The following is a 55,511-nucleotide window of genomic DNA, read 5'->3' as shown; positions in this document are numbered from 1 at the left end:
AGTTTTTCTGAAAATATTATGTAAAAATAAATCAAATAACAAAAGAATTCCAATTAACAGTAAAACGGATAAAATAATATAGCTGCCCCTGACAGCAAATAATTCAGTTAAAAAATAACTGATTGCACTGCCGATAATACCACCAGCTGCATTCTGGGGTGTATTAAGAAAAAACCCTCCACCTTCACTTAAGTTAATAATAGAAATAATTGCAATAAATGAAATGAGAAGACCTAAAAATCTACCCGAAAATTTAATCTTTTTTGATCTAATCAGCTGAATCCCCCAGTAAACAAATAAAAGAGGCAGAATATAGCTGCCGCTCCCCACCATAAAATAATAGGCGCTGCTGATATAATTGCCAAGCAAACCCGCCGATCTGCTAAAAATAGCAAAATAGCTGATCGCAGCAAAGGTAATTAAAAAGAGACCCAGAATTTCATTTTTTCTTTTTTCAATTCTAGTATCATTTTTTTGCTTACTCATCTCTGCCCCTCCTTAAGTTTAAGAAATCAAATTGATAATAATAACTGCTGCAGCTGCCAGCCAGCAGTAATAACTAAAATAGTCCAGCTTTTTTTCTGCCAGCACTTTCAGTAAAATTTTAATTGCTAGATAACCTGAAATCACCGCGGAAAAAAAACCAAGTAAAACAATCTTTAACTCAAGCTTAAAACTACCGCTTTCGACTACATTTAAAAACTGTAAAAAACCAGCACCGCCTATGACGGGAATCGACATTAAAAATGAAAACCGGGCTGCTGCTTCTCGATTCAAACCCTGAAATAAAGAAGCTGCAATTGTTGTCCCTGAACGAGAAATACCAGGAATAATTGCACCACCCTGTGCCAGACCAACTAATAAAGGCTGCCAGAATTTTAGCTCTTCCACTTCTTTTTCTCCTCCATCAATTTTTTCAGTAATATATAAGATAAGACCGGTCACAATCAGCATCAGAGCTGTTAAATAAGCATTTGAAAAAAGGCTTTCAAAAAAATCTTCAAATAAAACTCCAATTATACCAGTCGGGATGATTGCGAGAAGTATATAAAAAGTTTCTTTTCGCTTTTCTTTTTTTAATAACAGCATGTCTTTAATATCCTGCCAGAAAATAATAAAAATTGGGATCAGGGTCCCGATATGTAAAATTACATTAAATAAAATTTGATCTTCCCGAATCTTAAAAAAATGCTGCGCAATTACTAAGTGGCCGGAGCTGCTGACCGGAATGAATTCTGTTAAACCCTGGATTAGACCCAGGAATATTGCCTGAAAACTATTCAATTTTATTCCTCCTCTTCTATTTCTATATTATAGCACATTTAGAAACATATGTTCAAATTCAAAACCAGCTGTTTTTACACAGCTGGTTAATTTAATCTTAGTTTCTATACTTCCATAATTACAGGTAAAATCATTGGATTTCTTTTTATTTTCTGATAGATATAATTGTTTAATGAATTGCGGATTGTATTTTTTAGCACTGACCATTCTGTTACATTATTTTCTTCACAGTCTTTTAGTGCATCCTCAACTCTCTTAGTTGCAGCTTCAATCAATTCTTCTGATTCTCTGATATAAACAAAGCCTCTGGTAATAATATCTGGACCTACCAGGATATTGCCGTGTTTATCAATAGTTACCACAACAATTATGATTCCATCTTCAGACAATAACTTTCTATCTCTTAAGACAATATTACCAACATCTCCAATACCCAGGCCATCAATTAATACATCACCTGACTGAACATTGTAGTCTTTTTCGACCTTATCTTCAGTAAATTTAATCTTATCACCAATATCGGAAATATAGATATTATCACGTGGTATACCAACTTTTTCTGCCAGATCTGCATGTTTGTATAGATGTCTGTATTCACCGTGTACCGGTACAAAATATTTTGGTTTAACCAGATTTAGCATTAACTTCAACTCTTCCTGACTGGCATGACCGGAAACATGAACACCGGAAACATCTTCATAAATTACATTAGCTCCGCGGCGGTAAAGTTTGTTGATAGTTTGACCAACAAATTTTTCATTACCTGGAATTGCAGAAGCAGAAATCATAACTGTATCTCCTTCTTTGATATTGATATGGTAATGGTCACCACGAGACATTCTGGTTAGAGCTGCATAAGGCTCACCCTGACTTCCTGTTGTTAATAAAGTTACTTTGCTGTCAGGAAGATCTTCAATATCTCTAATATCAACTATCATATCCTCAGGTATCTGTAAATAACCAAGCCTGCGGGCTATATCAACATTATTCAGCATACTGCGTCCGGAAAAAGCAATTTTTCGATTATATTTAAAAGCTGCGTCAACCACCTGCTGAACCCGGTGAATATTGGAAGCGAAAGTGGCAATAATTACTCTTTCTCTTGCTCCCCTGAGTATTTCATCAACGGTTTCGCCCACTACTTTTTCGGATAATGTATAACCTTCTCTTTCTACATTTGTACTGTCAGAAAATAGAGCTAATACTCCTTCTTTACTGTCACCAAGTTCCGCCAGTCTGTGAAAATCTGCAACTTCTCCATCAATAGGAGTCTGATCAAATTTGAAATCACTGGCATAAACAATTGATCCCAGTGGAGTTTCAATAGCAAGTGCACAGGTATCAGCGATACTGTGATTTACTCTTACAAATTCCACTCCAAAATTACCTACCTGATACTGTTTACCTGGATGAACTACCTTTAATCTTGTATCTTTTAAGAGTCTGTGTTCTTTTAAATTACCTTCCAAAAGACCAAGAGTTAACTTTGTACCATAAATAGGAACATTAATCTCCTTTAATAAATACGGCAGTCCTCCTATATGATCTAAATGTCCATGTGTTAAAACAATTCCGTTAATCTTATCTTTATTCTTAATCACATAGTCATAATCAGGAATTACCAGGTCTATTCCAAGCAAGTCATTTTCTGGAAATTTAACCCCCGAATCAATTATTAACATTTCATCATCAATTTCCAGAACCCACATATTCTTTCCAATTTCTCCGACTCCACCTAAGTTAGTCATTGAAACATTCTTTATTTTATTGTTATCACTCATTTAAAAAACAAAACACCTCCATAGTATTTTAAAACACATCAAAAACTAAATTCTACAACAACTCTAAACATTTGACTTCTTAACTTACATATTTATTTTTTTATTAATCATACTCAACTAAATTTACACAAAAAAAATACTTAATTCTGCCTGTAACTTAAAATATAATAGAAACCCGTCCAAAGCGTTAATACTATTATACATATAAATATAATAAAAAACAAGCAGAATTAAGCTTTTATAATTTTAAGAAAATCTCTTTATATTCTAAACAAGATCATTTTCCACTAAATATTCAGCAATCTGGACAGCATTTAAAGCAGCACCTTTGCGCAGATTATTTGCTGTCAGCCAGAGGTTAATCCCATTCTCTACAGAATTATCTCTTCTAATTCTGCCGACTAATACATTATCATTATTTTCAGTATCAATCTGAAGTGGATACTCTTCTGCTGCAGGATTATCAATTACTTCTACATTTTTTGTCTGACTAAATAATTCTTTAACATCTTCTATTTTGAAATCATTCTGCAGTTCAATATTTAAAGACTCTCCGTGACCAAAAATTACAGGTATGCGAACACAGGTCGCTGTTACCGGTAAATCAGGGTCATGTAAAATTTTATGGGTCTCATTTACCATCTTCATTTCTTCTTTTGTATAATCATTATCTAAAAAAACATCAATCTGGGGAATCGCATTAAAGGCAATCTGATGGTTAAACTTTTCATTTTTTATTTCTTCTTGATTTAAATAGGCCTTAGTCTGTTCAATCAACTCATCAACTGCTTTTTTTCCGGCTCCAGAAACCGCCTGATAGGTATTAATAACCAGCCTTTTTAAGCCATATTTTTCAGCAAGCGGTTTTAAAAGCATTACCATCTGAATTGTAGAACAGTTTGGATTGGCTATAATCTGCTGATGGTCCTTTAAATCCTCTCCGTTAACTTCAGGTACAACTAAAGGAGCGTCTGGATCCATTCTAAAGGCATTACTGTTATCAACCACAATCCCTCCTGCCTTTTTAACCTGAGGAGCTACCTCTTTCGAAACCCCGCTCCCAGCAGAAAATAAGGCAATATCTATTCCCTCAAAAGTACCTTCTTTGACAGATTCTACAGTTAATTCTCTATCTTCAAATTGGATTTTTTTACCCTCTGAACGCTCAGATGCAATCACCTTCAGCTGATCAATTGGAAAATTTCGCTGACTTAAAGTCTTAAGCATTTCTCTACCTACTAAACCAGTTGCTCCTAATACTGCCACATTATACTTTCTCATAAATTTCTTCTCCTTTCTCTACTACGGGGCGCCCAAAGTAATTTGTACCCCAGACACCAATTATGATTAAAACTGCTCCCACTACTTGAAATTTAAAAAACGGCTCATTTCTAAAAACAACCCCGGCGATAATAGAAACAACTGTGGTCAGATTGGCAAATACAGCTGATTCTGCTGCCGTGATTTTAGAAAGAGTGTAGTTCATCATAAAAAACGCAACTACCGAAGAAAATACACCTAAATAAATAACTGCAATTAAAACATCAGTATTTGTAAGTAAATTTAAATAACTGCCCAGGGCAAAGTCTTTTCTAAAAACAGCAATTAAGTTAAAAAACAGAGCGCCAAAGCCCATCATTACATATGTAATTTCTACCGGCTTAAACTCCAGTGAAAGCTGTCTGGAAATAATATTATAAAAACCAGCAGCTATAACTGCTCCCCCAAGGAGAACTAACCCTAAATAATTGCCGTCAATTGGTGCTGCACCTCGGTTGAAAATAATAAAAAAGACTCCCCCAACCGAAAGGGCTACAAATAAGCTCTGAATCAGGGTAGGCCTTTCATTGAGAAATACAGCCGCTAAAATTGTAACAGCTACTGGAATTAAGGCAATCATCATTCCAGCCTCAGATGAAGTTGTATAAACCATACCTGTCGTTTCACAAATGAAATAAATTCCGGGCTGAAATAAGGCCAGTAAAAATAACTTCTTTAAGTTTTTACCCTTCAAATTGATATTTATTATACCAGCAATTCTTAAAATACTCAAGGTAATAAAAGCAATTGCAAAACGAAAACCAAGTAAGTGGAATGGAGACATCAGCTCCAGTCCCTCCTTGGTAAACAAAAATGAGAAGCCAAATATTGTACTAAAGACCAGACCGGCAAGATGAGGAAAATATTTTCTCAATTTGATCATTTAATTGCCTCAGTTCTTTGGCGGCCAGGGACCATAGTACTGATAATACTGAGTCTCTACCCCACCATTATATAATTTTCTTCTTTTGCTGGCCTCTTTACCAAATAATTCTTCAAATTTAGAATGAGAGGTGATTATATAATAGGACCAGGTATCTAAAGCTCTAAACTTTTCTCCCATTTCTCGATACAGCTCTTCGACCTCTTCTTTTTCTCCCATTCTTTCTCCATAGGGAGGGTTAGTAATTACATAGCCATATTTGCGGTTGGTAGAAAAGTCCACAAACTTTTGTTCCTGGAAGTGAATTATATCTTCTACCCCTGCCTGTTTGGCATGATAGCGGGCAATACTGATTGCTTCCGGGTCCTGATCATAACCCATGATCAAACGGGGCTCTACATTAATTTTTTTAGCTTTTTTAGCTTCAACTCGAGCCCGGGGCCATTCAAAGTCCTCAAAAACAGGCCATTTTTCGGAATTAAATTTCCTTTTTAAGCCTGGAGCCTGATTTTTGGCCATCATAGCTGCTTCGATTAAAATTGTTCCTGAACCACAGAAAGGGTCAATTAAAATTCTATCTTTATCCCAGCGGCTTAAATAAACCATACCGGCAGCAATTGTCTCCTGAATCGGAGCTTTAACTGAAAGCTCTCGATAACCTCTCTTGTGCAGTCCGGTACCAGAAGTATCAATTGTTAAAATCGCTCGATCTTTATATAAAGCCAGCTCAATCGGATAAAGCGGGCCATCTTCATCAAACCATTCTCTCTGGTATTCCGCTTTCAGTCTGTCCACTACTGCTTTTTTGGTAACTGACTGACAGGTAGGAACACTGCTCAACTGTGAATCAATGGATTTGGCACTGACAGGGAATTCTGCATTTTCAGGCAGCCACCCGGGCCAGTCCAAACATCTGACACCATCATAAAGATCATCAAAGTCACGGGCTTTAAAATCTCCTACTTTCAAAAGAACTCTTTCCGCAGTTCGCAGCCACAAATTAGCTCTGGGAATTGCCTGCAGATCAGCCTCAAAAGTGATTCTTCCATTTTTAACTTCTGTAATCTCATAACCTAAATCATTTATTTCTTTTTTTACCAGGGCTTCCATCCCAAAAGTACTGGTCGCCATAAGTTCTATTTTGTCCAAAAAAATTCTCTCCTTTTTTAACCATTATTTACTTCTATTAATCTCTTTATTTACTTCAAATTGTTTTAAAAAATCTTATTTAATTTAAATTTACTCCCGCTTTTTTTAATTCTTTTTTTAATTCTTCAACATCTTCCGGATTTACAGCTCTGGTGCCAGCTAGAATGATATTAGTTTTAAAACCATTTTTAGCACTATCTAAGGCAGTATATTTAACACAGTAATCAAAGGCTAAGCCTACTATATCAATTTCATCTATCCCAAGTGATTTTAAAAGTCCAGCCAGACCCAGGTTAGTACCATCATTATCCTGAAAGGCTGAATAACTATCAACCTCTTTATCTGTACCCTTGCGCAGGATATAGTCAAAGTTGACTGTATTAATTTTAGAATTAAATTCCGCTCCCTCTGTCTGCTGTACACAGTGATCGGGCCATAAAACAGGACCCAGTCCCTGATCATCACTATAAGGAGTAAATGGCTCCTTTTGATGATTGGAAGCAAAGCTGAGGTGTGAATTAGGGTGCCAGTCTTGTGAGGCAACTATTAGCTGATATTTATCTGATTCTAAAAGTTCATTGACTTTGGTATTAATCTCAGAAGCATTGGGCACAGCAAGAGCACCATTTTCATAAAAGTCATTCTGCAAATCAACAGCCAGTAACGCTTTAGCCATTTTAATCACCCTTTTTACAGATTTTTCAGCTTAAGCTTAAAATTTTCTTAGCTTAAATTCATCTTTATTAATTAGAAGCGTATTTCGAAATCATTAAAATCATCAGGTTTTTCTGTTTCAGCTTCAAAATTATCAACCCGAGCAAATGAAGGACCCTTTTTTAATTTAGCGAGCATTTGATCAACATTACTTTCTTTTCCCTGGACTTTAGCTTCTACTCTACCATCTGCCAGGTTTTTAACCCAGCCTCTTATATTCAAAGCAGCTGCCTGACTGCGGGTAAAAGCTCTAAAACCAACACCCTGAACTCTACCTGAAATAAATACATGTTTTTGAATTTTTTCTGCAGCCATCTTAATCCACCTCCATTTGTTTATATTATACATAGTATTATAATATCTGGCAAATTTCTTTTTCTTTAAAAAAACGGGCCACCTCTCTTATAAAGAAATGTCCCGCCTCTTATTTGATATATATTATTAAATTACCTCATAGTTAAATTATAAATATCAGTTATTTTTTAACCTAAATATTGATTGACCCTCAAAGCTGCTTTAGAACCTTCAGCTGCTGAAATAATAATTTGTTTATCTATAATATTTGTTACATCACCTGCAGCCCAGATACCTTCAACACCTGTTTCATTTCTCTCATTGATTATAATTTCTTTCTGTTTATTAGTTTCTACCCTATCGCTGACAAAATCGCTGTTGGCTACCAGCCCTATTTCTATAAACAGACCATTAACATCCAGCTCTTTGGTTGACTCATCACTTAAATTTTTAATTACAACAGATTCCAGTTTGTCCTCACCAATGATTTGGTCAACGGTAGTTGAAGTGTGGACAGTTATCTTCTTGCTTGCATTTACTCTATCTTGCAGGTATTCATCCCCCATCAATTTATCCTGAAGCTCAATCAAATCAACCTCACAGCCAATTTTGGCAAGATCTAAAGCAGCTTCCAGGCCGGAATTTCCTCCACCAACAACTGCCACTGGCTGACCTTTGTAAAGAAAAGCATCACAGCTGGCACAGTAGTGGACACCCTTACCTGTTAGTACATATTCCTGCTTCATCCCTAAATGTCTCTTCTGAGCTCCAGTAGCAACAATCACAGATTTAGTTGTATATTCTTTGCCGTTATCTGTTTTAACAATTTTACCAGGCTGACCGTCAGCTACCTCAACTGCTTCTTCACCAATAACGGTCTCTACCTCGTATTTTGCTATATGATCCCAAAAATCATAAATCAGCTCAGCTCCAGTTGTATCTGCTTTACCAAGATAATTATCAATTTCATTAGTAGTAATTACCTGACCACCTATATCCTTGGTTAATAAAAGTAGATCTATACCTTTACGGGCTGCGTATAATGCTGCATTTAAAGCTGCCGGGCCTGCTCCTAGAATAATCAGTTCCCATTCTTTTTGAGAAAGATCTTTGGTGTCTTTTCCAATCAAGCCATTAAATTCACCCTTATTTTCCAGGTCAATTATATCATCATAGCCCCCCAGGCTCTGGTCATTAATTATAATTTGAGGTACAGTTTTATTTCCAGTTCTCTCCTGCATTACCTCATAGTTATTCCCTTCATTAATATCAATCTCAGTAAAACTTAAGCCCTTACTTTTTAAAAAAGCTTTGGCCTTTTTGCAGTATGGACACCAATCTTTAGAATAAACTTCAATTTTTAACTCATTTGACATAATAAATTCCCCCTAATGCTATTCTTATTTGACATAAGTTGTAGTGGATGTTAACATAAATATGGTTGTTAAACGAAAAAGAAATTAAATATTTAATTTGAGGTGAATATTAATGGCAACAGTAATGGAACATGCAGAAGAACTTGCAGAAGCAATTGTGGACTCACAGGAATTTCAGGATTTAAAAGAGAAAGAAGAAGTTATGGTTGAAGATGAAGACGCAAAGTCAATGCTCGATAATTTAAATGCTAAGTACCAGCAGGTGCAGATGATGCAGCAGAATGGTCAGGAAGTTAGCGATGAGCAGAAGCAGGAATTACAGATGATGGAACAAAAAATGAAGCAGAATGATAAAATCTCTGAATTCTATGAAGCTCAAAATCACTTTAATCAGCTGATGAACTCTGTTAATCAGGTAATCACTCAAAAACTTCAGGGTAATGAAGAAGACGTTGAGTAATAGAACATATTAGAAAAATGCAATTTAATTTGCAAATTAGAACCGCAGTCAGCTGGCTGCGGTTTTTTTCTGTTTAATTTATACTATTTCCTGCCTTATAAGCTGTTGAAAATGCAATCTGCAGGTTATACCCTCCGGTCATTGCTGCCAGATCTATAACCTCTCCTGCAAAATATAAATCATCAATCAACCTGGATTCCATTGTTTTCGGATCAATCTCTTCGGTGCTAATTCCACCTCTTGTAACTATTGCCCGTTCGAATCCCTTTTTTGCTTTAATATTTAATTTTAAATTCTTCAATAATTGTATCAGTTCTTCCCGTTCAGCTGCAGTAATCTGGTTTACTGTTTTCTTATAATCTATTGAAGACCGCCCAATAATTAGAGGAATCATTTTTTGGGGCAGCAGATCCCCCAGACTGTTGCCAAAATATTTGTTGGCATATTTGTCAAAGTCTCTAAGAATTCTCTGATCCAGTGTCTGATAATCAAGAGCTGGTTTTAAATCAATTTCCATCTGGTATTTTTCGGGGTCATCATCTATAAGCATTGAAGCTGAAATAACAATTGGACCATCTAAGTAGCTGCTTCTAATTTCTAAATCTCCAAACTGGCTGAAAATTTCTTTTCCTGCTTTTAATAGTTTGAGCTCTACATACTTTAATTTTAGACCTTTGGCCTGATAAATCCAGTCTTCCTTAGTTTTTAAACCACAGAGTCCAGGCTCCGGTTTAATAATCTGGTGGCCTAAAGCTTGAGTCAGTTTAAATCCGCTGCCGTCTGAACCTGTCTGAGGATAGGAACTGCCGCCTGCTGCTAAAATCACTCTGTCAGCTTTAAGCTGGCCCTGATATTTTAAGTTTACTCCCTGAACTCTTTTGTTTTTAGTTAGAATCGCCTGCACTTCATCCTGAATTATTTCAACCTCAGCTTTAAATAACTCTTTCTGCAGAACTTTTAAAACATCCTGTGAGCGGTTCGACTTTGGGAAAACTCTATCTCCTCTTTCTATCTTTAAAGGCAGTCCCAGACCTTCAAAAAAATAATATAATCTATAGGCATCAAATTCAGCCAGAGAGCTGTACATAAACTCGGGATTATCGACTATATTCTTAATATGCTGATTTAAATCCGAATAATTTGTCAGGTTACAGCGGCCTTTACCGGTAATCAAAAGTTTTTTACCTAAATTTTTATTTTTTTCAATTAAGCTAACTTTATTTCCTTTTCTGGCAGCCTGCAGTGCAGCCATCATTCCTGCAGGGCCACCTCCAATTACAATTACTTCTGTCAAAACAAAACTTCCTTTCCCTTCTTAAAGATTATTTTTAACTGCTTTATTGATTCTATCCAGTCCTTCTTTTAACCTCCCGCGGGGACAGGCAAGATTTAAGCGCATATGCATTGAGCCTGCATCTCCAAACCAGCGGCCTGGGTTAAGCCCCACCTTTGCCTTTTTATTCATAAATTCAATTAGCTGCTCATCATTTTCAAACCCCAGTTCTGAACAGTCCAGCCAGACTAAATAAGTACCTTCCGCTTCTACAGCTTTAATTTGAGGCAGATGTTCCTGAAGGTATTCTTTTAAGAAATTATAATTTGCCTCTAAATACTTAAGTTGTGCTTCCAGCCATTTTTCCCCCTGATTATAGGCAGTTTTTAAAGCAAGCAGACCAAAAGGGCTATTGCCGGTTGCAAAACCTTCCTTTGCCTTATTATAGACCTGACGCAGCTTTTTAGATTCAATAATTGTATAGGATGTATGCAGGCCGGCAATATTAAAAGTTTTGCTGGCCGCCATAAAAGTAACAAGTTTTTGGCGGTAGTCTTTAAATTCTTCCCGGGCCAGCAGCAGTTTAAGTACCGGCTGATGCTTATAGCCTGGATAAATAAGATCAGAATGGATTTCATCACTTAAAAGAAAAATATCCTCTTTTTTAAGCAGACGCAGCAGTTTAAGCAGCTCATCTTCCTGCCAGACCCGACCAACTGGATTGTGGGGACTGCAGAAGATCATTGCTCTTACCCGCTCTCCCTTTTCTTTTGCTTTTTTAATTTCAAGTTTTAAATTAGCTAAGTCCATCTGATAATGATTATCTTCTTTTATTAATTCATTTTTAATAATTCGGCAGTTATTAGCTTTTACAGCTCCAAAAAAGGGCCTGTAGACAGGCGGCTGAATAATTACCGCATCGTTTTCTTCTGTAATAGCCTTTAAAGTAAAGTTAATTGCAGGTACTACTCCTGTATCAAAGAGCAGCCACTTTCTGTCGATCTTGAGCTCAAATCTTTTTTGCAGCCAGTCTTCTACTGCCTGGTAGATGCTCTGATCAGCAAAACTGTAACCGAAAATTCCTGCTTCAGCTCGCTCAATTAATTTTTGCTTAACTGCCGGAGCTGTCTGCCAGTCAGAATCTGCCACCCAGAGCGGTAAAACATCTTCGCTGCCAAAAATTTCTGCTCTCTTATCCCATTTGGCAGCCATAGTATTTTCTCTATTCTCTAATTTTGAAAAGTTAAAGTTTTGCAAAGTAACTCCTCCTGTCTAATTTTCCTGATAAAATAAAGTCATTACTTTTATCATCTCTTTCTGATCATTACTGCCGCCCAGCTCACGACTGGAGTGCATTGCCAGCAGGGGATTTCCTAAATCTATACTCTTTATTCCCAGCTGAGTTGCTGCTATAGGTCCAATTGTTGAGCCACCGCGCTTATCACTGCGGTTAGTATAAAGCTGATAGGGAATCTCATTTTTCTCCATCAAATCAATTAAAACACCAGCTGTACTGGCATTAGTTGTATATTTCAGATTAGCATTATATTTAATTACCGGTCCCTGATTAAGTAAAGTTCTGTTATTTTGATCATATTCTTCACTGAAGTTAGGGTGAACTGCATGGGCCATATCAGCAGAAATTAAAAAAGACTTTTCGATAATCCTGTAATAATCTTCTCTTTTAGCTCCCAGATTATAGATTACCCGCTCAATTAAATTGCCAGCAAAGGGAGAATCAGCTCCCTGGGGTGTATGACTGCCTATTTCCTCATTATCATAAAAAACAGCCATCTGTGTCCAGTCCTCTGCTTTAGAGCTTAAGAGGGCCTCTAAAGAAGCATGAACCATTGCCAGATTGTCCTGGCGGCCGGCAGCAATAAACTCATCTTTAGGACCTAAAAACTGAGCTTTTTGGGTTGGATAAAGATAGAACTCGGCTTCCAGAATTTCTTCAGCCCTGTAATCGGATAATTGAGCTATTAAATTCTTCAGCTTTAATTCAGCTTCTGAATCAGAATCTCCTCCACTCTCCTTAGAGTCTAAATTTTGAGTAATCAGTGCCCGCAGACCTTTCTTCTTATCAATTTTCCCTTTTTGATTAACATCTTTATTAAGGTGAATTGGCAGATTGGGAACCACAGCCAGATTTTTTTTCAGGTCAATTAATTCTTCTTTCAGTTCAAAAGAATTTTCAGATTTGAGCACAACTTTTCCAGCCAGAGACAGTTCTCTGTCATACCAGGTATTTAAAATGGGGCCTCCATAAATTTCGGTATTTAAAACATACTGCCCCTCACTGTTAATTATCGGGTCTGGTTTAACTTTTAAAGCTGGACTGTCAGTGTGAGAAGAAATAATTCTAAAACCCTGATTCAGGAAGTCTTTTCCGGTTATAAATGCTATTAGAGCAGAGTCATTACGGCTGACAAAATATTTTTCTCCCTCTTTTAACTCCCATATCTGAGCTGGATCAAGCTGCTTAAACCCTGCCTCTTCTAGTCTTTTCTTTACTTCAGCTGCTGCATGAAAAGCAGTTGGTGAATTATTAATAAATTCTATCATTTCTACTGCATCTTTATTCATCTGTTTTCACCCCAGCAATATCAATGATTGCCTTAGCATAAATAGCAGCGCTTTTAACCAGGTCGTCAATGCCAATATGTTCATCTTTTTGATGTGCCAGCTCAGGCTGTCCCGGAAATAAAGGACCAAAAGCAACTCCTTTTTTAACTTTACGAGCATAGGTTCCACCACCAATTGCTATTGGCTCACTGTCATCACCGGTAAATTCCTGATAGGCTGCCATTAGCTTTTTAATAAAAGGATCATCTTTGGCTACAAACAAAGGTTTAGCATCTCGCAGGAGTTCAACATCAATTAAATCAGTGAGCTCAGTTTTGATATCACTGACTACTTTCTCAGCACTTGATTTAACCGGGTAGCGGATATTGACTATAAATTGGATTTTACTCTGATCACCTTTAATAACTCCAGTATTAAAAGTTAAAGCTGTCGGGACATCATCCTGATCTTTACAGCCAATTGAAGCACCATCATATTCCAGACCTATTTTATTTTTATAGAAACTGAAAAAGTTTCTATAACCAGCAGCCGCAAAAGGAAGTTCAGCCAGGATATCAATTAAATAAGAAATCGCATTTTTGCCTTCTTCTGGCATACTGCCGTGAGCGGAAATACCGTGATAACCCAGGATTAAATTATTATTTTCTGCTTTAATTTCCAATTCATCCCGATCATATTCAAGCTCCTTAAGCAGCTCCAGCAACTTTTCCTTTTCGATACCGCTAATAACTGCTTCTGCATAATCTGGAACCATATTGGTTGCATTGCCACCTTTAATTTCTATTAACTTTATTCCTTCTTTAGCCGCTTTTTCCTCAATTTTTGCTGAAAATTTAAGATCTAAAATCCCTTTTTCAGCATGAATAGCCGGAAAAGTAGCGTCGGGGCTGAAGGCCAGATCTGGCATTTTTTCCTTCTTAAAATAGTAATCAAGAGAAGCCATACCGGATTCCTCATTTGTACCGAGAATTAATCTTACTCTTTTATTCAATTTAACTCCCAGCTCCTGCACAATTTTCATTCCATAAAGTGCTGCTACTGCCGGTCCCTTGTCATCAATAGTTCCTCTTCCATAAATATTATCATCATGAATTTCAGCAGCATAAGGTGGGTAGGTCCAGTCACTACCCTCTGGTACCACATCTAAGTGGCAGAGCAAGCCAAGAATTTCCTCTCCCTCTCCCATCTCTACATGAGCTGCCTGATTGTCTATATTTTTTGTCTTAAAACCTAAGTTCTCAGAAATCTCTACTGCCTTAGCCAGAGCCTGATAGACATCTTTACCATAAGGGAAGTCTCCTTCGGCTTTTGCCTCAATACTTGGTATTCTAACCAGCTCCTGAGTGCTTAATATCATATTATCTCTTAAAAATTCTGCTCTTTCTCTAATTTTATCTTTCATGTTTGAGTTTAATAGCCTTAACTATTAAACTTTCACCTCCTGCAGTTTAAATTTATTTTCTAAATAATATTCTATCACTTTTATTTATGAATTTAAAATAATATTCTTTGAAATTAAATCTCTGGTGTAATATGATGAAAGAAAAGACAATAATGGGGGTCGTAAAATTGAAATTAGATAAAATCAAAAAATCAACCACAATTAATCCTCTGGGAAGAGAAATTAAATATGGTTTTAATAATCAAGAAGAAAGTACAGCCGTCCTTTTGCTCCACGGTTTTGGGGGTAAAAGCAGCAACTGGAATTATATCGCCAAAAAAATTTATCAGGAACTTGACTTACCAGTCTATGTTCCGAGACTACCCGGACACGCAACCAATAGATCTGATTTTTTAAACAGCAGTGCCGAGCAGTGGCTCCGTAAGTCTGTAGACAGCTATTTTTATTTAAAAAGTGATTATCAAAATATCTACCTGGCTGGTCTTTCCATGGGGGGACTGCTGGCAGCACTTGTAGCTTCAAATTTTGAAGTGAAAAAATTATCACTAGTAGCTCCAGCTTTTTATACAATCAATAAAAATATTGCCTTTGCACCATACCTTAAATATTTTGTTAAAAAACTGGATAATGATTTTCAAATTAATCAGGCTGATTTATCAGCAGAAGAAATTGACTACCACAACAATTACAGCTTTAATTACTATCCTAAGGCTCTGGCTGAATTATATAAGTTAATAAAAAAGGGAAGAAAAGCTGTTCCTAAAATTAAATCTCCAACCCAGCTGATCCTTTCCAGTAATGATAAACAGGTAGCCACTGATCAGATTAAGGATTTTTTAAATAAAAAAATGGGACAATTTTTAGTAGACCAAAAGATCTATCAAAAATCACCCCATGTAATAATCAACGATCTTGAAAAAGAAAGATGTGCCATTGATATTATAAATTTCTTCAGCAAATAAAAATTCCTTTTATTTGAAGTTGATAATTATTAATGAATAATTTAGTTAAAATTCACTGAGCATTAAACTAATTTCTGCAGCTGTTTTAAGTACTTTTTAAACTTAGCAGCTGCATTTTCTATAGCAGTTGATTTTTCCATATCAACTCCAGCTTTTTTCAGGATATTAAGAGGATAGTCACTGCCTCCTGCTTTTAAAAACTCTAAATAATTAGCTGCTGCCTCTGGACCTTCAGTCTGTATCTTTTCGGCCAGAGCTGCTGCTGCGGAATAACCAGTAGCATATTTATAGACATAGAAATTATAGTAGAAATGAGGGATTCTGGCCCACTCATAATCCAGCTTTTCGTCAATGACCAGTGCTTCACCAAAATATTTCTGGTTTAAATTCCTGTACATGCCCTTCATTGTCTGAGAGGTTAAACTTTCTCCTGCCTCTACCCTTTCGTGAATCTTCTTTTCGAACTCAGCAAACATGGTCTGTCTGTAGACTGTGCCTCTAAAACCTTCTAAAAAGTAGTTTAATAGATAAAGTTTTTCCTCACGGCTTGCTGCGTTTTCCAGCATATAATCTAAAAGCAGATTCTCATTTAGAGTTGAAGCTACTTCAGCTACAAAAATCTTATAATCAGCATATAAATAGGGCTGATTTTTGTTAGAGTAATAGCTGTGCATGGCATGTCCCATTTCGTGAATTAAAGTAAAGAGATTGCTGATATCCTGAGTATAGTTCATCAGAATATAGGGGTGAACTCCATAACAGCCGCTGGAATAGGCTCCTGAGCGCTTACCCTTATTCTCATAGACATCAATCCAGCCTGAGTTGAAGCCCTCTTCGACTGTTTTAATATAATTCTCACCAAGTGGCTCTACCGCTTTTTTAATAATGTCTTTTGTTTCTTCATATTTAAATTTAAGATCAATTTCTTTGATTAAAGGAGTATAAGTATCATAAATATGGAGCTCATCCAGTTCCAGCAGATCTTTTTTCAGCTCCATATACTGATGCAGCGGCTTCAGATTATTAGAAACAGTGTCAACTAAATTATTATAAACATCTGTACTGATATTATCACTATCAAGGGCAGATTCTAAGGCACTGTCATATTTTCTGGCCCGGGCATAAAAAATATCTCCCTTAACCGAGCTGTCAAGTACTGCCGCAAAAGTGTTTTCCAGTTTTTGATATTCCCCGTGCATTCCTTCAAAGGCGTCTTCTCTAACTCTTCGATCTTCATTTTTTAATAGATCTATATATCTGCCGTGAGTCAGGCGCAGTTCTTCTCCATTTTCGTCTTTAATCAGTGGAAATTGAAGATCTGCATTATTCAGCATGCTGAATATATTTTCTGAACTCTGAGTAACCTCACCAGCTAAAGCCAGAATTTTTTCCTCTTTGGCAGAAAGATAATGTTCTTTCTGTCTTAAAATATTATCAAAAAAGTGATTAAAAAATTCAAGCTCCTGATTTTCTTTTTTATACTGAGCAAGTTTTTCTTCGCCCAGCTGAATAATTGCCGGCACCATAAATGAAGTTGAATTTGATAATTTGTTATAGCACATCATTGCCTTGTTTTTGTAATTCTGATATTTTTCCTGCTGGGTATTTTGATCATATTTCATATGTGCATAAGCATATAACCGGGCTGTTTTTTCTTCAATTTTAATTATTTTATTTAAGGCAGCAAGTAATTTATCTGCACTATCTGTAAAATCTGCTTTTAATTTTTCAATATTTTTAACTTCTGCAAGCACATTTTCCAGTTCATTTTCAAAACTCTGATCGTCAGCATAAATATCATTTAAATTCCATTTGTATTTATTATCAATTTCTTCTCTTTGTTTTAATTCTTTAGACAAAAGAAATCTTCCTTTCTAAATGTTTACTTTTATTATTTTCGTGTTTCAAAAGCCATTCTTTGCGCCAGCCTCCACCGCGATAACCTTTATTGCCACCTTTTAAAGCAACTACTCGATGGCAGGGGATAATTACTGCAATCGGGTTTCGCGAACTGGCAAGTCTAACTGCTTTTGCTGCTCCAGGATTTCCAATTGCTGCTGCCAGTTCTTGATAAGAAAAAGTTTTGCCGTAGGGTATTTTCTGAATAAACTTCCAGACCTTCAGTTCAAAACGACTTCCGTTGAGCTGAATAGGAATATCAAATATATTCCTCTGGCCCATAAAATATTGATTTAACTGGTCAAAAATCAAATTATAGATTTTTAGAATTTCCGGATCTTCATAAAAATTCTTTTGACAGTTGTTTTTCACTTCTCTCAGGTGGTCATCAAACTCAATTTTTAATAAAGCTTGATTATTAAATTCTATTTTTAAAATACCTATTGGCGAGGGATAATATGTATGGTAGCTGTCTTTAGTCAAAATATTCACCCCTTATATATTTCAAGTCAGATGGAGTTTTAAAGCGCTCTAGATAAGCTTCTGCCAGAATAATCATCTCTCTCCGGCTCATTATTCTATCTTCAACAAAAATGTCTTTTAGAGCAGCGGGTATTAATTTCAATTCTTCAGCTCTCTTTAAATAGTTTTCCTGCTCCATTTCTAGAACCCGCTGACTTTCAGCTGCCAGCAGCAGTTTTAAAGCAGCGGTTGTACTTAGCTTCTGCTTTTTACTTAAGGTTTCTAAACTGCCGGGCACCCATTCATAAAGAATTTCTGCCTCTTTTTTTTGCATAATTTTTAAAACAATAGCTGTAAATTCTTTTTCGGTTGGTGGGATATTCAGTTTGAAATTATTATTATAACCACCAATGGTAATTCCCCAGGAAAGAAGTTTTTCCAGACTCTGAAGGAGCTTTTTATCTTTGACAATTGGAGCTTCTGCAGGATAATTACTAAGTTCAATATTAAGCCGAGACCGAATCTTATCCAGACTTGCTTGATCTTCAGCAAGTTCAAGCAGAGATTTATCTTTATTTAAAGCTTCTGCAGCAGTAACTGCAGCTGCTTCAGCAGTGTTCATCCCTACTGGTAAAACTCTACTGCTGGCGGCTGCCAGTGAACTATAACCACTGCTCCGCCCAACTATCATTAAATTTTTGTTTTTACGGGCAATTAAAGACCGCAGAGGTATCCCGTAATAATCAGGGTTAAAAAGCACAAAACCAGGATAATCATGGGCAGCCGCCTGATAATCTAGTGGATAAGAAGCTAAAGTGATGGTATCAGGAAAAATTTTCTGCCGGAATAAGTCTCCTACTTTTAACTGATATTCTGTTAAAAAATGTCTGCTTTCTCTTCGATATAGTTCTGGTGGTAGTTTATCTAAACTGGCTCCTGAAAATCCCTCTAGATTTCGCTGAAGATAGGATAAAATCAATTCCGCTTCTTCTGCAGCATTCTTCTTTGCCTGCTGGAGAGAAGGCTCCGAAAGAGGATCGACATTAAAAAGCAGTAAAGCATTGATATAAGCATCATAGCCACCATTATTCTCGATGAAAACTATATTTAAGCCCCGCAGTCTTAAATTGTCAGCCTGAGGCTGATAGCTTTTTCCAAAGTTAGAAAAGCCCCAGGCATGATCATCTCGAAAATGACTTGCCTGATATTTATTATTTCTAACAGCCTGCTTTAGTAGAGCCGGTTTAACATCTGAAAACCTTAAAATTTGAGTAGAAGCCATCCAGCTATTTTTTAAATTAATATCAGCTGTACCCAGAAAAAAATCCTCACCAGCTGCAGCTGCCAGGTCACCGTCCTGAGAGGCGTCAATGTAATAATCAGCAGTTAAATTATATAGTTGACTATCCTTTTTTACTTTTATAGATTCAATACTTCTATTTTTGGTTTTAACCTGCTGTAGCTCGACAGAATTTATAACCTTGATATTTTCTTCTGCAGCCAGCATTTCCGAAAATGCTGTTTCTGCTTTCTGAGGAGAAAAAGAGATAGCTGAACCAACTTTTTGATGCCAGCGTGTAAATAAACCCTGATTTATATTATTAGATTTCTGGTCGTAATTTAAATCAAGGAAATTTAAGGCGGCATAAGTCATCAGGCCGCCTGGTTTTTCCCTGGTCATGACCAGAGTGACTTTTTTGCCTTCCTCTGCAGCAGCAACAGCCGCCATTACTCCTTCTGGTTCAGCTGAATAAATCAAAATCTCACTATTGATTTCTTTATTAATTTCTTCCGCGGCAGAATTTACAGGCAGACAAATTACAGCCAGTATTAGGATCATGATTAATTTTAAAAGTATTTTTCTCTTATTCAGCATCTCTTTTCTCCTCTATTGATTGCTCAAATGATTAGAACTTAGCATTACCTGGTGTACGAGGGAAGGAAATAACATCTCTAATATTCTGCATTCCAGATAAATACATCAGCAGTCTTTCAAAACCAAGGCCAAAACCAGAATGGGGAACTGAACCATATTTTCTAATGTCTAAAAACCAATCATATTTTTCCAGGTCCATATCCAGCTCTTCCATTCTACTTTTTAATTTATCGTATCTTTCTTCCCGCTGACTACCCCCAACAATCTCGCCAACTCCTGGTACCAGACAGTCCACTGCAGCAACTGTTTTACCATCATCATTCTGGCGCATATAAAAAGCTTTAATTTCTTTTGGATAATCTTTAACCATTATTGGCTTTTTAAAATGTTCTTCTGTCAGGTATCTTTCATGCTCAGACTGCAGATCGACACCCCAGCTGACCGGATATTCAAAATCCTGTTCACTGTTTTCTAAAATTTCAATTGCCTCAGTATAAGTGATCCGGCCGAAATCAGCCTCAATAATATTTTCAATCATTTCGCGGCGGCCCTCATCAATCCACTGGTTAAAGAAGTCCATTTCTTCCTCGGCTTCTTTTAGGGCAAATTTAAATAAATTTTTAATAAAATCTTCCATTAAAGTCATCATCTCATCTAAATTACAGAAAGCCATTTCTGGCTCAATCATCCAGAATTCTGAAGCGTGGCGGGATGTATTAGAATTTTCTGCTCTAAAAGTTGGTCCAAAAGTATAAACATCTCCCAGAGCTGTAGCCAGCAGTTCTGCCTCCAGCTGTCCACTAACCGTGAGCCCGGTCTCCTGAGTAAAGAAATCCTGAGAATAGTCAATTTCACCTTTTTCGGTGCGGGGAAGATTTTCAAAATCAAGTGTGGATATTTTAAAAACTTCTCCTGCACCCTCTGCATCTCCAGAGGTGATAATTGGAGTATGAATGTATTTAAAATCTTTATTATAAAAATAGTTATGAACTGCATACGACATTTTGCTGCGGAAGCGGTTAACCACACCAAAAGTATTAGTTCTTGCCCGCAGATGAGCAATTTCTCGTAAAAATTCAAAGCTGTGTCTTTTTTTCTGTAGAATAAAATCTTCCGGTGCTTCACCAATAACTTCAATTTCTTCGGCCTTCATCTCTACATCCTGTTCTCTACCTTCAACTTTATCTATATAACCTTTAACTTTAATGCTGGCACCAGTATTAATCTCAGCCAGCGGATGAGCATCAGGATCTAAAATAACTAGCTGCAGATTCTTAAGTGCACTTCCATCATTAATTTCTATAAAGGCAATATTTTTTGAAACTCTTTTAGTTCTCACCCAGCCCATTACAATAACATCCTGGTAGCTGTCGATCTTATCTTCAAGTATATCTTTTATTTTTTTTCTTTCAAAATAATTCATTTTAAAAATTTCCTCCCCAATATTCTATTAAAATTATTTGATTTAAAATCCATATCTTTTTGGTTTAATTTCTATTATAATAACTTCTCGCAAGCAGAGCGAAATCCTTTAAGAAATAATTAAAAATTATTTTAATTTCAAACTAAAAGCACTTAAAAGCCCGGAGTATAAACCCCGGGCCCTAATTATTTTTTAATTATTCTTCTAATTTCATTGGCTCACCACAGCATACGAGTTCGCCTCCACCAGCTTCTTTAACCTCAACCACATTACCACAAATTTCACAGCGATAAACTTCGCCTTTTTTCTTTACATTCATATTTTAGCCTCCTCACAGAATAATTAGAATAATAAAATTTGAGCAGTAAGTAAATTCTATCTTAAAAACTGCCTGTTTTAATTATACGCGAAAATTAAAGTTTTTGCAATATTTAATTATTTATCTGATCCAGCTTAAATTCCTTATGTAAAACATTTAAAGCCCTATCTGCTTCTTCTTTTTTTATCAAACAGGAAATTTTAATCTCAGAGGTTGTAATCATTTCAATATTAATATTATTTTCGCCAAATGAGCTGAACATTCTGGCCGCTATCCCCGGAGTTGACTGCATCCCTGCTCCAACTATAGAAATTTTTGCAACATCTCGATCAATTGTATAGTTATCAAATTTAAGTTTTTCCTTTATTTTTTCCAGGACGTTAACTGCCAATTTTTCCTGTTCCTGATTAATAGTAAAGGTAATATCATTCAGTTCATCCCGCTGCAGGTTCTGAATAATCATATCAACATTAACTCCTGCATCAGCTAGAGCCTTAAACATTTTACCTGCTATCCCTGGCTCATCCGGTACTCTCTCAACTGTAATTTTTATTTCTCCTAAATCACTCGCTGCTCCAACTACATTTTTTTTACCTTCCATGCTCTCATCTCCTCTAACAATTGTCCCCATGGTTTTATTAAAACTTGAGGCAATATATAAGTCTAAATTATAATTATTTGCCAGCTCAACTGCTCTTGGATGAAGGACATTAGCACCCAAATTTGCAAGTTCCAGCATTTCTTCATATGAAATCGAGTCCAGCTTACTGGCATTTTCTACTATTCTGGGGTCAGCAGTATAAACTCCATCAACATCAGAATAAATTTCACAGCGGTCAGCATTCATAGCTGCTGCCACAGCTACAGTTGTAGTATCAGAACCTCCTCGACCCAGGGTTGTAAAATCTTGATTATCATTTACCCCCTGAAAACCAGCAACAATTACAATCTTATTTTCTGCTAGTTCTTTTCTCAAACGAGTGGTATCTACATCTGTAATCATAGCCTGATTATGTTTTTCATTAGTTTTAATTTTCATCTGACTGCCGGTTAAAGAGATTGCCGGGTAACCAAGAGAATGAATTGCCATAGTTAATAGGGCAATTGAAACCTGCTCCCCGGTTGTTAAAAGCATATCTACTTCTCTTGGATCAGGATCATCAGTGATATCTCCCATTAGATCTATTAAATGGTCAGTAGTATCTCCCATTGCTGAAACCACTACTACCATTTGATTGCCTTCCTCATACCCCTCAATTACTCTTCTGGCAACATTTTTAATTAATTCAGGATTTGCTACTGAACTTCCTCCATATTTTTGTACAATTAATGACAACTGTTTCACCTTCCTATTGTTAATGATAAAATTATTATTCTGTTTTAACTGCTATTACATTATTAACAGTTAGAACTCCTTCTAGATTCTCAACTTCTTTTAGTAATTCTTCTAAATCTTTTTCTTTAATTTTCTTAGTAATGATTATTACAGGCAGCAGTGGAGTTTCAGTCAAATTATCATGTAAAATTAAATCTGCCAGATTTTTTTCTGAAAAGATATCTTTGATTTTTTCAATTATCTGTTTATCTTTTTCAAGCTGCAATCTGACATAAAAGTTGTTTGCCTGCTGCTGATAAAGGTCATTTAGTTTAATTTTATTTGCTCTTAAGGCTTCCAAATCAAAATCAATATCGCTTTGAGAGCTGATTATTTCGGCAGCACTTATTAAGTCCTGGCTGAGTAGATTGGAAGCAGCTGACTCATTATTTTCGGCTTTAATAAAGATTCTGGAATTATATTTTGAAAACAACTCTATTCCATTACTGTTATCATTTAAAGAAGAGAAAAAAGAGTTCTTAGGAACTAAATTTGGTCTAACTCCAAAATATATTTTCTGATCCTGTTTCTTAATAGTAGAAATTAATTTTATTTTATAACCAAGCTCTGCTGCATAGATCAGGTCATAACTTGTAATTCCTTTTATCCCTTTGGCTTGAACCTGAGAAGGATCAAGAGCTGTGTTGTAAATCAAATCTACCAGCAAAATACTTTTATTTAAACTATCCCTACCGCTTAAATCAAATTCAGGATTTTCTTCAGTATAGCTCAATTCCTTTGCCTGTTCAACTGTTTCTTTCATGCTTACAGTATTTTTTTCCATCTCAGCTAAAATGAAATTGGTAGTTGCATTTAAAACCCCATTGATTTCCTTAACTTCATCCAGAGCATAGAAATTATTGAGCAGAGTTTTTAAAGGTAAGGGAGAAAATACTGCAGAAAAAAACACCCTGGTTCTAAACTTCTTCTCAGCCTCTTTGATCAACAGATAGTTTTCTGCCAGAACCTTATGGTTACTTGTAATTACCTGTTTTTTATTTTCTAATGCCTGAAGCAGATAATCCGCAGTTTCAAACTTACGGCTTAATTCTATGATTATATCAACTTCTTTATTTTTTACCAGCTGCTGATAATTATCAGTAACTTTTAAGTCGACATCTCGGGCTGCAAAAAAAGCTTTGACTTCATTTTCTGGAGAATCATTAAAAATATATGTAATTTCAAACTTCTGAGCAGCCTTTTTTTCTATTTTATTTTTATTTTCTATGAAAAAATCAAAAAAACCCTCTAAAGAGTCTGTATGATTGGCGATCAGGGCCAGTTTAAGCATTCTGAGATATCTCCTCTTTTAAATACTGATATAAACTCTGATTACAGGCCTTTACTATAAAAATATCTGTTCTGATAGAATTAGACTCAAATACCTTTTTCATGTTTTCGGCAATCTCAGTAGAATTCTGCCGGGCACAGGCTAAAATTGTTGGTCCAGCACCACTCAGCGCCGCTCCATAAGCACCACTACTGTAGGCTGCTTCGAGTACCTGGTCAAAGCCTTTAATTAGTTTTTTTCTGTATGGCTGATGCAGCTGATCCTCCATCGCAGTTTTTAAAAGCTTATAATCTCTGTTAATGAAGGCCGCTGTCAGCAGACCAACTCGACTGAGGTTATTAATTGCACTTGGATAATCTATTTCTGCTGGTAAAACCTGCCTCAAATTTTCAGTTTTCAGCTCAAAGTCCGGTACTACCAGAATAAAATCAAGTTCCTGCTCCACATCTATTTTATAATAATCATAGTTATTATTGCAATAAAAATTTACTGTTAGCCCTCCAACCAGAGCTGGAACAACATTATCTGGATGTTTTTCTAACTCAACAGCCAGCTGGATAAAATCATTTTCACTGATTAATTTACCTGATACTACTGCTGCTGCAGCCAGGCCTCCAATAATAGCCGAAGAACTGCTGCCGAGACCCCTGGCCAGGGGAGTATGCATTTTTTCAACTATTTCAGCACCTCTTAAATCCTCAGCAATAAAGTTAAAATATTTTTTATAGGCCAGGGCTATTAGATTATCTTCAGCGGCAATTTTTATTTCTGTACTTTTATTTTGATCGATAATTTTAATTTTTAACTGCTCGTCTTCTCTTTTTTTAACCTCAAAATCATTATATAAACTTAAAGCAAGCCCCAGAGTATCATAACCAGGGCCTAAGTTTGCTGTAGTTGCCGGCACTTTTATTTTAGGCATATTAATTATCCTTTCCTAATTCTTTTTGATCCCGGTATGGCCAAAGCCGCCTTCTCCTCGCTGACTTTCACTTAAACTCTCTACTTCATTCCACTCTATTGTATTAACCTGCTGAATAATAAGCTGGGCTATTCTATCATTAAAATTGACATTAAAGTCTTCAGCTCCATGGTTAATTAAAATTACCCCAACTTCTCCGCGATAACCGGAATCAATTACTCCATCAGCATTTAAAACTGTAACCCCTTTTTTTAAAGCTAGACCACTGCGCGGATATACAAAAGCTGCATAACCTTTGGGAACAGCAATTTTCAGACCTGTTTTTATTAATTTGTATTCTCCACTTTTGATTGTTAGTTCTTCTGCTGCATGCAGATCCAGACCGGCATCTTCCCCAAAATGCTGGTATTTTGGTAATTCAATATCCTTATTGACCCTTTCTGCTTTAATTTCCATTAACATCACCCTTTATTTTGTATTGTAAACCAGTTAGAGAACTTATCTGATAGTTATCATTATAAATTAGATCTTCTATTTTGACAAATTGATAATCCTGCTTTAGAATTGGAATAATTTCGCTTAGTATTTCTACAATATTCTCCGAATTATTATGAAAAAGCAGGATATCTCCCGAGTTAATGTTATTAATAACCCGCTCAACTATGTATTCCTGGCCGGGATCCATCCAGTCATGAGAATCAAGGCTCCACTGAACAACCTGATAGCCAAGCTCTCTTGCTGTTTTGATTACAAAGTCATTATACTCACCATAAGGGGGTCTAAAAAGTTTAAGTCCAGTTTCAGAGTTTTGATACTGCTTAATTATTGCCTCAGTTTTCTGAAGTTCTTCTATTATTTCATTTTTGCTTAAGTTATTAAAATGAGAATGGCTGTAGGAATGATTATAAATCTGATGTCCAGCAGCTAAAATTTTCTGAACTAAATCCGGATTGTTCTGCAGCCAGATTCCGGCAAAGAAAAATGAAACACTAATATCTTCTTTTTTAAAAAGTTCCAGCAGAGCTTCAGTCTGATCGCTCCCCCAGGCTCCATCAACTGTGAGAGTAATTTTATGATCATCTCTATCTACCTTATAAATTGGAACCATTCTTCTGGAGCTGTAATTGCTCCTAAAGTTATTTTGAGCCAGAACAGAACTACTGGAAAATATTATTATTATTATAAAAAAATAAGCCAGCTTCTTTTTAAAAAGCTGGAAAGTTTTAAATGAGTTAGTAAACAAAAATCTTCACCCCTATTCTACAAAAACATGATCTCCTATTTTGGTAATCACTCTTCTACCTTCAAAAAAGCTAACCCTGGTAGCAGTTTTAGGGTTATAAAAATAAAGGGCTCCATTTGTTGGGTCACTTCCATTTAAAGCTTCTCTTGCTGCTCTAAAAGCAGTCTGATTTGGCCTCAAATTAATCTGTCCATCACTAACTGCCGAAAACTGTCCTGCCTGATAGATAACCTGAGCAAAATTATTGGGAAATTGAGGACTAAGAACTCGATTAATAATAACTGCAGCCACTGCAACCTGACCGATATAAGGCTCGCCTCTGGCTTCGCCATTCACTGCCCTTGCAAGCAGCTCCAATTCCTGCTTACTCACTCTTTGGTTTAAAATTTGATGATCGGTTAAATTATTAACCGGCAGAAGAATTTTTTCTCCCCGCCTCAAAATACTATTTTTTTTATTATTTAAAGCTAAAATGGTTCCAATGGTGGTGCTGAAATCTCTTGCAAGATCATAAAGTGTATCACCAGGACCAACATAGTAGTTTATAATTTCATCCTCTGGTATTTTATCAATATTCGGGACCTGATGGCCGGGGTTAATCCTGGCAGCATAATGAGTATTAATTGAAAAAGATAGTTCTTCTTTGCGAGTTTTGAAATCACTAAATAGTTTCTCATGTTTTTCCTGATTCTTATTATCCAACTTCTGAGGAATAACCAGTTCATCACCCATTTTAATATCTGCCAGATTAGAAATCTTATTTGCAGCTTTTAACTGCTCTATCTCAAGATCATAATCAGCTGCAATCTCAGAAAGTGTATCACCCTGCTGAATAACATAGATCAAACTTAAACTGGGAGCAGCATTAACAGCAGTAGAAAATATAAAGATAGCAGCTAAAATTAAAAAGTTTTTTATGAATATTTTTGTATTAGTCATATTTTAAACTCCATTATTCTCTAATTTTTTTATAATTTCCTTTTGATTGATTTCAAGCACCGGGCACCCCGACGGAATTGAGTCTAAAAACTTCTGTCCATAAGATCTACTTTTAACTCTTCGGTCAAATAGAATGATAAAACCAGAATCTTTTTTGGAACGGATTAATCTTCCAAAACCCTGCCTGAACTTAATTACCGCCTGAGGCAGAGCAAGATTATAAAAAGGGTTAAGCCCTTTTTCTTTTAAGAGATCTTCTTTTGCCTGATAAAGCGGCTCACCAGGAACTGGAAATGGAAGTTTAACCATTACCAGATATTTAAGCAGATCTCCAGGTAAATCTACTCCTTCCCAGAAGCTTGAAGTCCCAAAAATTATTGTTTTGTATTCACTGTGAAACTCCTGCATAATATAATTGCGGGATAGTTTTGACTGTGACAGTATTCTAATCCCCATCTCTTCCAGCTCTGCTTTAAGGTTGTTATAACAGTAGCTGAGCATTCGATAGGAGGTAAATAAAACCATCGTTGAACCCTGAGTTTTTGAAATAATTTCCTTGAGACTGATCACAAGTTCCTTAAGAAAAATTTTACTGCCTGGATCTGGAAAATCCACTGGAATCAAAAGTTCTGCCTGTTTTGAATAATCAAAAGGTGATTCCACCTTAAGCTCTTCAGCTTTAGATATCCCGGTTTCGCGGTAAAAATAATCAAAAGAGCCGGCAGCTGTAATTGTAGCAGAAGTAAAGATGATATTTGTTAATTTTGACCAGAGCATATCCGGCAAAAATTTTCCAGCATCAATCGGGGCTGATTTCTGTACAGTCTGTTCAGAGCCCCTATAATAGCTCGACTCCAGCCAGAAAACATAATCATCATCTTCAGCCTTTAAATTAAATTCTATGCGTTTTATTAAATCCTGACAGCGATTTAAACTGGATTTGATCTTCATTTCACTCTCATCTGTCTCTGCTTCCAGACCAAGATATAGATTTTCGTAAATGATCTGTAGAAAAGAAAAATCGTTTTTTAAATAAGCAGCCAGATCCTGGGCAGTCTGATAGAATTCCTGCCATTTAGGATTGCTTTTTAATTTATCATCAACTGTAATCTTTTTATCCTTATAATCAGAAATTAAATCCTTGAGTTCATTAAAATACTGAGGAATTAAATCTCTTATTTTTTGGGTTGTAGGAATTATTCTTTTATCTAAAATTTCCCGCAGCCTTTTTTGATCAGAATCAACAGTAAAGGCAATGTCCTCTCTAATTTCTGACAGTAACGATTTTTTGTCTCCACTCAGTCTTTTTAGCCAGTTATCCAGCAGGGGCTGGTAAAGCGGATAGCCCAGATGATCAGTTGCAATTTCGCCAATATTATGAGCCTCATCAATAATTAAATGATTAAAATTGGGTAAAATACCTCGATCAACAGAACCTGTATCCTCTTTTACTCTTGCATCAGACAATAAAAGGTGGTGATTAACAATTAAAATATCCGCCTTATATATTTTCTTTCTGGCCTGCATAAAAAAGCAGTTAGCATAAAAAGGACATGATGTTTTTAAACAAAGATCACTTTCGGCAGCAATCTGATTCCAGACCTTATTTTTCAGCTGAAAATTAATTTCGCTTTTTTCTCCACTTTCAGTCTGCTTTTTCCACTCATTTAGCTCGTTAAATATTTTCGCGTCTATCTCAAGCTCGTTGTTATCAAAATTCTTTTTAAAATTTTTAAATTTCCTCAGGCAGAGATAATTATTTCTCCCTTTAACTAAAACTGCGTTAAAATCAAAATCAAGCACCCGCTGCAGGGTAACTAAGTCTTTATTAATCAGCTGTTCCTGAAGATTAATTGTATTTGTAGAAACCACTATTCTTGCCTGATTTAAATCATTATAAAAAAGAGCAGGTATTAAATAGGCAAAAGATTTTCCAGTCCCGGTACCAGCCTCAATAAAATCAAATTGATGCTGATTAAATGAATCGATAATTTTTTCAGCTGTAAGCAGCTGTTCTTTTCTCTCAGAAAAACCTTTTAATTCACCGGCTAATTTCCCCTCTTTTTTAAAATAACTTAAAACTTCCTCTTTATCTAATTTCTTCTTTTCTTTTTTTGTTCCTGCTTCAACTACAACATAAATTTGATCTGCCTGGTTATTTATAATTGCAAAACCAACTTCTCTGGCTGCAATTTTTGCTGCCAGTCTAATATCAGCTGCAGAAGGTGTCAGGTCTCCAGAAGGATGATTATGAATAACCATTTCTCCAGCTATTAAATTATTAATAACTGCAGGTGCCGAATAACTGTTGCCTCTGGCCAGAACTTCAAAATCTTCAATGATATTTTTATTATTTAATTGAGCTCTAATAAAAATCTCATTCCCAGCTGCTGTCTCTATTTCTTTTTTTATTTCTTTGCCAACTTCTAATAACATTTCAGCACTAGCAGACAACTTTAGTCCTCCCTTAATTCTTTTAATAAAATAACATCATCATCTCTATCTTTATCAAACTGAGGTGTTTCCAGAATAAATACCTTATCCTTTAATTGAGAATGATTAATTAATCTTCTAAAAGCTTCACTACCAATTTTTCCTTCTCCAAGATGAGCATGCTCATCTTTATTTGTACAGCAGTCATATTTGGAATCATTGAGGTGAATTACTTTCAATTTATCAAGTCCAATCAGCTCATTAAAATCACTAATTAGTTCTTCTAAACCAGCTTTTTCTTTTAGATTATATCTGGCTGTAAAAGCATGACAGCTGTCAATACAAATTCCCAATCTTTCAGGATGATCGACCCGGTCAATAATTTCTTTTAGCTGATTAAAGTCTGCCCCAATACCTGTCCCGGCACCGGCAGTATTTTCTAAAAGAATCATAGTCTCTGATTTTACTTCAGCTAAAATTATATTTATGGCCTCTGCAATTCTAGCAATTCCTTTTTTCATTCCGGATCCTGTATGGCTGCCTGGATGAAAAATCAGGTATTCAGCTCCGAGTCTGTCACAGCGCTGGTATTCAGACTTAAGAGCTGAAATTGATTTTCCCCATAATTCATCTTTTGGAGATGCCAGATTGATCAGGTAAGCAGCATGGACTACAACTGGATTAATCTTATATTTTTTTCTTTCAACTCTGAATTTTTCTGCTTCTGCTGTATCAACTTCGCGCATTTTCCAGCCGCGAGGATTCTTAACAAAAATCTGCATTGAATTACAGCCGATAGCAGCAGCTCTTTTAAAAGCTTGATCAAGGCCGCCGGCTATAGAAACATGTTTACCTAAAATCATTTAAAACTCATCTCCATTAATTTTATAATTCAGCGTTATTTCAGCTTACTCTTTATCTTCCAGTTCTTTTTTTGCATCTTTTAGTGATAAATTAATTCTATCCTGCTTATCTATTTCAATAACTTTTACAGGGATTTCATCTCCTACAGATACAACATCTCCAACTTCTTTTACATGATGATCAGCTAGTTTAGAAATGTGAACTAAACCCTCTTTATTAGGCAGAATTTCTACAAAGGCACCAAAGTTCATGATTCGCTTAACCTTACCCTGATAGATTTTTCCTACTTCTACTTCTTCAGTCAGGCGCTCAATCATTTCTTTTGCTTTCTGTCCACCTTCCTGATCCTCTGTCATAATTTTAACCAGACCGTCATCTTCAATATCAATATCTGCTCCAGTTTCATCAATAATCTTATTGATCATCTTACCACCAGGACCAATAACAAATCTGATCTTTTCTGGATCAATGTTCATGGTAATGATTGCAGGAGCATTTTCGGATAATTCTGGACGAGGTTCTGGTATTACATCCAGCATTTTACCCATAATATGCATTCTACCTTTTTTAGCTTTTTCTAATGCTTCTTTTAAGACTTCAGAAGATAGACCTTTTAATTTCATATCCATCTGTAGGGCTGTAATACCATCTTTAGTTCCAGCAACTTTAAAGTCCATATCACCATGGAAATCTTCAAAACCCTGAATATCAGATAGAACAACAATCTCATCATCTTTTTTCATTAGTCCCATAGCAATACCTGCAACAGGTGCTTTAATTGGAACGCCGGCAGCCATTAAGGCTAAACTACTACCACAGATACTTGCCTGAGATGAAGAACCATTTGATTCCAATACTTCAGATACAATTCTGATTGTATAGGGGAAATCTTCTTCAGATGGAATAACAGGCAGTAATGCTTTTTCACCTAAGGTACCGTGTCCAATTTCTCTTCTTCCTGGTGAACGCATTGGAGATGTTTCACCAACACAGAAAGATGGGAAATTATAGTGGTGCATATAGCGTTTGGTCTCATTTTCACCGAGTCCAAATATAGTCTGCTCATCTCTGGCTGATCCTAAAGTTAAAACACTTAGCGCCTGAGTTTCACCTCTGGTGAAAATTCCAGAACCGTGGGCTCTTGGTACAAAATCAACTTCTGCCCAGATAGGTCTGATTTCATCATAATCTCTGCCATCAGGACGAACTCCATCATCAATGATTAGGCTCTTAACAGACTTTTTTATCATTTTTTCAAAAGCCAGTTCAAGCTGATCATTAATTTCTTCATCTTCATCAGGATTAATTGTAGTTTTAAGCTCTTCCTTCAACTCATCCAGCCTCTTATTTCTCGGCTTCTTGTCCTGAATCTGAATTGCTTCTTTCATTTTTTCTCCAAGAATTTGGTCAACCTGTTCCTGGATCTCATCGTCTACAGTTGGAGATTCAAAAGGCATCTTTTCTTTACCTGCTTCTTCTCTGATGTCTTCCTGCAGAGCGATAAACTTTTTGATCTCTTCGTGGGCAGCATCCATTGCTTCTAAGATCTTTTCTTCACTTACCTCATTAGCACTGGCTTCTACCATCATAATAGCATCTTTGCTTCCTGCTACTACGAGATCAAGATCACTGTTTTCTCTTTCCTCTTCATTTGGATTAATAACAATTTCTCCATCGACTAAACCAACTTTTACTCCTCCGATTGGCCCAGCAAAAGGAATGTCAGATAAGGTTAGAGCAACAGAAGCTCCGTTTAAAGCAAGTACTTCTGGATCATGATCGTCATCTACAGATAAAATTGTAGCAACTATCTGCACATCACGTCTGTAACCATCTGGAAATAATGGTCTGATAGAGCGGTCAATTACTCTAGCAGCTAAAGTCGCTTCATCTCTTGGTCTTCCTTCTCTTCTCATAACACTTCCAGGAATTTGGCCGATTGCATAAACTCTTTCCTCATAGTTAACCATTAGTGGAAAATAGTTCATTCCTGGTCTTGGATCATCCATAGTTGCTGTAACTAAAACCTGTGAGTCACCACAGCGGACTACTACTGACCCATTGGCCTGTTTGGCCACCTTACCGGTCTGTAAATTAAATTCGTCACCGGCAAAATCAATTGTCCATTCTTTCATATTTTTTCCTCCTTATTCAAATAAAGAGCGGGGATTGCCCCGCTCTTTTAGTATGCATTATTAACCGCGAATTCCTAATTTGGAAATAAGTTCACGATAACGCAGAACATCATTATTTTGTAAGTATCTTAATAACTTTCTTCTTTTACCAACCATCTTTAAAAGACCTCTTCGTGAATGATGATCATTCTTGTGGTCTTTTAAGTGTTCAGTTAACTCAGCAATTCTTGCAGTTAAAAGAGCAACCTGGACTTCAGTAGAGCCAGTATCACCTTCTTCTAGCTGATATTCTTTAATAATATCTTGCTTTTCTTCTTTACTTAACATAAAAAATTCACCTCCTGTGAAATTAATTCGCCACAGGCCAAGAAGACGTCGGAGAGTCGAAATCCTAGCCAGCGGTAATTTAAAACTTTCTTTATAATTTTAACATAAAAGCTCGCGTGTGTAAAGAATATCTTGCTCCATCTGCTCAATTAATTCTTCAGTATTTTTAAAATCTATTTCACTCCTGATAAAATCAATAATATCTACACACAATCTCTCACCATAAAGATTACCTTCAAAATCTAAGATATAGACTTCAAAAGAAATCTTTTGATTATTAAAAGTAGGGTTGTAACCCAGATTAGCTGCACCGATATATACCTGACCCTGATGATAAACCTTAACAGCATATACACCTTCGGGTGGCAGAGCATAATTAGTTTCCAGACTTAAATTTGCTGTTGGAAAGCCCAATTTTCTACCTCTTTTTTTTCCGTGCACTACTTCTCCACAGATTTGATATGGGCGTCCGAGCAGTTTTTTAGCTTGTTTAATCCTACCCTTTTTAAGCAGATTTCTGATTCTTGTACTGGAAATCCGATCATCACTGGCGTGGAGCTGAGAAATAATTTTTGCCTGATAACCGTGCAGCTCCCCCATCTTTTTTAGAATTTCAACATTACCTTCATTTTTATAGGCAAAGCGAAAATCATCGCCAACAACCACCGTATTTACTTTAATTTTATCGAGCAGAATATTATTAATAAATTCTTCTGCCCTCATTTTTGCAAAATGTTGAGTAAATTTCTGTTCAAAATAATAATCAACCCCCATCTCCTCCAGAACAGAAATTTTCTGCTGGCGAGAGACTATAGATGGTGGTGGTGTTTTACCCGGAATTATCTCCAGGGGATGAGGATGAAAAGATAAAACTGCAGCCGGATAATTATTCTTTTTGGCTTCTTTAATTGCCTGATTGATAATTAACTGATGACCTTTATGTAAACCATCAAATGCACCAATAGCAAGACAGGTATTGCTCTCTTCAAATTCATTATATTTATCACTTGTAATAACCTGCATATTATTTCCTCCAAAACTAAATAAAAACTTTATGTGGCTGGTAAATATGATAATTATCTTCGAGCTGATGCTGGCTGATTGCTAAAAATTTACCTGATTCAGAAAAAAGAAGAAAATATTCTCCAACAGCAAGCTCAATATCAGATTCCACAAAATTTTCTTTGATTAAATAATTTCCATTTTCAGCCCGCTGATATTCTTCATCTTTGATTGTATAGCGGGGTAGATTAAGCGGCTCATAAGACTTAAGTAAAATTTTCTCTCCCTGATTTTCAATCTCTTCGTAGCTGACAGAATCCCCAAGCTTAAAAGGACCAGACTTTGTTCTGAGCAGAAAAGTCATCACAGCATTTGTATTTAACTTATCTCCAATATCCCTCACAAGTGAGCGAATATAGGTTCCCCGGGAAACTTCAGCTTTAAAACGAATTAAAGGTAGATTAATTTCCAGCAGTTCCAGATCAAATACTTCTATCTCTCTGCTTTCTCTTTCTACCACAATTCCTCTGCGGGCAAGTTGATAGAGTCTTTTGCCCTGATAATGAAGAGCCGAATACATTGGTGGAACCTGCTGCTGTTTGCCTTTAAAGCTCATAACAGCCGCTTCCACTTTTTCCTCTGAAAGATGGTTCCACTTTAAATCTTCCCTGATAACCTCCCCTTCTAAATCAAGGGAATCAGTTCTGGAACCCAGCTTCAGTTCACAGATATATTCTTTGCGGCTGTCATCAAGAAAGGGAATTGTTTTTGTAGCCTTACCGAAACAAACTCCTAAAACCCCGGCGGCTGCGGGATCTAGAGTTCCTGTATGGCCTGCCTTTTTTTCATCCAGCAGCCAGCGCAGACTTTTAATTAAGGCAAATGAAGAAATTCCGGGTGGTTTTAAAATATTAGCAGTACCGTTAAACATATTTTTTCGCTGCCTCCACCACAGAATCGATTGTCTCTTCTAAAGTCTTTTCGATTGTTGCTCCGGCAGCCCTTGGATGACCACCGCCGTCAAATTCTGCTGCCAGTTTATTGACTTCTGCATAAAAGTTAGAACGAAGACTTACTTTTATCTCTTTTTCTTCTTCCTCAGTAAATAGGATACCAATTTCAACTTCTTCTATATCTCTAGCCAGACTGACCAGCCCTTCAGTATAGTCAGTCTCAGCTTCATGCATCATTTGTCGGCTGACATAAAGCCAGGCGATTTTTCCGTCTTCACTTCTAGTCAAGGTAGCCAGTGCCAGTCCTTTTAAAACAAGAGCCTTGTAGCTTAAACTGCCAAATATTTTCTTATTAATTTTATAAATATCGACACCAGCATCCATCAGTTCAGCCAGAATTCTTAAAACTCTGGAACTTGTATTTTCATAGCGCAGAGCTCCAGTGTCAGTTATTATTGCAGTAGCAAGGGGCTCAGCGATATTCAAAGGTAGAGCTTTTCCTATGATTTCAGCAGCAAAATTATAAATAATCTCACCAACTGCTGCCCGATCAGCTTCGACAAGATTGATTTTACCAAAAAGACTGTTATCTTCATGGTGATCAATATTTATAATATACTGGGCGGAATCTATTAATTCCTGGTCCAGATCCACTCTTTCTAAAGTGCCTGAATCCAGGGTGATTAATATAAATTCTTCTGCTGTCATCTCTACTTTTAATTTTTCTGAATCAGTATAGAAGAAATCCTCCTTAACTCCCAGAAAAGAAAAAGGAGCCAGAGTATCTCGATTCAGATAGGCTCTGGCTGTTTTCATTTCCCTTTTTAGTAATCGGGTTAAAGCAGTCACTGATCCGATACTGTCACCATCAGCCCCAACATGGCCGACGACTAGAAAATTATCATTTTCATTTATAATTTTAATTATTTCTTTAATTTCTTTCTGCATCAGAGTCAGACTCCTTTATCTCTCCTGATTCTTTAAGATCTTTAATTATTTCAGAAATATGAACTCCATTTTCAATAGAATCATCATAACGGAAAATAATCTCAGGTGTGTGGTGGATTTTAATTCTTTCACCGACAAGTTTGCGGACAAAACCCTTAGCCTGATGCAGACCTTCCAGGGTTTCTTCCTTTTCTTTATCACTTCCATAAACACTGATAAAGACTTTAGCATGTCTTAAATCACCACTAACCTCAACATCAGTCACAGAGACAAAACCAATTCTTGGGTCTTTCATTTCTCTTAAGACAATCTGACTGATTTCTTCTTTTAACAATTCTCCAACTCTTATTGCTCTTTTATTTGTCATTTTACCTCACCTCTATAAGGATCTTTTAATCTCCTTATAAGTATAGAATTCAATAATATCTCCAACTTTGATATCATTATAATTTTCGATTCCAATTCCACATTCATAACCAGACTTAACTTCTCTCACATCATTTTCGAATCTCTTGAGAGAAGAAATTGTTCCTTCGTGAATAACTACTCCATCTCTAATTAAACGAGCATCGTAGTTGCGGTTCACATGACCATCTGTAATATATGCACCAGCAATTATGCCGACATCAGGTACCTTAAAAGTGTCTCTAACTTCGGCTCTACCGGTTACTTCTTCTCTTAACTCAGGGTCAAGCAGTCCGGCCATCGCATCTTTGATATCTTCTAGAGCTTTATAAATTACTCTATAAGTTCTAATATCAACCTTTTCTTTTTCAGCTGCTTTTAAAGCATTATTATCAGGTCTTACATTAAATCCAATAATGATAGCATTGGAAGCACTGGCCAGGTTAACATCAGTTTCATTTACTCCCCCCACACCAGTGTGGATTACATTAACAGTAACTTCATCTGTACCAAGTCTCAATAGTGAAGCTTTAAGGGCCTCAATTGAACCCTGCACATCTGCCTTAATAATAATATTAAGTTCTTTAACCTCACCTTCCTGAATCTGCTTGTACAGATCATCTAAGGAAACTTTAGCATCAGATTTTAACTCAGCCTGTCTTTTTTCATCCTGACGGTCAGAAGCAACATCTCTAGCCTGTCTTTCGTCTTCTAAAACCTGAACAAAATCTCCAGCATCAGGCACTTCATTGAATCCAAGTACCTCAACTGCTGATGACGGTCCGGCTAAATCTAGAGAATCTCCGTATTCGTTAAACATTGCTCTAACACGACCGGAAGTTAAACCAGCAAGTAGTGGATCTCCTACCTTTAAAGTTCCATTCTTAACCAGCACAGTTGCTACAGGACCCCTGCCTTTATCAAGCTCGGCTTCGATAACTATACCTTCAGCCAGACGGTTAGGATTTGCCTTTAATTCTTCCATTTCTGAAACCAGGATGATCATTTCTAAAAGTTCATCTATATTCTGTTTTTGCAGTGCAGAAACATTAACACAAATTGTATTTCCACCCCAGTCTTCAGGAACAAGCCCATATTCTGTTAGCTCCTGCTTAACCCGTTCCGGCTGAGCATTTGCCTTATCAATCTTATTGATTGCTACGATGATCGGAATTCCAGCTGCCTTAGCGTGGTTAATCGCCTCTTCAGTCTGGGGCATAATTCCATCATCAGCTGCTACAACTAAAATTGCAATATCAGTAATCTGGGCTCCTCTAGCTCTCATAGCTGTAAAAGCTTCGTGACCCGGTGTATCAATAAAGGTAATTTTCTTGTTATCTACCTCAGCCTGATAGGCACCGATATGCTGAGTGATTCCACCAGCTTCACTTCCGGCCACTCTACTTTCTCTAATCACATCTAAAAGAGTAGTTTTACCGTGGTCAACATGACCCATTACGGTAACAATAGGAGGTCTAACTTCTAAGTCTTCCTCCTTATCTTCAATCTCCGGTCCAACTCTTAAAGAAGCTTTTTCTTCTTCCTCAGATTTGAACTTAATATTAACTCCAATTTCTTCAGCCAGTAATTCCAGAGTATCTTCATCTAAACTCTGATTTACACTGGCCATTACTCCCATGTTCATTAATTCGACAATTAAATTATTAGGAGCCTGACCAATCTCTTCAGCAAATTCTTTAACTGTGATTGGAGTTTCTATTTCTACTGCTTCTTCTTCAATTTTTTCTACTGTATCTTCTTCTGCTTCAGCTTCTGCCTGTTCAGCTGCTTCGGCCGCTTTTTCTGCCTCTTCTTTGCTTTTTTCAGCTTCAGCTTTAACAGCTTCCTTATGTGCTTCTTCATTTTCTTCAGCAGTATTATCACCTGCGTACATACCCTTTACAAGTTCTGCTGTTTCGTCAGTTATCGTACTCATATGACTTGATACATCAATATCAAGATCATTTAATAATTCAATTACTTCCTTACTATCCATATCCAGCTCGTGAGCCAGATTATATACTCTAATTTTTGCCATACTTGCACCTCCAAAATATTCTGCTGTTAGTTAATCATGTTTAATCTCCTCCGAAATTTTTTCATAAATTTCATCGGAAATATCTTTCCTCAGTGCCTTTTTTAAGGCTCCTTTTTCTACTGCTTTATCTAAACAATCCATATTAGGACAGAGGTAAGCACCTCGACCAGGAGTTCTTCCACCTGGATCAACTAAAATTTCTCCTTTATTATTTACCACTCTTAAAAGTTCAATCTTGTCTCTTCTGGCACCACAACCTACACATTGACGAATAGGACTTCTACTCTGCAATCTCAATCCTCCTTAAGATTTTTAGTTTATTTGATAAATTTAATCCAGTTTTTCAAGTTCTTCAGCATCATCTTCAGCTTGATTATTAGATTCAGCCTCTTCAGCTGTTTTTTCAGTCACTGTTTCAGTTTTATCCAATTCAGTATCTTTTTCTGTTTCTTCAAATTCATCTAAACTTTCTGCAAGCTCAGCAGCACTCTTTTCTATTTCTTCAATGTTTTCAGGTTCTGCTTCCACTTCAGATTCTTTTTTAATATCAACTTTCCAGCCTGTTAATTTTGCAGCAAGTCGAGCGTTCTGCCCTTCTTTTCCAATTGCCAGCGAAAGCTGAAAGTCTGGAACTACCACTTCGGCAATTTTATCAGACTTATTAATATTGACACTTACTACCTCAGCCGGATTTAAAGCATTAGCAACAAATACCTCAGGGTTATCATCCCACTTTACAATATCAATTTTTTCATTATTTAACTGATCCACAACTGCCTGAACTCTCATACCCTTTGGGCCAACACAGGCTCCAACAGGATCAACTTGACTGTCAGTACTGCTTACTGCCATTTTTGAACGCTGACCGGCTTCTCTGGCCACAGCTTTTATTTCTACAAGTCCCTGGAAAATTTCGGGAACTTCAATCTCAAAAAGTCTTTTCAAAAGCCCCGGGTGAGTTCTAGAAACCAGAATTCTTGGACCTTTATTTGTAGTACTTACTTCAACTACATAAAGCTTAATCCTTTCACCGATTTCATATCTTTCACCAGCAATCTGCTCAGAAGGTGGCAGTAAAGCTTCTGTCTTTCCCATATCAATCAGGATATTATCATTATGAAAACGCTGAATTGTACCTGTTATCAGGTCATCTTCTTTTTCTTTATACTGATCAAAAATTACATCTCTCTCTGCTTCTCTAATTCTCTGCATTACAACCTGTTTTGCTGTCTGGGCTGCAATTCTACCAAAGTTTGCAGGTGTAACCTCGATCTCAACAATGTCTCCAATATCATATTTGCTGTCTATATTTTCAGCTTCAGTTAAAGAAATCTCACTGTTTTTGTTTTCAACTTCTTCCACAACTTCTTTGCGAGAATAGACTTTAACTTCTCCAGCTTCTGCAGAAATTTCAATTCTAACATTATCTTTAGAACCAAAATCCTTTTTATAAGCAGAAACTAAAGCTGTTTCAATGGCCTCCAATAATACATCTTTAGATATACCTTTATCTTTTTCTATATCATCCAGGGCCTGAATGAATTCTACATTCATATTTTTCCCCCCTCAATTTTAAATTTCAAAAGTTAAATTAGTTCTTGCTACCAGACTGTAGTCAATCGATATTTCCTGACCATCATCTAAAATTAATGTGATTTGATCATCTGCAAATTCCTTTAAAGTTCCTATAAATTCTTTTTCACCATTAATTTTCTTGAAAGTTTTAACTGCGATTAATTCTCCCCTAAAACGTTCAAAATCCTCTTCCGTTTTAAGAGGTCTTTCCAGCCCGGGTGATGAAACCTCTAATATATAACTTTTATCGATTGGATCTTCTTCATCCAGAATTATACTCAAAGCTCTGCTGACCTTTTCACATTCTTCTATAGTTAAATCACCGTCTTTATTTTCTAGAAAAATACGTAAAATCCAATCACTACCTTCTTTTAAAAATTCAACATCAATCAGATTTAAATCTTCACTATGGGCAATAGGAAGCACAAAATCGGTTACTGTTTCAGCAACTTTTCCCAAATAAAACACCCCTCTTTCTTAAATATTTAATTTTATTTTTCTCAAAAATTACCTAAACTATAATAAAAGAGTGGGAAGACATCCCCACTCCTAAAATCAACATTAGTATTTATCAGAACTCTTTCCTCTATAATTCTATCACAGCTTATTTAGACTTGCAAGTTTTAAATGGTAACGGCCACCTGGGGATATTTGGAAAATATCGAAATTAAGATTTAAACAATCATCATCCGAAGATCAACCGAACAGTACCAGGTCCAAAACGTCCGTTTTGGACCTGGTACCAAAGGTTTTAAAACAGAGACAACTGATTTCGTTCCGGCATTCCCTCCAGTGAGCCGTGCTCTCTTAAAACTTCAATTACCGTAGAAGTTAGAGAAGTTCGGTTTGATAACTCTTCAATAGAAGTAAAATCTGATTTTTGTCTTTCAAGAACAACACTTTCGGCAGCACTTCCACCGAGCCCCTGAAGGCTGATTAGTGGTGCTAAAAGTTTATTCTCCTCTTTTTTAATAAAGCGGTCAGCTTCAGATTCATAGATATCAACCGGCAGGAACTCAATTCCTCTGATCATAGCTTCCAGTACAATTCTTAAAACAGTAAGAGTTCCGCTTTCTTTCGCTGTCATATCATTACCTAGAGCTTCCAGCTCTTCAATCTTATTAATCACCTTTTCTCTGCCATTACAGGCAAGCTGGGCGTCAAAATCACCAGCTTTAATTGAGAAATAAGCAGTATAAAAGGCAGCAGGATGGTGGACTTTGAAATAAGCAATTCTGTAAGCCATTGTTACATAGGCCGCAGCATGTGCCTTGGGAAACATATATTTAATCTTTTTACAGGAATCAATATACCAGTCCGGCACACTATTTTCCCGCATTGCCTGTTCTTCTTCTTCAGTCAGCCCTTTACCTTTACGAACATGCTCCATAATCCAGAAAGCAGTTGATGGCTCAACTCCACGCTGAAGTAAATAGTTCATAATGTCATCTCGAACTGAAATAACTTCTGCCAGTTCTGCTTTGCTATCTCTAATTAAATCTTGAGCATTGTTTAACCAGACATCAGTTCCATGAGAAAGTCCACTAATTCGGACCAGTTCTGCAAAAGTGGTCGGTCTGGTATCTCTGAGCATCTGCTGAACAAACGAAGTTCCAAACTCGGGTATTCCTAATGTACCAATATCAGTTCCCAGCAGTTCGGGGTCAACTCCAAGAATCTCAGTACTAGAAAAAATGCTCATTGTATCCGGATCATCGAGGGGAATATCCTGAGGTTCAATCCCTGTCATATCCTGCAGCAGTCTAAGTGAAGTAGGATCATCGTGCCCGAGTAGATCAAGTTTTAAAATTCGTCCACTTATTGAATGATAGTCAAAGTGGGTTGTTCTAATATCGGTATCCTGATCATTAGCCGGATGCTGAATTGGGCTGAAATCAAATATTTCATTAGATTTGGGAACAATCATTAGCCCTCCCGGATGCTGTCCGGTGGTCCTGCGAACTCCAGTACAACCTGCTACCAGACGATCAATTTCTGCTCTTTTGACCTCCATGCCTTTATCATCAAGATAATTTTTGACAAAACCAAAAGCGGTGCGGTCTGCAATTGTAGAAATTGTACCTGCTTTATATACATAATCTCTACCGAAGAATTCTTCTGTATATTTATGGATCTTACCCTGGTATTCACCAGAAAAGTTTAAATCAATATCAGGTACTTTATCTCCTTTGAAGCCCATAAAGACTTCAAATGGTATATCAAAACCATCTTTTATATATTCAGTTCCACAGTGGGGACAGACTTTATCTGGTAAATCAACTCCGGTTCCAATTGACCCATCAGTAATAAATTCATGTTTAGAACACTGAGGACAGCGGTAGTGTGGCGGCAGTGGGTTAACCTCTGTAATTTCGGTCATCGTTGCCACAAATGAAGAACCAACAGAGCCTCGCGACCCTACCAGATATCCATCCTCAAGTGATTTTTTAACCAGTTTATGGGCGATTAAATAAATAACTGCAAAGCCATTTTCAATAATTGAAGAAAGCTCTTTTTCCAGCCTGTCAATCACTAACTGTGGCAGCTCTTCTCCGTAAAACTCGTGTGCCCGCTCATAAGACATCTGACGGATTTCTTCTTCTGCTCCTTCAATCTCCGGGGTAAATAGTCCATCAGGTATTGGTTTAATCTTATCGATCTTAGCAGCGATTTTATTAGGATTTTCAACCACAATTTCTTTTGCTGTTTCCTCGCCAAAATATGAAAATTCATTGAGCATTTCCTCTGTTGTTCTGTAATAAATTGGCGGCTGCTGATCAGCATCGTTAAAACCCTGACCTGTCTGTAATATTTCTCTAAAAATACTGGCTTTAGGATCCAAAAAGTGGGCATCTGTAGTTGCTACCACAGGTTTGTTTAATTCCTGACCGAGCTGATAGATTTTACGATTAATTTCTTTTAGATCATCTCTGGAATTAACCTTGTCCGGAATTAAAAATTGATTATTGCCCAGAGGCTGCAGCTCTAGATAATCATAGAGCTTTGCTATTTTCTTTATTTCATTTCGTGGTCTGTTGTTCACAAATGCTTTATATATCTGACCTGCCTCACAGGCTGATCCGATAATCAATCCCTCTCTGTGCTGGAGAAGCACACTCTTTAAAATTCTTGGCTTTTTATAAAAATTATTTAAATGAGAAATTGAAATCAACTTATAGAGATTTTTAAGCCCCTTTTTGTTCTCTGCCAGAATCACAGCATGAAAAGGACGCAGATCCTTCCAATCTATTTTGGAAATATAACTGTTGATCTGATTAAGATTATCTGAGCCGTCAGCCTTTATGATTTCTAGCAGGTTAAATAAGACTTCTGCTGTTGCAGCTGCATCATCCAGAGCCCGGTGGTGGTTTTCTAAATCTACACCAAAATATTTAGCAAGTGTGTTAAGCTTGTGATTTTTACTGTCTTTAACTAAGGCTCTTGCCAGCCCCAGAGTATCAAGTACTGTGTAGTCATCTTTTTCGATTTCTAATTTTTCAAGTGCTGTACGAATAAATCCATAATCAAAATCTGCATTATGAGCTACCAGTACACCATCTCCAGCAAAATTAACAAAATCATTGATTACAGCCTCCAGGTCTGGAGCATCAGCAACCATTCTGTCATTAATTCCTGTGATCTCAGTAATCTTAGCCGGAATTTTTACACCTGGATTGATAAATGATTTAAATTCATCGATTTTTTCTCCATTTTTTATCTTTACAGCTCCAATTTCAATTATTTCGTGCTGGGAAGGATTTAAACCGGTAGTTTCTAAATCAAAAACAATAAATTCTGTCTGATCTATAGCTGAAGGATAGGGGTTGTTAATAATTGGCTCACCATCATCAACCAGATAGGCTTCAACGCCATAGATGATCTTTACTCCGTGCCTTTCTCCAGCTGAATAGGCATCGGGAAAAGCCTGAACAACTCCATGATCTGTAATCGCAATTGCCTGGTGGCCCCAGTCTCCAGCCCTTTTTACTACATCTTTAACATTAATAACAGAATCCATGGCGCTCATCTGAGTGTGCAGGTGGAGTTCAACTCTTTTTTCTTCAGCTTGATCCTGTCTTTTTTCTTTTTCTACAGGCACCAGATCGTTAAACATAATCCCCCATTCTTTACTATAGGGGTCAAAAGTCACTTTACCTCTGATTTTTAAGTGCTGTCCTTTAGCTAAACCATCTAAAAAATCATCTTTTTCGTCAGTAAAAGTTTTAGCAGAAATAGAGCTGTCATAGTCTGTAATCTTTAAAATATAAAGATAGCTTCCCTTGCGTGTTTGGCGGACATCCATATCGAAGAGATCTGCCTCAACAATAACAGACGGAATTTCAGTGTCTAAATCGACTAGATCATGAGTTTTTTGGCCTCTGATTACCCGACCGTAGCGGCCTTTATTTTTGCTGCTTTTACGCTTAGTAGAGCGTGATCTCCCTTGTGAACCTCCCTTTGAATAGTTTTGAGAAGGAGGAGCAGTTCTTTCCGAACGCTGCTTAAACTTAGTCGGATCGGCCTTTTCTTCTATTTCCGGCAGGAAGTCTCCATTGTGGACACTAACTTTTTCAATTCCACTCAAATATTTACTAATATTATTTTCCAGAAAACTAATAACCTTTGGCTGAGCCAGCTTTTTCTGTGCCATTTTTGTTTCTACTTTAATTTTTAATTCCTGCTCTTCTAAAAATAACTGAGCCCTTTTTAACCAGTTATTAGTAAAGGAAAAATAGACCTCAAAATTTTTAATTATTTGAGGCCAGATTAAAAATAGCTCCTCTTTTAATGTTAGATCGGTTATTATTTTTAGCTGAAAATCATTTTTCTTAAAAGCTATTTTCTTTTTTATTTCAGATTCTGCAGCAGCAGAATACTCATCATCTGTAATACAACAAATAGTCTTTTCGTCTTGATTATAAATTAAATATCTATATAGATTTGAATTTTCTCTTAAGATTACTGCCTTTGTCATTAAATACTCCTTCCAGATGAAAAATCAAAACTTAAGAGATCTCTGTAAACAGTTTTTCGACCTCTGCTTCCAGATTATCAAGTTCAATTTCTAGCTTATTATTATTTTCTCTAATCATTGCCTCTACCACACCATTTTTTAGAGAACGGGAACCAATAGTTAAGCGCAGTGGAATTCCAATCAATTCAGAATCATTAAATTTAACTCCAGCTCTCTCATCACGATCATCAATTAAAACTTCCCAACCCTGAGCTTTTAAATTCTGATATATTTCTTCCGATTTTTCCTGAACCAGATCATCATTTCCCAGAGGCAGAATAATAATTTTAAATGGTGCAATTGCCTTAGGCCACTTAATTCCATACTGATCATTATTCTGCTCAATTGCCGCTGCAACCAGTCGAGTAATACCAATTCCGTAACTTCCCATTACTATTGGCTGTGCTTTTCCATTTTCATCAAGATAGTTGGCACCCATATTTTCACTGTATTTAGTTCCCAGCTTAAAGATATGACCAACTTCAATTCCAGCTTTAATATTTAACTTACCCTGGTCACATTTTGGGCATCGCTCTCCACCTCTTACTGAACGAAGATCTGTAAATGCTTCTACTTCAAAATCTCTACCAGCTTTAACATTTTTTAGGTGGTAATCTTTTTCATTTGCTCCAACTATTGCTCCCGACATATTTTTAAGGCGCTGATCAGCAACAATTCTTACCTTATCCAGATCTACAGGCCCAATAAAGCCGGCAGCACTGTTAAAGAGTTCTGCAAATTCTTCCTCTTCAGCTGCCCGAAGTTCATTTGCCTGCAGATAATTTGTCAGTTTAATTTCATTTAATTCATCTTCTCCAGAAACAAGAGCTAAAACAGCTTCCCCATCAGCTACCATTGCAACTGCTTTAATCATCTTAGCTGCAGGAACTTCAAGATATTTCTCCAGCTCGCTGATAGTTTTAATCTCCGGAGTATGTATTTTTTCGGCTTCTGCTTCAACCTCAAAGTCTATATCAGTCTTTTTAGAAGTAGCCCTTTCTACATTGGCTGCATAGTCACAGTGGTTGCAGAAAGCTATCTCATCTTCGCCGGAATCAGCCAGCACCATAAATTCGTGGGAATCCTTACCTCCCATGGCACCGGTATCTGCTTCAACAGCTACAGCTTCCAGGCCGCATTCTGCAAAAATACGCTCATAGGCATCATACATTTCCTGATAACTTTTATCGAGACCCTGATAGTCAATATCAAGGCTGTAGGCATCTTTCATAATAAATTCTCTGCCCCTCATTACACCAAAGCGGGGTCTAATCTCATCTCTAACTTTAGTCTGAATCTGATATAAATTTAGAGGCAGATCTTTATATGATCTAACTTCATCACGAACCAGATCAGTAACAACTTCCTCGTGAGTTGGTCCCAGACAGTATTCCCGAGCTTTACGATCATTAAATTTGATCATCAGAGGTCCAAATTTATCCCAGCGTTTAGAATCCTTCCAGATTTCAGAAGTCTGCATAATCGGCAGCAGAACTTCCTGAGCCTCACTATTGTCCATGTGTTTTCTGGTGATTTTTTCGATTTTTTTAATCACCCGATAACCTAAAGGTAAATATGAATAAATTCCTGAAGAATGTTTTCTCATCATGCCTGCTCTCAGCATGAGTTTATGGCTGACCACCTCAGCTTCTGCAGGATCTTCTTTTAAAGTTGGTAAATATAATTTTGACATGCGCATCCTAATCACTCCTCGTATAATATATAGATATTATTTATTTTTTAGCAGCTGTCTAATTAAAATAACTTAAAGTTTGTTAATTTCTTTCATCAATTCTTCTAATAATTGATCTTCTTTTACTTTTTTGATAATCTTTCCTTCTTTAAAAATCAAACCTTCTTCTATTCCTCCGGCAACACCAATATCAGCTTCCTTTGCCTCACCAGGACCATTAACCGCACAGCCCATTACTGCAACGGTAATTTCCTTATCAATTTTCATCAGTTCTTTTTCGACTTTTTCTGCGAGAGCAATCAGGTCAATATTAGTTCGGCCACAGGTAGGACAGGAGATAATTTCTACTCCCTTTTTTCTGAGCTCAAGTGATTTTAAAATCTGCCAGCCGACTCTTACTTCCTCAACTGGATCACCGGTCAATGAAACCCTCAATGTATCACCATAACCCTGAGTGAGCAGTGCTGCAATTCCCGCAGCTGACTTAATCGTTCCCCGCCAGGGTGTTCCTGATTCTGTAATCCCAATATGGAAGGGATAATCAACTTTCTCAGCCATCAATCTATAAGCCTCAATCGTTGTCGGAATGTGGCTTGATTTTAAAGAAATTACTATATCCTTAAAATCATTTTCTTCCAGAATATTTACATTTCTCAAAGCACTTTCAACCATCGCCTCAGCAGTTGGTCCACCGTATTTCTGCAGCAGTTCCTTTTCGATTGAGCCGGAGTTACTGCCAACTCTGATTGGAATCTGCTTTTCTTTACAGGCAAGTGCAACTTCCTTAACCCGCTGATCGCTACCTATATTGCCGGGATTAATCCGCAGTGCATCCACTCCATTTTCAACTGCCATTAAAGCCAGCTGGTAGTCAAAATGAATGTCAGCAACCAGTGGTATATTTATTCTTTCTTTTATTATTTTCAGTGCCCGCGCAGCATTTTTATCCGGTACAGCAACTCGAATAATCTCACAGCCAACTGCTTCCAGCTTTTTAATCTGGTCTACAGTCGCCTCAACATTTTCAGTTTTAGTGTTACACATGGACTGTACAGAAACCGGTGATTTTCCACCAACCGGCTGCTCAGCAAAATTAACAAGCCTGGTCTTTCTTCTATTATACATAATTCACCTCTTAATAATTAACCCTATTTAAATTAAAAATCGATTTCAAATAATAAAGTTCTGTTTAAAAGAAAGTTCTCATCAGATCATTATAAATAATAAAAAGCATCAAAAGCATTAAAATTGCAAAGCCGATCATATGCACATAGCTTTCTTTGCGCGGATCTACAGCCTTTCCTCTAATCATTTCAATGACAATAAATAATATTCTTCCCCCATCTAGAGCAGGAAAAGGAAGTAAATTGATAATTCCTAAATTAATACTGATTATTGCTGTCCAATTTAAAACATTCAAAATACCTACTCTGGCAGCCTGACCAATGATCGAAGCAATCATTATTGGCCCACCAATATCTTCAGCTGAGCTTTCTCTAAACATCTGCACAAAACCAGAAATAGTCATCACAAAAACCTGGTACGACTGCTGCAGGCCAAGAGAAATAGACCTCAGAAAAGAAACATTTTCTCGAATCAGCTGTGGGTAAACTCCAATTACTCCTCTGTCACTGTCTTCACTCAGAACCGGAGTAACGTTAATTGTATTTACTTCTCCATTTCGCTGATAACGAATACTAATTTCCTGATCAACATTTTCTCTAATTACAGCAGACATTTCCGCCCAACTGTTAATTTCCTGATCATTTATAGCCAAAATGCGGTCATTTGCTCTTAAGCCAGCCTCAGCTGCAGGCTGTTCCGGTATTACTTCACCCAAAACTGCATCTTCAATAGTTGAGGTGGGAACACCAAAAACTGCAAAAGAAAATATAAAAATTAAGATTGCCAGCAGAAAATTCATAATTGGCCCCATTAGGATGACTGCCAGTCTCTTAAAGGTTGACTTTTGTGTAAATAGGCGTCCAGCTGCTTTTGCCTGATCATAAGTTTCTTTTTCAGCTTCAGGCATTGAATCATCAGCAGGAAATTCACCTACCATATTACAAAAACCACCAAGCGGAATCGCTCTGATAGAATACAGAGTCTCTCCAACTTTTTTGGAGATCAATTTGGGACCAAAACCAAGCGCAAACTCAGAAACCATTATATCTGATTTTTTTGCTGTTATATAATGTCCAAATTCATGAATAAAGACTAAAACTCCGAGAACAATAATAAATGAAACAATAGTTAAAACCATTCTTTAATAACCTCCACTGCCAGTCTGCGAGCTTCCTGATCAGAGTTTAAAATTGCCTCTAGATCAGGTTCAAAAATATTCTGATGCTGATCCAGAACTGAAGCTACAACCCTACTCATAGCTAAAAATGGAATTTCTCCCTTTAAAAAACTGTAAACTGCAATTTCATTTGCTGCATTCAATACTGCTGGATAGGTACCGCCAGCTTTACCTGCAGTATAAGCATATTTTAAGTTAGGAAATTTATCGGTATCTGCCTGAAAAAATTCTAAAGCGCCAATTTGATCAAGTTCCAGGTTACTGCCTGCTGTTTTTAATCTTCGAGGATAAGTTAAACAATACTGAATCGGTATTTTCATATCTGCCGGTCCCATCTCTGCCAGAATTGTCCCATCAAGCAGTCTAATCATCGAATGAATAATACTCTGGGGGTGAACCAGTACTTTAATATCATCATAATCACAATCAAATAACCAGTGAGCCTCAATCACTTCAAGTCCTTTATTCATCAGCGAAGCAGAGTCAATAGTGATTTTGCTTCCCATCTCCCAGTTTGGATGATTAAGAGCACCCTCAACTGTCACCTCAGTTAATTCTTCCTGAGAATAAGAAAAGAAAGGCCCACCTGAAGCAGTTAAAATAATCTCATCCAGTTCACTCTGGTGTCCTTTTAAAAGCTGAAAAATCGCATTATGCTCACTGTCAACCGGAAGCAGCTTAACATTATTTTCCTTAACCAGTCTGGTCAAAACCGGACCTCCACTAACCAGCGATTCTTTATTAGCTAAGGCAATCTCATTACCAGCTTCAGCAGCCGCAACAGAGGGCTCAAGCCCCGCAAAACCAACAACTGCATTTAATAATAGATCCACTTTTTCGGCAGCAGCAGTTTTTAAGCTATCCTTACCGCTTAAAACCTCTGTTTTGTTTGCAGCCGCAGTTAATTTATTTTCTAAGTCCTGAGCCGCCTGGTCATCAACTACTACTACAAATTCTGGCTGATATTTTTTGATCTGCTTATATAAAAGTTCAATATTTTGGTAGGCAGTCAGGGCCTTGACCTGCCATGTTTTTAATTCACTTATTACCTCCAGCGCCTGACATCCAATTGAACCTGTAGAACCAAGTATAGTAATTTCTTTCATTTATTTTCACCTCAAAAACTAGATTTTTATTATTTTTTGATATCAATTAAGTCAGAGTCAACAATCGCTTTTATAATAACTAAAAAAGTCGGTCCTACAACAAAACCTATAGCTCCCAAAATCCTGAAACCCGAAAATAGAGCAATCATTGTTGCCAGAGGATGCAGGCCGAGACTTTTACCCATAATTTTACCCTCAGAAGCAGAGCGAATGGCTGCCAGAAATAAATGCAGAATAAAAAGAGCAAAAGCCTGAGAAAAATTACCGAAAATTATTGAGATTATAATCCAGGGATAAAACAGAAGAGCAGGACCAATGATTGGAATCAAGTCCAGCACAGCTGCTGTTGCTCCAACAATTAAAGCATACTGGTTACCAATAATTTTAACACCGATACCAGCTACCAGACCACTGATAGAAATCAAGATCAGCATTGCTCTTATATATCCAATAGCTGAGCGGTTCAGCTGAGTAAAAACATTTGCTATTTTAGGCTGAACATCTTCTGGAAATATATTCACCAAAAAGAGCTTGATATTATCACGATCTCTGCTGATAAAGAAAGTAGCTATAAATGCAATAAATAAAATCATAAATAAGCTTGGAAGCTTTGTTAAAAATTCTAAAATACTATTAATTACTGAGATTAAAGCATCTCTTATTCCATTATATAAAAGCTGCAAATTGCTGTTGATTGCATCTTTTACGGCATCTGATATTTCCCAGTTTTCCATAAAGTTTTCCAGCTGTTCGTTTTGTTCTGAGACCCATTTGATTTGAGAATCAATTGATCGATAATCAGGTAAGTTTTTCAGCAGCCTGTTTAATTCCAAATACCCCTGGGCACCACCAATTATTATCATCGTCACCAGAATTACTATTACAAGCACGAGGACTATAACCACTGTAAAACCGCGGTGAATTGGGATATTCTGATCAAGAAAATCAACAATGGGGTTGATCAAACTTGCAATGACAGCTGCAATAATAAAGGGAGTGAAATAGATAAAAACATGTTCTAAAATAACCAGACTGATTAATAAAAATAAAAACATTAAAAAATATTTGATATACCATTTGCTGATATTCATCTAATTCACCCCAGTAGTAAGATTATAAAATAATATGTAAATGGTGCGGTAAAGATAAAACTGTCAAAACGATCAAGTATTCCACCATGACCCGGGATAATAGTTCCTGTGTCTTTAACTCCAAAACTTCTTTTAACACAGGATTCAAAAAGGTCACCTAAAATTGCTATTACAGGAAAAGTAAATGCAAAAATAAAGTAATAGATGTTTAAAACTTCAAAAAATAAAGCTGTTAAGATAATAAATAAAGCCGTAGTCAAAATTCCTCCAACTGCTCCAGCCACAGTTTTATTAGGGCTGATAACAGGAGCCATTGGTGTTTTACCATATTTTTTACCAACAAAGTAGGCACCGGAATCAGTCAGCCAGGTAGCAATTAAAACCAGCCATAAAGCACTGGTTGCAAAAAATGGTCCCTGATTGAGATCTCTTAAAAAAACAGCAAAAGATAAACCACCACCAATATAAATCACAGAAAAAAGCTGATGACTAATATTTTTAATAAAATTTTCTTCCTGATAATTATTTAAATTATATAGATATAGCGCAAAAATAATAATGAAAAATATAATGCCGGATGGAAGATAATTAAAATCATTAGAAATGAGATAAACATTAAAAACTATTAAAACTGCAGCTACTGATATTATACTTTTAAGTGTTTTTGACTCTATATTGAGCATGCGGTTATATTCTCTAACTGCCAGACTAACAATTACACTAACAGTTAAAAAAAACGGAAATGAACCTGAAAAAACTAAGAATATTAATAATAAAATACCTATAATTGCACTAATCACTCTCTTTTTAAGCATTACCATCACCGTCTTTTAAGCCGCCAAATCTCCGCTCACGATTTTTGAAATCTTCAATTGCATTTTTTAGATCTTCTTCATTGAAGTCAGGCCAGAACTTTTCTGTGAAATATAATTCTGCATAAGCCGACTGCCATAGCAGAAAATTACTTAAACGCAAATCTCCTCCGGTTCTAATTACCAGTTCAACATTTTTTAAATCCTGACTGTATAAATAACTGCTGAAATCATTCTCCTGCAGATTATCCAGTTCTATCTGATTATTTTTATAGTCTGCAGCTATTTTTTTAGCAGCGTCAATAATTTCAGCCCTGCCTCCATAATTGAAAGCAATATTTAAAGTTAAATTTTTATTCTCTGCTGACTTCTCTTCAATATAATTAAATTCTTCAATCAAATTTTTAGAAAGGTTTTCTTTTCTGCCCAGGAATTTTATTTTAACTCCTCTATCCAATAATTCTTCTATTTCATTCCTTATTGTCCTTTTCATGAGAGTTAATAAAAAATCAACCTCTGCCTTCGGCCTTTTCCAGTTTTCTGTAGAAAATGCATAAACAGTTAAAGACTCTACTTTAAACTTTGCTGCAGCTTTTACTATTTTTTTTAAGGTTTTAACACCCTCTTTATGACCGGCACTTCTACTTTTATTTCTCTTTTCTGCCCAGCGGCCATTACCGTCCATAATTATTGCAATGTTTTTGGGAGTAGTCATTAAATCATCCCTTCCAATTAATTAATTACCCCCTAAAAAGGGGGCATAAATTAGCTGTTATATTGAAAAGACCAGGTTATAAGATAATAATCTTTTTCATTTTCTATCTTTAGGACTCTTTTCTGTCCCTTATTTTTAAATTTATTATCATAATGAGCTGGAGGTTTAATCTGCTTAAGTTGATAATCAAACTCATTATCTTCCATAAAATCTACTGCTCTCTCTAGTGGAGAAGCTAAAAAGTTTTCTAGCTCCATATTTAAACTTCCATAATCTCTTCTTCTTTTTTATTAACAATATCATTTAATTTTCCTATATATTCATCAGTCAGTTCCTGAACATTGTCCAGTCCTCTGTGCATATTATCCTCAGAAATCTCACCTTCATCTTCCAGCATTTCAAGTTCTTCATTGGCGTCTCTTCTGATAGCTCTGATCGCTATTCTACCTTTTTCTGCTTTTTCATGTAGGATTTTAACCAGTTCTTTTCTTCTTTCTTCAGTTAACTGTGGAATATTAATTCTAATTACACTACCATCATTGCTGGGGTTTAAGCCGAGATTCTCCTGCATAATTGCTTTTTCAATTGTTTCAATATTATTTTTATCCCAGGGCTCAATTACAATTTGTCTGGCCTCAGGCGCAAAAACTTTGGCCATCTGCTGAATGGGTGTTGCTACCCCGTAATTATTTGCTTTAATATTTTCCACAAGTGAAGGTCTAGCTCTACCTGTTCTAATAGTATTTAAATCTTCTTTTGTTTTTTCAAGTGTTTTTTCCATTTTGTTTTCTGTTTCTTTCATTACTTCTCTAAACATAAATTTGACCCCCTAAAATATGATTATTAACTAACAGAAGTTCCAATGTTTTCGCCGAGTAATACCCGCTTAATGTTGCCCTCTTTTTTAACTGCAAATACTTTTAAAGGAATTTTATTGTCCATACATAGAGAAACAGCTGTAAAGTCCATAACTCTAAGGGAGTTGTTTAATAAATCAATATAAGAAAGTGTTTCGTGTTTTTGAGCATCTTCATTAACAGCTGGATCGGAATCATAAATTCCATCAACATTTTTAGCCATCAAAATTGCATCTGCAGATATTTCGGCAGCTCTAAGGGCAGCAGTTGTATCTGTTGAGAAAAATGGATTACCTGTACCTGCTGCAAAAATAACAACTCTTCCTTTCTCCAGATGTCTAATTGCTCTCCTTCTAATATAGGGTTCAGCAATCTGACGCATCTCTATTGCAGACTGAACTCGAGTTTCAATATCAAATTTTTCTATCGCATCCTGCAGGGCAAGGGCGTTTATTACTGTAGCCAGCATCCCCATATAATCAGCAGTACCACGGTCCATTCCCTTTGCACTACCTGCAATACCTCTAAAAATATTACCTCCACCAACTACAACTGCCATTTCAACATTTGTAGTTTTGACAACATCACTAATTTCAGCTGCAATTTTTTTGATCATTTGCGGGTCAATACCAAAGCCATTATTACCGGCGAGAGCCTCCCCACTAATCTTAAGCAGTATTCTTGAGTAAACTGGTTTTTCTGTCATTATATAATTAACCTCCATTAAATATTATTCTTCAATTTTAAGCTAATTCCTTTTTTATAAGCAAATTTACTTAAAAAAAGAGAACACTATCTCTAAGTGCTCTCCTTTTTTAATTATTATTGATTTTTTGTCATTGCAGCAACTTCAGCAGCAAAGTCTTCTTCTTTCTTTTCAATACCTTCACCAATTTCGAAACGAGTAAACTGCTTAACTTCCATATCATTTTCTTCCAATATTTCAGCAACAGTCTGATCATCGTCTCTAACAAATGGCTGCTCTAAAAGACAGACCTGGGTATAATACTTATTGATCTTACCTTCTACAATCTGATCAATAATATGCTCAGGTTTACCTTCATTTAACATCTGCTCTTTATAAATCTTCTTTTCTTTTTCGATAGACTCAGCATCTACAGAATCACGATCTAAGAATTCTGGATTGATGGCTGCAATATGCATTGCAACATCTTTGGCAGTTTGAGCCTTTTCTTCAGTAAATTCATTGGCAAATTCTACTAAAACACCAATTTTACCGCCCATATGGATATAACCAAATAAATATCCATCTGTTTCAACTCTTTTGAATCTTCTCAGATTGATATTCTCACCAATATTAGCAATTGCTGCCTTAATAACCTCACTTACTGTTTCGCTGTCATCTTTAAACCAGGCTTCATTTTCAACAGCTTCTACCTCATCTGCCTCACTCTGCATTAAATGCTCAGAAATATCATTAACAAGGGCCTGGAAATTATCATTTTTAGCAACAAAGTCAGTTTCAGAATTAACTTCAACCAGAACACCTTTTTTGCGATCATCACTTATATTTAAGCTTACTAATCCCTCAGCTGCAACTCTACCTGCTTTTTTAGCAGCGGCTGCCATACCTTTTTCTCTTAAAAACTCAACAGCAGCTTCAATATCGCCGTCAACCTTATTAAGAGCCTTCTTGCAGTCAAGTACACCTGCACCAGTTCGGGAACGAAGCTCTTTTATATCTTTCATTGTAACTCCCATTTATTAAAAACCTCCTTATAATAACGAATAAATATTAACTAAATTATGCTAGAAAAAAAGCGCTGCAAAGCATAAAACTTTACCAGCGCTTTTATTAATTCTTAATTATTCAGCAGTATTTTCTTCAGCTTCAGCTTCTTTTTGAACTTCAGCTTCCTGTTTACCCTGCTTTCCAGCAAGTACTGCGTCAGAAATAACACTGGTAATCAATTTGACAGCTCTAATAGCATCATCATTACCAGGAATGACATAATCTATCAGATCTGGATCACAGTTTGTATCTAAG

At 36.4% G+C, this 55,511-nt stretch carries 51 protein-coding genes; 2 read left to right on the top strand and 49 right to left on the bottom strand.

Going from position 1 to position 55,511, the window contains the following annotated elements; genetic code table 11:
- The 9 genes from CI949_RS01105 to CI949_RS01065 form a co-directional block, all read right to left on the bottom strand.
- A partial coding sequence (locus CI949_RS01105; protein WP_290762302.1) for a DNA translocase FtsK 4TM domain-containing protein occupies window positions 1-486 on the bottom strand: 486 nt, incomplete at its 3' end.
- An 18-nt stretch (window positions 487-504) separates the two neighbouring features.
- Window positions 505-1,284: an undecaprenyl-diphosphate phosphatase gene (locus CI949_RS01100; RefSeq protein WP_290762299.1), complete on the bottom strand. Its 780-nt coding sequence runs from the start codon at window positions 1,282-1,284 to the stop codon at window positions 505-507.
- Window positions 1,285-1,388: 104 nt separating this feature from the next.
- Window positions 1,389-3,065, bottom strand: coding sequence for a ribonuclease J (locus tag CI949_RS01095; RefSeq protein WP_290762296.1), 1,677 nt, complete (start codon window positions 3,063-3,065; stop codon window positions 1,389-1,391).
- A 267-nt stretch (window positions 3,066-3,332) separates the two neighbouring features.
- Window positions 3,333-4,346, bottom strand: a complete 1,014-nt coding sequence (locus CI949_RS01090) for an aspartate-semialdehyde dehydrogenase (protein WP_290762292.1) — start codon at window positions 4,344-4,346, stop codon at window positions 3,333-3,335.
- The gene (locus tag CI949_RS01085; RefSeq protein WP_290762289.1) at window positions 4,333-5,268 is read right to left on the bottom strand and encodes a DMT family transporter; all 936 of its coding nucleotides are present in this window, start codon (window positions 5,266-5,268) and stop codon (window positions 4,333-4,335) included. The genes CI949_RS01090 and CI949_RS01085 overlap by 14 nt, the downstream gene beginning before the upstream one ends.
- A gap of 9 nt (window positions 5,269-5,277) precedes the next feature.
- Window positions 5,278-6,417, bottom strand: coding sequence for a class I SAM-dependent RNA methyltransferase (locus CI949_RS01080; RefSeq protein ID WP_290762286.1), 1,140 nt, complete (start codon window positions 6,415-6,417; stop codon window positions 5,278-5,280).
- Window positions 6,418-6,496: 79 nt separating this feature from the next.
- On the bottom strand, window positions 6,497-7,093 hold the full coding sequence (gene pncA, locus CI949_RS01075) for a bifunctional nicotinamidase/pyrazinamidase (protein ID WP_290762283.1): 597 nt from the start codon (window positions 7,091-7,093) through the stop codon (window positions 6,497-6,499).
- Window positions 7,094-7,164: 71 nt separating this feature from the next.
- Window positions 7,165-7,446, bottom strand: coding sequence for an acylphosphatase (locus CI949_RS01070; protein ID WP_290762281.1), 282 nt, complete (start codon window positions 7,444-7,446; stop codon window positions 7,165-7,167).
- A 167-nt stretch (window positions 7,447-7,613) separates the two neighbouring features.
- Window positions 7,614-8,801: an FAD-dependent oxidoreductase gene (locus CI949_RS01065; RefSeq protein ID WP_290762277.1), complete on the bottom strand. Its 1,188-nt coding sequence runs from the start codon at window positions 8,799-8,801 to the stop codon at window positions 7,614-7,616.
- A 112-nt stretch (window positions 8,802-8,913) separates the two neighbouring features.
- On the opposite strand from CI949_RS01065, the gene CI949_RS01060 reads away from it, so the two are divergent.
- Window positions 8,914-9,261, top strand: coding sequence for a YlbF family regulator (locus tag CI949_RS01060; RefSeq protein ID WP_290762275.1), 348 nt, complete (start codon window positions 8,914-8,916; stop codon window positions 9,259-9,261).
- 73 nt (window positions 9,262-9,334) lie between these two features.
- Here the strand turns inward: CI949_RS01060 and CI949_RS01055 are convergent, their stop codons facing one another.
- Genes CI949_RS01055 through pepV form a run of 4 tightly spaced genes read right to left on the bottom strand, consistent with a single transcriptional unit; the run spans window position 9,335 to window position 14,522 of the window.
- A complete protein-coding gene (locus tag CI949_RS01055; protein WP_290762272.1) occupies window positions 9,335-10,555 on the bottom strand; it encodes an aminoacetone oxidase family FAD-binding enzyme in 1,221 nt (406 codons plus the stop codon).
- 21 nt (window positions 10,556-10,576) lie between these two features.
- Window positions 10,577-11,791: a MalY/PatB family protein gene (locus CI949_RS01050; RefSeq protein ID WP_290762269.1), complete on the bottom strand. Its 1,215-nt coding sequence runs from the start codon at window positions 11,789-11,791 to the stop codon at window positions 10,577-10,579.
- Between the two features lie 15 nt (window positions 11,792-11,806).
- On the bottom strand, window positions 11,807-13,120 hold the full coding sequence (locus CI949_RS01045; RefSeq protein WP_290762266.1) for a M18 family aminopeptidase: 1,314 nt from the start codon (window positions 13,118-13,120) through the stop codon (window positions 11,807-11,809).
- The gene (pepV, locus tag CI949_RS01040) at window positions 13,113-14,522 is read right to left on the bottom strand and encodes a dipeptidase PepV (protein WP_290762263.1); all 1,410 of its coding nucleotides are present in this window, start codon (window positions 14,520-14,522) and stop codon (window positions 13,113-13,115) included. The genes CI949_RS01045 and pepV overlap by 8 nt, the downstream gene beginning before the upstream one ends.
- Window positions 14,523-14,689: 167 nt before the next feature.
- Here pepV and CI949_RS01035 point away from each other — a divergent pair, with 167 nt between their 5' ends.
- Window positions 14,690-15,484 (top strand): carboxylesterase, encoded by a 795-nt coding sequence (locus tag CI949_RS01035; RefSeq protein ID WP_290762260.1) that lies wholly within the window; start codon window positions 14,690-14,692, stop codon window positions 15,482-15,484.
- Window positions 15,485-15,546: 62 nt separating this feature from the next.
- Here CI949_RS01035 and pepF read toward each other — a convergent pair whose 3' ends face one another.
- From pepF to CI949_RS00855, 36 genes are all read right to left on the bottom strand, one after another.
- The gene (gene pepF, locus CI949_RS01030; protein WP_290762257.1) at window positions 15,547-17,343 is read right to left on the bottom strand and encodes an oligoendopeptidase F; all 1,797 of its coding nucleotides are present in this window, start codon (window positions 17,341-17,343) and stop codon (window positions 15,547-15,549) included.
- Complete coding sequence (locus tag CI949_RS01025; protein WP_290762254.1) at window positions 17,336-17,875, bottom strand: methylated-DNA--[protein]-cysteine S-methyltransferase; 540 nt, start codon at window positions 17,873-17,875, stop codon at window positions 17,336-17,338. Before CI949_RS01025 ends, pepF begins: the two co-directional genes overlap by 8 nt.
- Window positions 17,859-19,721 carry an FAD-dependent oxidoreductase gene (locus tag CI949_RS01020; RefSeq protein WP_290762252.1) on the bottom strand — a complete coding sequence of 621 codons (1,863 nt, stop codon included), beginning with the start codon at window positions 19,719-19,721 and terminating at the stop codon, window positions 17,859-17,861. The genes CI949_RS01025 and CI949_RS01020 overlap by 17 nt, the downstream gene beginning before the upstream one ends.
- A 31-nt stretch (window positions 19,722-19,752) precedes the next feature.
- On the bottom strand, window positions 19,753-21,144 hold the full coding sequence (gene asnS / locus CI949_RS01015; RefSeq protein ID WP_290762251.1) for an asparagine--tRNA ligase: 1,392 nt from the start codon (window positions 21,142-21,144) through the stop codon (window positions 19,753-19,755).
- 196 nt (window positions 21,145-21,340) lie between these two features.
- Window positions 21,341-21,463 (bottom strand): desulfoferrodoxin FeS4 iron-binding domain-containing protein, encoded by a 123-nt coding sequence (locus tag CI949_RS01010; RefSeq protein WP_076543520.1) that lies wholly within the window; start codon window positions 21,461-21,463, stop codon window positions 21,341-21,343.
- Between the two features lie 112 nt (window positions 21,464-21,575).
- Window positions 21,576-22,799, bottom strand: coding sequence for an aspartate kinase (locus CI949_RS01005; RefSeq protein ID WP_290762244.1), 1,224 nt, complete (start codon window positions 22,797-22,799; stop codon window positions 21,576-21,578).
- 34 nt (window positions 22,800-22,833) lie between these two features.
- Window positions 22,834-24,129: a homoserine dehydrogenase gene (locus tag CI949_RS01000; RefSeq protein WP_290762241.1), complete on the bottom strand. Its 1,296-nt coding sequence runs from the start codon at window positions 24,127-24,129 to the stop codon at window positions 22,834-22,836.
- Window positions 24,122-25,051, bottom strand: coding sequence for a homoserine kinase (gene thrB, locus CI949_RS00995; protein WP_290762238.1), 930 nt, complete (start codon window positions 25,049-25,051; stop codon window positions 24,122-24,124). The genes CI949_RS01000 and thrB overlap by 8 nt, the downstream gene beginning before the upstream one ends.
- A gap of 15 nt (window positions 25,052-25,066) precedes the next feature.
- A complete protein-coding gene (gene dut, locus CI949_RS00990) occupies window positions 25,067-25,507 on the bottom strand; it encodes a dUTP diphosphatase (protein ID WP_290762234.1) in 441 nt (146 codons plus the stop codon).
- Window positions 25,497-26,294: a polysaccharide deacetylase family protein gene (locus tag CI949_RS00985; RefSeq protein WP_290762231.1), complete on the bottom strand. Its 798-nt coding sequence runs from the start codon at window positions 26,292-26,294 to the stop codon at window positions 25,497-25,499. The genes dut and CI949_RS00985 overlap by 11 nt, the downstream gene beginning before the upstream one ends.
- A gap of 12 nt (window positions 26,295-26,306) precedes the next feature.
- Window positions 26,307-27,233 carry a cell wall hydrolase gene (locus CI949_RS00980; protein ID WP_290762229.1) on the bottom strand — a complete coding sequence of 309 codons (927 nt, stop codon included), beginning with the start codon at window positions 27,231-27,233 and terminating at the stop codon, window positions 26,307-26,309.
- Between the two features lie 3 nt (window positions 27,234-27,236).
- Complete coding sequence (locus CI949_RS00975; protein ID WP_290762227.1) at window positions 27,237-29,687, bottom strand: helicase C-terminal domain-containing protein; 2,451 nt, start codon at window positions 29,685-29,687, stop codon at window positions 27,237-27,239.
- A 2-nt stretch (window positions 29,688-29,689) separates the two neighbouring features.
- A complete protein-coding gene (locus tag CI949_RS00970) occupies window positions 29,690-30,529 on the bottom strand; it encodes a deoxyribonuclease IV (RefSeq protein WP_290762224.1) in 840 nt (279 codons plus the stop codon).
- Window positions 30,530-30,574: 45 nt separating this feature from the next.
- Window positions 30,575-32,665 carry a polyribonucleotide nucleotidyltransferase gene (locus tag CI949_RS00965; protein ID WP_290762221.1) on the bottom strand — a complete coding sequence of 697 codons (2,091 nt, stop codon included), beginning with the start codon at window positions 32,663-32,665 and terminating at the stop codon, window positions 30,575-30,577.
- 60 nt (window positions 32,666-32,725) lie between these two features.
- Window positions 32,726-32,992: a 30S ribosomal protein S15 gene (gene rpsO / locus CI949_RS00960; RefSeq protein WP_108138326.1), complete on the bottom strand. Its 267-nt coding sequence runs from the start codon at window positions 32,990-32,992 to the stop codon at window positions 32,726-32,728.
- Between the two features lie 99 nt (window positions 32,993-33,091).
- On the bottom strand, window positions 33,092-34,015 hold the full coding sequence (locus CI949_RS00955; protein ID WP_290762214.1) for a bifunctional riboflavin kinase/FAD synthetase: 924 nt from the start codon (window positions 34,013-34,015) through the stop codon (window positions 33,092-33,094).
- Window positions 34,016-34,031: 16 nt separating this feature from the next.
- Window positions 34,032-34,925 (bottom strand): tRNA pseudouridine(55) synthase TruB, encoded by an 894-nt coding sequence (truB, locus tag CI949_RS00950; protein ID WP_290762211.1) that lies wholly within the window; start codon window positions 34,923-34,925, stop codon window positions 34,032-34,034.
- Window positions 34,918-35,895 (bottom strand): bifunctional oligoribonuclease/PAP phosphatase NrnA, encoded by a 978-nt coding sequence (locus CI949_RS00945; RefSeq protein ID WP_290762208.1) that lies wholly within the window; start codon window positions 35,893-35,895, stop codon window positions 34,918-34,920. Before CI949_RS00945 ends, truB begins: the two co-directional genes overlap by 8 nt.
- On the bottom strand, window positions 35,879-36,262 hold the full coding sequence (gene rbfA / locus CI949_RS00940) for a 30S ribosome-binding factor RbfA (protein ID WP_290762204.1): 384 nt from the start codon (window positions 36,260-36,262) through the stop codon (window positions 35,879-35,881). Before rbfA ends, CI949_RS00945 begins: the two co-directional genes overlap by 17 nt.
- A 12-nt stretch (window positions 36,263-36,274) precedes the next feature.
- A complete protein-coding gene (gene infB, locus CI949_RS00935; RefSeq protein ID WP_290762201.1) occupies window positions 36,275-38,338 on the bottom strand; it encodes a translation initiation factor IF-2 in 2,064 nt (687 codons plus the stop codon).
- Window positions 38,339-38,368: 30 nt separating this feature from the next.
- Complete coding sequence (locus tag CI949_RS00930) at window positions 38,369-38,629, bottom strand: RNase P modulator RnpM (protein ID WP_076543536.1); 261 nt, start codon at window positions 38,627-38,629, stop codon at window positions 38,369-38,371.
- A 39-nt stretch (window positions 38,630-38,668) separates the two neighbouring features.
- Window positions 38,669-39,892 (bottom strand): transcription termination factor NusA, encoded by a 1,224-nt coding sequence (gene nusA / locus CI949_RS00925; RefSeq protein WP_290762193.1) that lies wholly within the window; start codon window positions 39,890-39,892, stop codon window positions 38,669-38,671.
- A gap of 18 nt (window positions 39,893-39,910) precedes the next feature.
- Window positions 39,911-40,381: a ribosome maturation factor RimP gene (gene rimP, locus CI949_RS00920; protein ID WP_290762191.1), complete on the bottom strand. Its 471-nt coding sequence runs from the start codon at window positions 40,379-40,381 to the stop codon at window positions 39,911-39,913.
- Between the two features lie 283 nt (window positions 40,382-40,664).
- Window positions 40,665-44,888 carry a PolC-type DNA polymerase III gene (locus CI949_RS00915; RefSeq protein WP_290762190.1) on the bottom strand — a complete coding sequence of 1,408 codons (4,224 nt, stop codon included), beginning with the start codon at window positions 44,886-44,888 and terminating at the stop codon, window positions 40,665-40,667.
- Window positions 44,889-44,919: 31 nt separating this feature from the next.
- Entirely contained in the window at window positions 44,920-46,626 is a 1,707-nt protein-coding gene (locus tag CI949_RS00910; RefSeq protein WP_290762187.1) for a proline--tRNA ligase, read from the bottom strand.
- 66 nt (window positions 46,627-46,692) lie between these two features.
- On the bottom strand, window positions 46,693-47,745 hold the full coding sequence (gene ispG, locus CI949_RS00905; protein WP_290762184.1) for a flavodoxin-dependent (E)-4-hydroxy-3-methylbut-2-enyl-diphosphate synthase: 1,053 nt from the start codon (window positions 47,743-47,745) through the stop codon (window positions 46,693-46,695).
- A 64-nt stretch (window positions 47,746-47,809) separates the two neighbouring features.
- Window positions 47,810-48,883: an RIP metalloprotease RseP gene (gene rseP, locus CI949_RS00900; RefSeq protein WP_290762181.1), complete on the bottom strand. Its 1,074-nt coding sequence runs from the start codon at window positions 48,881-48,883 to the stop codon at window positions 47,810-47,812.
- Entirely contained in the window at window positions 48,874-50,028 is a 1,155-nt protein-coding gene (locus CI949_RS00895) for a 1-deoxy-D-xylulose-5-phosphate reductoisomerase (protein WP_290762178.1), read from the bottom strand. Before CI949_RS00895 ends, rseP begins: the two co-directional genes overlap by 10 nt.
- 29 nt (window positions 50,029-50,057) lie before the next feature.
- Complete coding sequence (gene ytvI, locus CI949_RS00890) at window positions 50,058-51,119, bottom strand: sporulation integral membrane protein YtvI (protein WP_290762175.1); 1,062 nt, start codon at window positions 51,117-51,119, stop codon at window positions 50,058-50,060.
- Window positions 51,120-51,124: 5 nt separating this feature from the next.
- A complete protein-coding gene (locus tag CI949_RS00885) occupies window positions 51,125-51,934 on the bottom strand; it encodes a phosphatidate cytidylyltransferase (RefSeq protein ID WP_290762173.1) in 810 nt (269 codons plus the stop codon).
- Window positions 51,927-52,646 carry an isoprenyl transferase gene (locus CI949_RS00880; RefSeq protein ID WP_290762170.1) on the bottom strand — a complete coding sequence of 240 codons (720 nt, stop codon included), beginning with the start codon at window positions 52,644-52,646 and terminating at the stop codon, window positions 51,927-51,929. Before CI949_RS00880 ends, CI949_RS00885 begins: the two co-directional genes overlap by 8 nt.
- 50 nt (window positions 52,647-52,696) lie before the next feature.
- On the bottom strand, window positions 52,697-52,903 hold the full coding sequence (locus CI949_RS00875; RefSeq protein ID WP_290762167.1) for a hypothetical protein: 207 nt from the start codon (window positions 52,901-52,903) through the stop codon (window positions 52,697-52,699).
- Window positions 52,904-52,905: 2 nt separating this feature from the next.
- A complete protein-coding gene (gene frr / locus CI949_RS00870) occupies window positions 52,906-53,463 on the bottom strand; it encodes a ribosome recycling factor (protein WP_290762166.1) in 558 nt (185 codons plus the stop codon).
- Between the two features lie 26 nt (window positions 53,464-53,489).
- On the bottom strand, window positions 53,490-54,209 hold the full coding sequence (gene pyrH / locus CI949_RS00865; RefSeq protein ID WP_108140868.1) for a UMP kinase: 720 nt from the start codon (window positions 54,207-54,209) through the stop codon (window positions 53,490-53,492).
- Between the two features lie 116 nt (window positions 54,210-54,325).
- Window positions 54,326-55,225 carry a translation elongation factor Ts gene (tsf, locus tag CI949_RS00860; RefSeq protein WP_290762162.1) on the bottom strand — a complete coding sequence of 300 codons (900 nt, stop codon included), beginning with the start codon at window positions 55,223-55,225 and terminating at the stop codon, window positions 54,326-54,328.
- A 105-nt stretch (window positions 55,226-55,330) separates the two neighbouring features.
- The coding region (locus tag CI949_RS00855) for a 30S ribosomal protein S2 (RefSeq protein WP_290762158.1) at window positions 55,331-55,511 on the bottom strand (181 nt) is incomplete at its 5' end.

It is taken from the genome of Halanaerobium sp. (assembly GCF_003070835.1).
The sequence above is the reverse complement of the archived record's forward strand: the minus strand, read 5'-3'. Positions and strand labels throughout refer to the sequence as shown.

Bases quoted from the DNA above. Each gene is read 5' to 3' on its own strand.
- CI949_RS01095 (WP_290762296.1), bottom strand. From the start codon at position 3,065: ATGAGTGATAACAATAAAATAAAGAATGTTTCAATGACTAACTTAGGT.
- CI949_RS01090 (WP_290762292.1), bottom strand. From the start codon at position 4,346: ATGAGAAAGTATAATGTGGCAGTATTAGGAGCAACTGGTTTAGTAGGT.
- CI949_RS01085 (WP_290762289.1), bottom strand. From the start codon at position 5,268: ATGATCAAATTGAGAAAATATTTTCCTCATCTTGCCGGTCTGGTCTTT.
- pncA (WP_290762283.1), bottom strand. From the start codon at position 7,093: ATGGCTAAAGCGTTACTGGCTGTTGATTTGCAGAATGACTTTTATGAA.
- CI949_RS01070 (WP_290762281.1), bottom strand. From the start codon at position 7,446: ATGGCTGCAGAAAAAATTCAAAAACATGTATTTATTTCAGGTAGAGTT.
- CI949_RS01065 (WP_290762277.1), bottom strand. From the start codon at position 8,801: ATGTCAAATGAGTTAAAAATTGAAGTTTATTCTAAAGATTGGTGTCCA.
- CI949_RS01060 (WP_290762275.1), top strand. From the start codon at position 8,914: ATGGCAACAGTAATGGAACATGCAGAAGAACTTGCAGAAGCAATTGTG.
- CI949_RS01045 (WP_290762266.1), bottom strand. From the start codon at position 13,120: ATGAATAAAGATGCAGTAGAAATGATAGAATTTATTAATAATTCACCA.
- pepV (WP_290762263.1), bottom strand. From the start codon at position 14,522: ATGAAAGATAAAATTAGAGAAAGAGCAGAATTTTTAAGAGATAATATG.
- CI949_RS01020 (WP_290762252.1), bottom strand. From the start codon at position 19,721: ATGCTGAATAAGAGAAAAATACTTTTAAAATTAATCATGATCCTAATA.
- asnS (WP_290762251.1), bottom strand. From the start codon at position 21,144: ATGAATTATTTTGAAAGAAAAAAAATAAAAGATATACTTGAAGATAAG.
- CI949_RS01010 (WP_076543520.1), bottom strand. From the start codon at position 21,463: ATGAATGTAAAGAAAAAAGGCGAAGTTTATCGCTGTGAAATTTGTGGT.
- CI949_RS01000 (WP_290762241.1), bottom strand. From the start codon at position 24,129: ATGCTTAAACTGGCCCTGATCGCCAATCATACAGACTCTTTAGAGGGT.
- thrB (WP_290762238.1), bottom strand. From the start codon at position 25,051: ATGCCTAAAATAAAAGTGCCGGCAACTACAGCAAACTTAGGCCCTGGT.
- dut (WP_290762234.1), bottom strand. From the start codon at position 25,507: ATGGAAATTAAAGCAGAAAGGGTCAATAAGGATATTGAATTACCAAAA.
- CI949_RS00980 (WP_290762229.1), bottom strand. From the start codon at position 27,233: ATGACTAATACAAAAATATTCATAAAAAACTTTTTAATTTTAGCTGCT.
- CI949_RS00970 (WP_290762224.1), bottom strand. From the start codon at position 30,529: ATGATTTTAGGTAAACATGTTTCTATAGCCGGCGGCCTTGATCAAGCT.
- CI949_RS00965 (WP_290762221.1), bottom strand. From the start codon at position 32,665: ATGAAAGAATGGACAATTGATTTTGCCGGTGACGAATTTAATTTACAG.
- rpsO (WP_108138326.1), bottom strand. From the start codon at position 32,992: ATGTTAAGTAAAGAAGAAAAGCAAGATATTATTAAAGAATATCAGCTA.
- CI949_RS00955 (WP_290762214.1), bottom strand. From the start codon at position 34,015: ATGCAGGTTATTACAAGTGATAAATATAATGAATTTGAAGAGAGCAAT.
- truB (WP_290762211.1), bottom strand. From the start codon at position 34,925: ATGTTTAACGGTACTGCTAATATTTTAAAACCACCCGGAATTTCTTCA.
- CI949_RS00945 (WP_290762208.1), bottom strand. From the start codon at position 35,895: ATGCAGAAAGAAATTAAAGAAATAATTAAAATTATAAATGAAAATGAT.
- rbfA (WP_290762204.1), bottom strand. From the start codon at position 36,262: ATGACAAATAAAAGAGCAATAAGAGTTGGAGAATTGTTAAAAGAAGAA.
- infB (WP_290762201.1), bottom strand. From the start codon at position 38,338: ATGGCAAAAATTAGAGTATATAATCTGGCTCACGAGCTGGATATGGAT.
- nusA (WP_290762193.1), bottom strand. From the start codon at position 39,892: ATGAATGTAGAATTCATTCAGGCCCTGGATGATATAGAAAAAGATAAA.
- CI949_RS00915 (WP_290762190.1), bottom strand. From the start codon at position 44,888: ATGACAAAGGCAGTAATCTTAAGAGAAAATTCAAATCTATATAGATAT.
- CI949_RS00910 (WP_290762187.1), bottom strand. From the start codon at position 46,626: ATGCGCATGTCAAAATTATATTTACCAACTTTAAAAGAAGATCCTGCA.
- ispG (WP_290762184.1), bottom strand. From the start codon at position 47,745: ATGTATAATAGAAGAAAGACCAGGCTTGTTAATTTTGCTGAGCAGCCG.
- rseP (WP_290762181.1), bottom strand. From the start codon at position 48,883: ATGGTTTTAACTATTGTTTCATTTATTATTGTTCTCGGAGTTTTAGTC.
- CI949_RS00895 (WP_290762178.1), bottom strand. From the start codon at position 50,028: ATGAAAGAAATTACTATACTTGGTTCTACAGGTTCAATTGGATGTCAG.
- ytvI (WP_290762175.1), bottom strand. From the start codon at position 51,119: ATGAATATCAGCAAATGGTATATCAAATATTTTTTAATGTTTTTATTT.
- CI949_RS00885 (WP_290762173.1), bottom strand. From the start codon at position 51,934: ATGCTTAAAAAGAGAGTGATTAGTGCAATTATAGGTATTTTATTATTA.
- CI949_RS00880 (WP_290762170.1), bottom strand. From the start codon at position 52,646: ATGACTACTCCCAAAAACATTGCAATAATTATGGACGGTAATGGCCGC.
- CI949_RS00875 (WP_290762167.1), bottom strand. From the start codon at position 52,903: ATGGAGCTAGAAAACTTTTTAGCTTCTCCACTAGAGAGAGCAGTAGAT.
- frr (WP_290762166.1), bottom strand. From the start codon at position 53,463: ATGTTTAGAGAAGTAATGAAAGAAACAGAAAACAAAATGGAAAAAACA.
- pyrH (WP_108140868.1), bottom strand. From the start codon at position 54,209: ATGACAGAAAAACCAGTTTACTCAAGAATACTGCTTAAGATTAGTGGG.
- tsf (WP_290762162.1), bottom strand. From the start codon at position 55,225: ATGGGAGTTACAATGAAAGATATAAAAGAGCTTCGTTCCCGAACTGGT.